Annotated in this window: 46 protein-coding genes, 1 tRNA gene and 2 rRNA genes (2 of these 49 only partly in view); 29 read left to right on the forward strand and 20 right to left on the reverse strand. The window is 72.9% G+C overall.

Translation table 11 applies throughout. From position 1 onward, the window contains the following. The 3 genes from OG309_RS27720 to OG309_RS27730 form a co-directional block, all read left to right on the forward strand. A 23S ribosomal RNA gene (locus OG309_RS27720) occupies positions 1-211 on the forward strand; it begins 2,907 nt to the left of the window's first position. An 82-nt stretch (positions 212-293) separates the two neighbouring features. Beyond that, a 5S ribosomal RNA gene (gene rrf, locus OG309_RS27725) occupies positions 294-410 on the forward strand. A 5-nt stretch (positions 411-415) separates the two neighbouring features. Further along, a tRNA-Thr gene (locus OG309_RS27730) sits at positions 416-488 on the forward strand. A 111-nt stretch (positions 489-599) separates the two neighbouring features. On the opposite strand, the gene OG309_RS27735 is transcribed toward OG309_RS27730, so the two are convergent. Then, the gene (locus OG309_RS27735; protein ID WP_329424779.1) at positions 600-3,251 is read right to left on the reverse strand and encodes a SpoIIE family protein phosphatase; all 2,652 of its coding nucleotides are present in this window, start codon (positions 3,249-3,251) and stop codon (positions 600-602) included. A gap of 239 nt (positions 3,252-3,490) precedes the next feature. On the opposite strand from OG309_RS27735, the gene OG309_RS27740 reads away from it, so the two are divergent. The 9 genes from OG309_RS27740 (at position 3,491) to OG309_RS27780 (ending at position 17,805) form a co-directional block, all read left to right on the forward strand. Next, positions 3,491-8,953, forward strand: a complete 5,463-nt coding sequence (locus OG309_RS27740) for a HAMP domain-containing protein (protein WP_329424780.1) — start codon at positions 3,491-3,493, stop codon at positions 8,951-8,953. A gap of 280 nt (positions 8,954-9,233) precedes the next feature. Next, complete coding sequence (locus OG309_RS27745) at positions 9,234-9,908, forward strand: response regulator (protein ID WP_329424782.1); 675 nt, start codon at positions 9,234-9,236, stop codon at positions 9,906-9,908. Between the two features lie 115 nt (positions 9,909-10,023). Beyond that, entirely contained in the window at positions 10,024-12,834 is a 2,811-nt protein-coding gene (locus tag OG309_RS27750; protein WP_329424783.1) for a DNA translocase FtsK, read from the forward strand. A gap of 222 nt (positions 12,835-13,056) precedes the next feature. Next, entirely contained in the window at positions 13,057-13,890 is an 834-nt protein-coding gene (locus OG309_RS27755; protein WP_329424785.1) for a helix-turn-helix domain-containing protein, read from the forward strand. Positions 13,891-13,963: 73 nt separating this feature from the next. After that, the gene (rimO, locus tag OG309_RS27760) at positions 13,964-15,514 is read left to right on the forward strand and encodes a 30S ribosomal protein S12 methylthiotransferase RimO (protein ID WP_329424787.1); all 1,551 of its coding nucleotides are present in this window, start codon (positions 13,964-13,966) and stop codon (positions 15,512-15,514) included. Then, positions 15,511-16,185: a CDP-diacylglycerol--glycerol-3-phosphate 3-phosphatidyltransferase gene (pgsA, locus tag OG309_RS27765; protein WP_329424789.1), complete on the forward strand. Its 675-nt coding sequence runs from the start codon at positions 15,511-15,513 to the stop codon at positions 16,183-16,185. Before rimO ends, pgsA begins: the two co-directional genes overlap by 4 nt. Next, complete coding sequence (locus OG309_RS27770) at positions 16,182-16,715, forward strand: CinA family protein (protein ID WP_329424791.1); 534 nt, start codon at positions 16,182-16,184, stop codon at positions 16,713-16,715. Before pgsA ends, OG309_RS27770 begins: the two co-directional genes overlap by 4 nt. A gap of 109 nt (positions 16,716-16,824) precedes the next feature. Further along, positions 16,825-17,199, forward strand: coding sequence for a helix-turn-helix domain-containing protein (locus OG309_RS27775; protein WP_329424792.1), 375 nt, complete (start codon positions 16,825-16,827; stop codon positions 17,197-17,199). A 297-nt stretch (positions 17,200-17,496) separates the two neighbouring features. Beyond that, complete coding sequence (locus OG309_RS27780) at positions 17,497-17,805, forward strand: hypothetical protein (protein WP_329424794.1); 309 nt, start codon at positions 17,497-17,499, stop codon at positions 17,803-17,805. On the opposite strand, the gene OG309_RS27785 is transcribed toward OG309_RS27780, so the two are convergent. The 3 genes from OG309_RS27785 to OG309_RS27795 form a co-directional block, all read right to left on the reverse strand. After that, the gene (locus OG309_RS27785; RefSeq protein WP_329424795.1) at positions 17,753-18,517 is read right to left on the reverse strand and encodes an SDR family NAD(P)-dependent oxidoreductase; all 765 of its coding nucleotides are present in this window, start codon (positions 18,515-18,517) and stop codon (positions 17,753-17,755) included. The genes OG309_RS27780 and OG309_RS27785 overlap by 53 nt on opposite strands. Before the next feature lie 84 nt (positions 18,518-18,601). Next, a complete protein-coding gene (locus OG309_RS27790) occupies positions 18,602-19,396 on the reverse strand; it encodes an Fpg/Nei family DNA glycosylase (protein ID WP_329424797.1) in 795 nt (264 codons plus the stop codon). 288 nt (positions 19,397-19,684) lie between these two features. Further along, on the reverse strand, positions 19,685-24,349 hold the full coding sequence (locus OG309_RS27795; RefSeq protein ID WP_329424798.1) for an Lhr family ATP-dependent helicase: 4,665 nt from the start codon (positions 24,347-24,349) through the stop codon (positions 19,685-19,687). Between the two features lie 90 nt (positions 24,350-24,439). Between OG309_RS27795 and OG309_RS27800 the strand changes: the two genes are divergently transcribed. The 3 genes from OG309_RS27800 (at position 24,440) to OG309_RS27810 (ending at position 26,475) form a co-directional block, all read left to right on the forward strand. After that, entirely contained in the window at positions 24,440-25,342 is a 903-nt protein-coding gene (locus tag OG309_RS27800) for an AraC family ligand binding domain-containing protein (protein ID WP_443067595.1), read from the forward strand. A gap of 96 nt (positions 25,343-25,438) precedes the next feature. Beyond that, positions 25,439-26,170 (forward strand): AzlC family ABC transporter permease, encoded by a 732-nt coding sequence (locus tag OG309_RS27805; RefSeq protein ID WP_329424800.1) that lies wholly within the window; start codon positions 25,439-25,441, stop codon positions 26,168-26,170. Beyond that, on the forward strand, positions 26,167-26,475 hold the full coding sequence (locus OG309_RS27810; RefSeq protein ID WP_329424802.1) for an AzlD domain-containing protein: 309 nt from the start codon (positions 26,167-26,169) through the stop codon (positions 26,473-26,475). The genes OG309_RS27805 and OG309_RS27810 overlap by 4 nt, the downstream gene beginning before the upstream one ends. Before the next feature lie 100 nt (positions 26,476-26,575). Here the strand turns inward: OG309_RS27810 and OG309_RS27815 are convergent, their stop codons facing one another. After that, positions 26,576-27,871 (reverse strand): MFS transporter, encoded by a 1,296-nt coding sequence (locus tag OG309_RS27815; RefSeq protein WP_329428573.1) that lies wholly within the window; start codon positions 27,869-27,871, stop codon positions 26,576-26,578. After that, positions 27,871-29,241, reverse strand: a complete 1,371-nt coding sequence (locus OG309_RS27820) for an alkyl sulfatase dimerization domain-containing protein (RefSeq protein WP_329424804.1) — start codon at positions 29,239-29,241, stop codon at positions 27,871-27,873. The genes OG309_RS27815 and OG309_RS27820 overlap by 1 nt, the downstream gene beginning before the upstream one ends. A gap of 150 nt (positions 29,242-29,391) precedes the next feature. Between OG309_RS27820 and OG309_RS27825 the strand changes: the two genes are divergently transcribed. Next, positions 29,392-30,639: a PucR family transcriptional regulator gene (locus OG309_RS27825; RefSeq protein WP_329424806.1), complete on the forward strand. Its 1,248-nt coding sequence runs from the start codon at positions 29,392-29,394 to the stop codon at positions 30,637-30,639. 25 nt (positions 30,640-30,664) lie between these two features. Here OG309_RS27825 and OG309_RS27830 read toward each other — a convergent pair whose 3' ends face one another. Further along, positions 30,665-31,585, reverse strand: coding sequence for a hypothetical protein (locus OG309_RS27830; protein ID WP_329424807.1), 921 nt, complete (start codon positions 31,583-31,585; stop codon positions 30,665-30,667). 79 nt (positions 31,586-31,664) lie between these two features. Here OG309_RS27830 and OG309_RS27835 point away from each other — a divergent pair, with 79 nt between their 5' ends. From OG309_RS27835 to recX, 4 genes are all read left to right on the forward strand, one after another. Further along, a complete protein-coding gene (locus OG309_RS27835; RefSeq protein WP_046911781.1) occupies positions 31,665-31,859 on the forward strand; it encodes a DUF3046 domain-containing protein in 195 nt (64 codons plus the stop codon). 244 nt (positions 31,860-32,103) lie between these two features. Continuing rightward, entirely contained in the window at positions 32,104-33,237 is a 1,134-nt protein-coding gene (locus OG309_RS27840) for an AI-2E family transporter (protein WP_402545586.1), read from the forward strand. Between the two features lie 228 nt (positions 33,238-33,465). Beyond that, a complete protein-coding gene (recA, locus tag OG309_RS27845; protein ID WP_329424812.1) occupies positions 33,466-34,605 on the forward strand; it encodes a recombinase RecA in 1,140 nt (379 codons plus the stop codon). Between the two features lie 4 nt (positions 34,606-34,609). Continuing rightward, on the forward strand, positions 34,610-35,176 hold the full coding sequence (gene recX, locus OG309_RS27850; protein WP_329424814.1) for a recombination regulator RecX: 567 nt from the start codon (positions 34,610-34,612) through the stop codon (positions 35,174-35,176). Between the two features lie 91 nt (positions 35,177-35,267). Here recX and OG309_RS27855 read toward each other — a convergent pair whose 3' ends face one another. The 8 genes from OG309_RS27855 to OG309_RS27885 form a co-directional block, all read right to left on the reverse strand. Beyond that, positions 35,268-35,723 (reverse strand): rhodanese-like domain-containing protein, encoded by a 456-nt coding sequence (locus OG309_RS27855; protein ID WP_329428575.1) that lies wholly within the window; start codon positions 35,721-35,723, stop codon positions 35,268-35,270. Positions 35,724-35,803: 80 nt separating this feature from the next. Next, entirely contained in the window at positions 35,804-36,334 is a 531-nt protein-coding gene (locus OG309_RS27860) for a cysteine dioxygenase (protein WP_329424816.1), read from the reverse strand. 76 nt (positions 36,335-36,410) lie between these two features. Further along, complete coding sequence (locus tag OG309_RS38170) at positions 36,411-36,497, reverse strand: putative leader peptide (RefSeq protein WP_358477332.1); 87 nt, start codon at positions 36,495-36,497, stop codon at positions 36,411-36,413. Between the two features lie 32 nt (positions 36,498-36,529). Then, positions 36,530-38,179 (reverse strand): FAD-dependent monooxygenase, encoded by a 1,650-nt coding sequence (locus tag OG309_RS27865; protein WP_329424818.1) that lies wholly within the window; start codon positions 38,177-38,179, stop codon positions 36,530-36,532. A gap of 161 nt (positions 38,180-38,340) precedes the next feature. Next, the gene (locus OG309_RS27870) at positions 38,341-39,258 is read right to left on the reverse strand and encodes an amino acid ABC transporter permease (protein ID WP_329424820.1); all 918 of its coding nucleotides are present in this window, start codon (positions 39,256-39,258) and stop codon (positions 38,341-38,343) included. Next, complete coding sequence (locus OG309_RS27875) at positions 39,255-39,902, reverse strand: amino acid ABC transporter permease (protein ID WP_329424822.1); 648 nt, start codon at positions 39,900-39,902, stop codon at positions 39,255-39,257. Before OG309_RS27875 ends, OG309_RS27870 begins: the two co-directional genes overlap by 4 nt. Before the next feature lie 115 nt (positions 39,903-40,017). After that, positions 40,018-40,935 carry a glutamate ABC transporter substrate-binding protein gene (locus OG309_RS27880; RefSeq protein ID WP_329424824.1) on the reverse strand — a complete coding sequence of 306 codons (918 nt, stop codon included), beginning with the start codon at positions 40,933-40,935 and terminating at the stop codon, positions 40,018-40,020. 86 nt (positions 40,936-41,021) lie between these two features. Continuing rightward, positions 41,022-41,807 carry an amino acid ABC transporter ATP-binding protein gene (locus OG309_RS27885; RefSeq protein WP_329424826.1) on the reverse strand — a complete coding sequence of 262 codons (786 nt, stop codon included), beginning with the start codon at positions 41,805-41,807 and terminating at the stop codon, positions 41,022-41,024. 319 nt (positions 41,808-42,126) lie between these two features. On the opposite strand from OG309_RS27885, the gene OG309_RS27890 reads away from it, so the two are divergent. Beyond that, entirely contained in the window at positions 42,127-42,831 is a 705-nt protein-coding gene (locus tag OG309_RS27890; RefSeq protein ID WP_329424828.1) for a response regulator transcription factor, read from the forward strand. Between the two features lie 18 nt (positions 42,832-42,849). Then, positions 42,850-44,358 (forward strand): sensor histidine kinase, encoded by a 1,509-nt coding sequence (locus tag OG309_RS27895; protein ID WP_329424830.1) that lies wholly within the window; start codon positions 42,850-42,852, stop codon positions 44,356-44,358. On the opposite strand, the gene OG309_RS27900 is transcribed toward OG309_RS27895, so the two are convergent. The 4 genes from OG309_RS27900 to OG309_RS27915 all read right to left on the reverse strand — a co-directional run bounded on the left by OG309_RS27900 (position 44,337) and on the right by OG309_RS27915 (position 49,064). Beyond that, positions 44,337-45,335 (reverse strand): TAXI family TRAP transporter solute-binding subunit, encoded by a 999-nt coding sequence (locus OG309_RS27900; RefSeq protein ID WP_329424835.1) that lies wholly within the window; start codon positions 45,333-45,335, stop codon positions 44,337-44,339. The two genes, OG309_RS27895 and OG309_RS27900, sit on opposite strands and share 22 nt — an antisense overlap. A gap of 101 nt (positions 45,336-45,436) precedes the next feature. Further along, the gene (locus OG309_RS27905; protein WP_329424837.1) at positions 45,437-46,624 is read right to left on the reverse strand and encodes an RCC1 domain-containing protein; all 1,188 of its coding nucleotides are present in this window, start codon (positions 46,622-46,624) and stop codon (positions 45,437-45,439) included. Between the two features lie 39 nt (positions 46,625-46,663). Beyond that, positions 46,664-47,824: an RCC1 domain-containing protein gene (locus OG309_RS27910; RefSeq protein ID WP_329424838.1), complete on the reverse strand. Its 1,161-nt coding sequence runs from the start codon at positions 47,822-47,824 to the stop codon at positions 46,664-46,666. 16 nt (positions 47,825-47,840) lie between these two features. Further along, positions 47,841-49,064, reverse strand: coding sequence for an RCC1-like domain-containing protein (locus OG309_RS27915; RefSeq protein ID WP_329424840.1), 1,224 nt, complete (start codon positions 49,062-49,064; stop codon positions 47,841-47,843). A gap of 588 nt (positions 49,065-49,652) precedes the next feature. Here OG309_RS27915 and OG309_RS27920 point away from each other — a divergent pair. The 3 genes from OG309_RS27920 (at position 49,653) to OG309_RS27930 (ending at position 52,648) form a co-directional block, all read left to right on the forward strand. Further along, entirely contained in the window at positions 49,653-50,150 is a 498-nt protein-coding gene (locus OG309_RS27920; RefSeq protein WP_329424841.1) for a hypothetical protein, read from the forward strand. Between the two features lie 62 nt (positions 50,151-50,212). Further along, positions 50,213-51,160 carry a hypothetical protein gene (locus OG309_RS27925; RefSeq protein WP_329424843.1) on the forward strand — a complete coding sequence of 316 codons (948 nt, stop codon included), beginning with the start codon at positions 50,213-50,215 and terminating at the stop codon, positions 51,158-51,160. A 72-nt stretch (positions 51,161-51,232) separates the two neighbouring features. Continuing rightward, complete coding sequence (locus OG309_RS27930; RefSeq protein ID WP_329424845.1) at positions 51,233-52,648, forward strand: hypothetical protein; 1,416 nt, start codon at positions 51,233-51,235, stop codon at positions 52,646-52,648. A gap of 4 nt (positions 52,649-52,652) precedes the next feature. Here OG309_RS27930 and OG309_RS27935 read toward each other — a convergent pair whose 3' ends face one another. Beyond that, positions 52,653-53,558, reverse strand: a complete 906-nt coding sequence (locus OG309_RS27935; protein ID WP_329424847.1) for a LysR substrate-binding domain-containing protein — start codon at positions 53,556-53,558, stop codon at positions 52,653-52,655. Positions 53,559-53,668: 110 nt separating this feature from the next. On the opposite strand from OG309_RS27935, the gene OG309_RS27940 reads away from it, so the two are divergent. The 4 genes in view from OG309_RS27940 to miaB are tightly spaced (at most 34 nt apart) and all read left to right on the forward strand, a layout consistent with a single transcriptional unit that may run on beyond the window. Further along, positions 53,669-54,928: a four-carbon acid sugar kinase family protein gene (locus OG309_RS27940; protein WP_329424850.1), complete on the forward strand. Its 1,260-nt coding sequence runs from the start codon at positions 53,669-53,671 to the stop codon at positions 54,926-54,928. Continuing rightward, on the forward strand, positions 54,925-55,926 hold the full coding sequence (gene pdxA / locus OG309_RS27945) for a 4-hydroxythreonine-4-phosphate dehydrogenase PdxA (RefSeq protein ID WP_329424852.1): 1,002 nt from the start codon (positions 54,925-54,927) through the stop codon (positions 55,924-55,926). Before OG309_RS27940 ends, pdxA begins: the two co-directional genes overlap by 4 nt. Before the next feature lie 8 nt (positions 55,927-55,934). Continuing rightward, entirely contained in the window at positions 55,935-56,609 is a 675-nt protein-coding gene (locus OG309_RS27950) for a HisA/HisF-related TIM barrel protein (RefSeq protein WP_329424854.1), read from the forward strand. A 34-nt stretch (positions 56,610-56,643) separates the two neighbouring features. Continuing rightward, positions 56,644-57,063: the start of a tRNA (N6-isopentenyl adenosine(37)-C2)-methylthiotransferase MiaB gene (gene miaB / locus OG309_RS27955; RefSeq protein WP_329424855.1), read on the forward strand. The gene runs 1,113 nt beyond the window's last position; the window shows 420 of its 1,533 coding nt (coding positions 1-420); its start codon is at positions 56,644-56,646; its stop codon lies off the right edge, out of view.

Raw genomic sequence — 57,063 nt, forward strand, 5'->3', positions numbered from 1 at the left:
GCCAGTTGTCCTGCCAAGGGCATGGCTGGTTGGCTACGTTCGGGAGGGATAACCGCTGAAAGCATCTAAGCGGGAAGCCTGCTTCGAGATGAGTATTCCCACCTCCTTGAGAGGGTAAGGCTCCCAGTAGACGACTGGGTTGATAGGCCGGATGTGGAAGCCCAGTAATGGGTGGAGCTGACCGGTACTAATAGGCCGAGGGCTTGTCCTCAGTTGCTCGCGTCCACTGTGTTAGTTCTGAAGTAACGAACTCGCCCCCTGAGGGGTGCGGCTTGAGTTCAACTTCATAGTGTTTCGGTGGTCATAGCGTTAGGGAAACGCCCGGTTACATTCCGAACCCGGAAGCTAAGCCTTTCAGCGCCGATGGTACTGCAGGGGGGACCCTGTGGGAGAGTAGGACGCCGCCGAACAACCCGCCCTTTTAGCTCAGTCGGTAGAGCGTCTCCATGGTAAGGAGAAGGTCAACGGTTCGATTCCGTTAAAGGGCTCAGAGAAAAGGCCCCCGCCATCAGGCGGGGGCCTTTTTGCGTTTCCGGGCCGGGGAGCGGCAAGACGACGGGAGGCCGGCCCCGCGTGACGGGGCCGGCCTCCCGTTCGGGTCAGCGGTTGTGGGGCTCCGGGATGCGGAGGGCCAGGATGGCCATGTCGTCGGAGGCCGGCTCCTGGGCGAAGCGCTCGACCGCCCGCAGCACGCGCGAGGTGATCGCGCCGGCCGTCAGGCCCGTACAGGACTTGAGGACCTCGGTGAGGCCGTCGTCGCCCAGCATGCGGGTGCCCTCGCGGCGTTCGGTGACGCCGTCCGTGACGCACAGGAGGACATCGCCCGGGTCCAGGGTGACCGTCTGCTCGTAGAGCTCCAGATCGTCCATGACGCCGAGGAGGGGCTGCGGGTCAGCCGCCGGGCGGACCGTGCCGTCCTGGCTGAGGCGGAGCGGCAGCGGGTGTCCCGCGCAGACCACCTTCAGGACGGCCGAGCCGTCCTCCTGGGGGCGCATCTCGCCGTAGAGGAGCGTCAGGAAGCGGCTGCGGGCGCCCTCGTCGAGGATCGCCGCGTTGAGGCGTTCCAGGACGGCGGGGCCGCCGAAGCCCTCGCGGGCCAGCAGACGCAGGGCGTGCCGGGCCAGGCCGGTGACGGCGGCGGCCTCCGGGCCCGTACCGCACACGTCGCCGATGGCGAAGCCGTACGCGCCGTCGCGGATCGGGAACAGGTCGTAGAAGTCACCGCCGACCTCGTTGCCCTCGCCTGCCGCGCGGTAGATGACGTCGACCTCGACTCCCGGGACGTCCGGCAGGCCGGGCGGGAGGAGGCTGCGCTGGAGGGAACGACTGATGGCCGTGCGCTCGGAGTAGAGACGGGCGTTGTCCAGGGCCAGGGCGGCCCGGCGGGAGAGGTCCTCGGCCAGTTCCAGGATCTCCTGGCGGAAGTGGTCGTCCGAGGGCTTGCCGAGCGTCAGCATGCCGATGACCCGGTTGCGGGCGACCAACGGCAGGACGACGGTCTCGCCGCCGACGGCCGTGGCCGTGGCGAGGGCCGTGTGGATGCCGGAGGACACCGGGCTGCCCGGGCCGTCGAGTTCGCGCATCGAGGCGCTGAGCGCCGCACGGTGCGCGGCGTCGCCGGGAGCACTCCACACCCGGGCGCCGGGCGTCGTCACCGGATCGGGCGGGGAGATGGAGGAGAGCAGGTCCTTCAGACCGTCGATCAGGTCCTCGTCCTCGTGCAGGACATAGGACAGATACGGGTCCGAGGCCTGGTCCGCGATCGTGTAGACGGCGCACCAGGTGGCCAGGGTCGGGACCGTCATCTGGGCCATCAGGGCCAGGGTCTGGTCGCGGTCGAGGGTGCCGGCCAGGAGGTCGGAGGCCTCGACGAGGAAGCTGAGGGAGCCGCGGCGGAGGCGTTCGAGCTCGCCGAGGCGGGCCGACTCGACGGCGAGCGCGATCCGGTCGGCGGCGAACTGGAGGCGCAGGGCCTCCTCGTTGGAGTAGCGGTTGGCGCCTTCGGCGGCGACGCCCAGGGAGCCGGTGAGGCGGCCCTCGACCTTGAGCGGGACCGTCACGACCGAGCGCATGCCGGTGCCTTCGAGGAGGGGCACGGCGCCGGGAACGGCGGCCAGGTCCTCGTGGACGGCGGGCATGCGGGCGGAGCCGTAGCGGCTGGCGCCGGTCTCGACGGGGACGCGGGCGAAGCGCTGGCGGGCCGAGGGCAGGCCCGTGGTGGCGCGTACCTCCAGCTCGGTCTCGTCGTCGGTGGCGAGGAGGAGGAAGGCGGAGTCCCCGTCGAGCATGTCGCGGGCGCGTTCGACCGTGCGCTGGAGCAGGCCGTCGAGGTCGTCGGGGGCCGGGGAGCCGATGAAGACCTCGAAGGGGTCGGCCGAGGAGCGGCTCTCGGGACCGTTCTCGGAGGCGGCGGGGCGCTGCGGGGTCTGGAGGACGGCGCGCTCGTACTCGCGGACGAGGAGGCAGACCGTGGAGGGCTCGCCCTGGGCGTCGCGGACGCGCAGGTGGGAGGCGTAGACGGGGATGACGCGGCCGTCGGCGCAGCGGATGCCGTAGCTGCCCTCCCAACGGGACAGGCGCAGTGCCTCGGCGAGGCCGGTGCCGATGCCGGGGGTGTGCGGCCAGGCGGCGAGATCGCCGAGGGGCTTGCCGGTGACCTGCTCGGCGCCGTAGCCGAAGAGCTCCTCGGCGTCCTCGTTCCAGGCGGAGATGGCGCCGCCGCGGTCGATCTGGACGACGGCGACGCGGACCCGGCTCTCGGTGACGGGGAGCAGCGGGTCGGGCAGGACGGGGCCGGCGGAGCGGGTGCCGACCGGCCGCTCGGGGAGGTCCAGGTGGAACCAGACGTGTTTGCGAGTGGGGCTGTACTCGACGCCCCAGCGGGTGGCGAGGGCCGCGCACAGCAGCAGGCCCCTGCCGTTCTCCCGGTCGGGGCCGGCCATGGAGCGGCCCTGCTGGAGCGGGATCTCGCGTTCGGGGTAGCGGTCGGCGACCTCGATGCGGACGCCGTCGTCGGCGCGCAGGCACAGGACGTCGGCGGCGGTGCCGGCGTGGATGACGGCGTTGGTGACGAGTTCGCTGGTGAGGACGACGGCGTCGTCGACGATCTCGGCGTATCCCCAGCCCTGGAGGGTGTCCCGTACGAAGGCGCGGGCGGTCGCCACGGACCGCCCGACGGGATCGAAGCTGGCAGCCGCCCGCGCGGTGATCACTGAACTCCTCGTACGCGTCTCGACGCCCGGCTCTGCCATGGTCGGTCCTGCCCCTCCCGGTGCCCGGTGGTGGTGCTGTGTGAGTGCTGTGAACGCCCCTGCCGGGCGGACCGGGGCGGTTGGACAGCCGGATGCCAGGTTACTTACCTTCGCTGTCCGAGCGGATGCCGGTCGTCGCTGTTTCCGTCGAACTGTTATGGCCGGGTTCGACCATGGTGAAACACTGGGCAGCCTTGGGGTACCCCGGGAAGTTCGTCGACCCCTTCGGGAGGGACACGGTGGAGTCTGGCACGGCAGCGCGACGCGGCAGTGGCGGAACGCGCGCGAGGGGCGGACGGTCCAGGAGTCGTGGGTCGGTCCAGGTCGACGCGGCGGCCCTGGAGCGGCTGCTCGCGTCGCTGGTGGCGATGCGGGACGGGAACTTCCGCAAGCGGTTGACGGTCTCGGGCGACGGGGTGATGGCGGAGATCTCCGCCGTCTTCAACGAGCTCGCGGACCGGCAGACGCATCTGACGGGTGAGCTGTCGCGGGTGCGCCGGGTGGTGGGCCGCGAGGGCAAGCTGTCGGAGCGGCTGGAGACCGGGGCCGGCGAGGGGGCGTGGGCGGCGGCCGTCGAGGCCGCGAACGCGCTGGTGGACGAGCTGGCGCGGCCGGTCTCCGAGGTGGGACGGGTGCTCTCGGCGGTGGCCGAGGGTGATCTGGGGCAGCGGATGGAGCTGCGCTCGGAGGGCCTGGACGGGACGACGAGGCCCCTGCGCGGGGAGTTCCTGAAGGTCGCCCGTACGGTGAACAACCTGGTCGACCAGCTGTCGGTGTTCGCGGACGAGGTGACCCGGGTCGCCCTCGAGGTGGGCACCGAGGGCAAGCTGGGCGGTCAGGCCCAGGTGCGGGGCATGTCCGGTTCGTGGAAGGACCTCACGGACTCGGTCAACACGATGGCGAACCGGCTGACGGCCCAGGTGCGGGACATCGCGCTGGTCACGACGGCGGTCGCGAACGGTGATCTGTCGCAGAAGGTCACGGCGAACGTGGCCGGCGAGATGCTGGAGCTGAAGAACACCGTCAACCGGATGGTGGACCAGCTCTCCTCGTTCTCGTCCGAGGTGACCCGGGTGGCCCGCGAGGTGGGCACCGAGGGGGAGCTGGGCGGTCAGGCCGAGGTGGCCGGGGTCGCCGGTGTGTGGAAGGACCTCACGGATTCCGTCAACACGATGGCGGGAAATCTCACCAATCAGGTGAGGGGTATCGCCGAGGTCACCACCGCGGTGGCCAACGGCGACCTGTCGCAGAAGGTGCGGGTGTCGGCACGCGGCGAGATCGCGCAGCTCGCGGACACCATCAACCAGATGACGGAGACGCTGCGGACCTTCGCCGACGAGGTGACCCGTGTCTCCGGCGAGGTGGGCGCGCAGGGCCTGCTCGGCGGTCAGGCGCAGGTGCCGGGCGCGGCGGGCACGTGGAAGGACCTGACGGACTCGGTCAACACGGTCTTCCGGAACATCACCACGCAGGTGCGGGACATCGCGCAGGTGACGACGGCGGTCGCGAACGGTGACCTGTCCCAGAAGGTCACGGTGGACGTGGCCGGGGAGATGCTGGAGCTGAAGAACACCGTCAACACGATGGTGGACCAGCTCTCCGCGTTCGGTTCCGAGGTGACCCGGGTGGCGCGGGAGGTCGGTGTCGAGGGTCTGCTCGGCGGCCAGGCCGAGGTGCCGGGCGCGGCCGGCACGTGGAAGGACCTCACCGACTCGGTGAACACGGCGTTCCGCAACCTGACGGGTCAGGTGCGGGACATCGCGCAGGTCACGACGGCGGTGGCCAACGGTGATCTGTCGCAGAAGGTCACGGTGGACGTGGCCGGGGAGATGCTGGAGCTGAAGAACACCGTCAACACGATGGTGTCGCAGCTGTCGTCCTTCGCCGACCAGGTGACGCGGATGGCCAGGGACGTGGGCACGGAGGGCCGGCTCGGCGGTCAGGCCCGGGTGGACGGCGTGTCCGGGCGCTGGCGGGAGCTCACCGACTCGGTGAACTTCATGGCCGGCAACCTCACGTCGCAGGTGCGGCAGATCGCCCAGGTCACCACGGCGGTGGCGCGGGGCGACCTGTCGCAGAAGATCGACGTGGACGCGCGGGGCGAGATCCTGGAGCTGAAGAACACCATCAACACGATGGTCGACCAGCTCTCGGCCTTCGCGGACCAGGTCACCCGGGTGGCCCGCGAGGTGGGTACGGACGGGCGTCTCGGCGGTCAGGCGCAGGTGCCGGGCGTCGCCGGTGTGTGGCGGGACCTGACCGACTCGGTGAACGGCATGGCCGGGAACCTGACGGCGCAGGTGCGCAACATCGCGCAGGTCGCGACGGCGGTGGCCCGCGGTGACCTGTCGCAGAAGATCGACGTGGACGCGCGGGGCGAGATCCTCGAGCTGAAGAACACCCTCAACACGATGGTGGACCAGCTGTCCAGTTTCGCGGACCAGGTGACGAGGGTGGCCCGGGAGGTGGGCACGGAGGGCATCCTGGGCGGTCAGGCCGAGGTGCAGGGGGTCTCCGGCACCTGGAAGGACCTGACCCAGTCGGTGAACTTCATGGCGAACAACCTGACCTTCCAGGTCCGCAACATCGCCGAGGTCACCACCGCGGTCGCGCGCGGCGACCTGTCGAAGAAGATCACCGTCGACGCCAAGGGCGAGATCCTGGAGCTGGTGACGACCGTCAACACGATGGTCGACCAGCTGTCGAACTTCGCCGACGAGGTGACCCGGGTGGCCCGTGAGGTGGGCACCGAGGGCATCCTCGGCGGCCAGGCCCGGGTGCGTGGCGTGACGGGCATCTGGAAGGACCTGAGCGACAACGTCAACCTGATGGCCAACAACCTGACCAGTCAGGTGCGGAACATCTCCCGGGTCTCCGCGGCCGTCGCCAACGGCGACCTGACCAAGAAGGTCACCGTGGACGCGCGCGGCGAGGTCGCGGAGCTCGCCGACACCGTCAACACGATGGTGACGACGCTGTCGTCGTTCGCCGACGAGGTGACCCGGGTCGCCCGTGAGGTGGGCACCGAGGGCGAACTGGGCGGCCAGGCGCGGGTGCCCGGGGTGTCGGGCACCTGGAAGGACCTGACCGAGTCGGTGAACTCGATGGCCGACAACCTGACCGGTCAGGTGCGCCAGATCGCCGCCGTCACCACGGCCATCGCCAAGGGCGACCTCACGAAGAAGATCGACATCGACGCGCGGGGCGAGATCCAGCAGCTGAAGAGCACCATCAACACGATGGTCGACCAGCTGTCGAACTTCGCCGAGGAGGTCACCCGGGTGGCCCGTGAGGTGGGTACGGACGGCCAGCTCGGCGGTCAGGCGCGGGTGCGGGACGTGGAGGGCACCTGGTGGGACCTCACGCAGTCGGTGAACGAGATGGCCGGGAACCTGACCCGTCAGGTGCGTGCCATCGCGGCCGTCGCCACCGCGGTGACCCGCGGCGACCTCAACGTCAAGATCGACGGTGTGGACGCGGCCGGTGAGATCCAGGCGCTGCAGGACAACATCAACACGATGATCTCCAACCTGCGCGACACGACCCTCGCCAACGACGAGCAGGACTGGCTCAAGGGCAACCTGGCCCGCATCTCCGGTCTGATGCAGGGCCGCCGGGACCTGGAGGACGTGGCCTCGCTCATCATGAGCGAGCTGACCCCGGTGGTCTCGGCGCAGCACGGCGCCTTCTTCGTGGCGATGCCGACGGGTTCGGCCCCCAACGACGCCGAACCGGTGGGTGAGGGGGAGGGCTCGTACGAGCTGAGGATGCGCGGCAGTTACGGCTACTCGGCCGGATCGATGCCGACCTCGTTCCGGCCCGGTGAGACGCTGATCGGGACGGCGGCCGAGGAGAAGCGGACCATCCAGGTCAACGTGCCCCCGGGCTATCTGAAGATCTCCTCGGGGCTCGGCGAGGCCGCGCCCGCCCATGTGATCGTGCTGCCCGTGCTGTTCGAGGGGCGGGTGCTCGGGGTGATCGAGCTGGCCTCCTTCCAGCCGTTCACCCAGATCCAGCGGGACTTCCTCAACCAGATCGCGGAGCTGATCGCGACCACGGTCAACACCATCAGCGTCAACACCCGCACCGAGGTGCTGCTCCAGCAGTCGCAGGAGCTCACCGAGCAGCTGCGGGAGCGGTCCGCGGAGCTGGAGCACCGGCAGAAGGAGCTGCAGAACTCCAACGCGGAGCTGGAGGACAAGGCCGAGCTGCTGGCCCGTCAGAACCGGGACATCGAGGTGAAGAACACCGAGATCGAGGAGGCCCGGCAGGTCCTGGAGGAGCGCGCCGAACAGCTCGCGGTCTCCATGCGCTACAAGTCCGAGTTCCTGGCCAACATGTCGCACGAGCTGCGCACCCCGCTCAACTCGCTGCTGATCCTGGCGAAGCTGCTCGCCGACAACGCGGACACCAACCTGACGCCGAAGCAGGTCGAGTTCGCCGAGACCATCCACGGCGCCGGTTCCGACCTGCTCCAGCTGATCAACGACATCCTGGACCTGTCGAAGGTCGAGGCGGGCAAGATGGACGTCTCGCCCACCCGGATCGCGCTGGTGCAGCTCGTCGACTACGTGGAGGCCACCTTCCGGCCGCTGACCGCGGAGAAGGGGCTGGACTTCTCGGTGCGGGTCTCGCCCGAGCTGCCCGCCACGCTGCACACCGACGAGCAGCGGCTGCTCCAGGTGCTGCGCAACCTGCTGTCCAACGCGGTGAAGTTCACCGACACGGGCGCCGTGGAGCTGGTGATCCGCCCGGCGGGCACGGACGTGCCGCAGTCGATCCGGGAGCAGCTCCTGGAGGCGGGGACGCTGCGCGACCCGGACGCCGAGCTGATCGCCTTCTCGGTGACGGACACCGGCATCGGCATCGCGGCCGGGAAGATGCGGGTCATCTTCGAGGCGTTCAAGCAGGCCGACGGCACGACCAGCCGCAAGTACGGCGGTACGGGCCTGGGGCTCTCGATCAGCCGGGAGATCGCCCGGCTGCTCGGCGGCGAGATCCACGCGGCGAGCGAGCCGGGCCGCGGCTCGACGTTCACGCTCTACCTGCCGCTGAGCCCCATCGAGCCGGCGCAGCAGGGTTACGGGCAGGAGCAGCCGGACCCGGCCGAACTCCAGGCCCTGGCCGGGGAGTCCGGCGACGGCCTCATGCACTTCGCGCCGGCGCCGCCGGCCGGGGTCCGCTCGGGCGCGCTGTTCCGGCACCGTCGCAAGGCGGTGGAGCAGCAGCGGGCGGCGGCCCCCGGGCAGGCCCCGCAGCACGGTACGGAGGAGGCGGAGGAGCGGCCGGAGCCGGCTCCGCGCCGGACGTACGGCTTCGCCGGGGAGCGGGTGCTGATCGTCGACGACGACATCCGCAACGTCTTCGCCCTGACCTCCGTCCTGGAGCAGCACGGTCTGGCGGTGCTGTACGCGGAGAACGGGCGCGAGGGCATCGAGGTCCTGGAGCAGCACGAGGACGTGTCGGTGGTGCTGATGGACATCATGATGCCGGAGATGGACGGCTACGCGACGACGACGGCGATCCGGCGCATGCCGCAGTTCGCCGGGCTGCCGATCATCGCGCTGACGGCGAAGGCGATGAAGGGCGACAAGGAGAAGGCCCTCGACTCGGGCGCCTCGGCCTACGTCACCAAGCCGGTCGACCCCGACGTCCTGCTGACGCTGATGGAGCAGTGGATGCGGGGGGAGGCCGGCCGCTGAGACCCGGGTCCGTCGGCGGTTCGCCGGCGGACCCGGCCGCACGGGTGTGAGAGGCCCGAGGACGGGGAACCTTCTGGTCTCCCACCGCGTTCGACGTACGGGCACGGGCTGCGTGCTCCGTGACAATGCGGTGACAGGGTGTGGCGACGGGCGGGGTGCGGCTACGATGACCGGCACAAGGACGGGCGGCGCATGGGAGTCGTCTTCTGGGGCGGCGCCCGGTGCTTCCCCCGGCTCGCAGAGCCGGAACGAGGCAGCGTCGGGGCGAGGAGGACGGGGCATGGTGCAGAAGGCCAAGATCCTCCTGGTCGATGACCGGCCGGAGAATCTGCTGGCGCTGGAGGCCATTCTCTCGGCGCTCGATCAGACGCTGGTACGGGCATCGTCCGGGGAGGAAGCGCTCAAGGCGCTGTTGACCGACGACTTCGCGGTCATCCTGCTGGACGTTCAGATGCCCGGAATGGACGGGTTCGAGACGGCGGCGCACATCAAGCGGCGCGAGCGGACCCGGGACATCCCGATCATCTTCCTCACCGCCATCAACCACGGCCCCCACCACACCTTCCGGGGATACGCGGCGGGCGCGGTCGACTACATCTCGAAGCCGTTCGACCCGTGGGTGCTGCGGGCCAAGGTCTCCGTCTTCGTCGAGCTGTACATGAAGAACTGTCAGCTCCGCGAGCAGGCGGCGCTGCTGCGGCTCCAGCTGGAGGGCGGCGGCCACAACGGGCACGCCAAGGAGTCCGCGGGGCTCCTCGCCGAGCTCTCCGCCCGCCTCGCCGCGGTCGAGGAGCAGGCCGAGGCGCTGTCCAAGCAGCTCGACGACGACTCGGCCGACGCGGCCGCCGTCGCCACCGCCGCCCATCTGGAGCGCAAGCTGACCGGACTCCGCCGGGCCCTCGACGCGCTGGAGCCCGGTACGGGCGGCGCGCCCACCCTGCCCTCGCAGAGCTGACCCGACGTCACCCGCCGGCGCCCGCCGTGAGCGGGCGTCAGTTTCGCGCCCTCGCAAGGGCGACACGAACGGGTGAGCTGTTTCCCCGGCGGCGTACACCGGTAACCTCAGCATCATGGCCTCACGTACGTCCGGCAAGGGTTCCCAGGGCACGGCGGGCACCGCAAAGCCGCGAGCCGGCCGTACGACCGGCACCGCGAAGAAGGCGGTGCCCGCCAAGTCGCCCGCCAAGCCTCCCGCGAAGAAGGCGCCGGCCAAGAAGGCCGCGCCCGCCAAGCGCGCGCCCGCGCGCAAGACCGCCGCGAAGAGGCCCGCGCCGCGCTCGGCGCCGTCCCCGACCGGCGGCCTCTACCGGCTGGTGCGCGGGCTCTGGCTCGGCCTGGCGCACGCCGTGGGCGCGATGTTCCGGGGGATAGGGCGCGGAGCCAAGGGCCTCGACCCGGCGCACCGCAAGGACGGGGCGGCGCTGCTGCTGCTCGGGATCGCCCTGATCGTCGCCGCCGGGACCTGGTCCAATCTGCGCGGACCGGTGGGCGACCTGGTCGAGATGCTGGTCACCGGTGCCTTCGGGCGGCTCGACCTGCTGGTCCCGCTGCTCGTCGGCGCGATCGGCGTCCGACTGATCCTGCACCCGGAGAAGCCGGAGGCCAACGGGCGGATCGCGATCGGTCTGTCCGCCCTCGTCATCGGCGTGCTCGGACAGGTGCACATCGCGTGCGGCTCGCCCGGCCGCGGAGACGGCACCAAGGCCATGCAGGACGCCGGCGGGCTGATCGGCTGGGCCGCCTCGAAGCCGCTCGTCTTCATGATGGGCGAGGTCCTCGCGGTCCCGATGCTGGTGCTGCTCACGATCTTCGGGCTGCTCGTCGTCACCGCCACCCCCGTCAACGCCATCCCGCAGCGGCTGCGCGCCCTCGGCGCCCGGCTCGGCATCGTCGAACCGGAGTACGAGCCCGAGGCGGACGGCGCCGACGACGCCTACGGCGACGACTGGCGCGAGGCGGGCCCGCAGCCCGCGCGCCCGGGCCGCCGCCGCGCCCCCGGCGCCGGGCCGGGCCACGACCCCGACGGGACCGACCGGGCCGAAGCCGCGGCCCTGGAGCGGCGCGGCCGGCGCCGTACCCCGCCCGCGTCCGCCTTCGACACCGGCGGGCTCGACCCCGTCGACGTCGCCGCCGCGGCGGCCGCCGCCCTGGACGGCGCCGTCCTCAACGGCATGCCGCCGTCCCCGCTGGTCGCCGGCCTGACCCGGGACCTCACCTCCGAGCGGGCCGCCGCCGTCGCGGCCGCCGCGGCCGACGCCGCCGAGGCACCGGCCGCCCCCGTGCCGACCGCGCGGGGGGCGAAGGGCGGCAGGGACGCTTCCGGCGGGGGAGTGCCGGACCTCACCAAGCCGGCGCCCGAGCCGACCGACCTGCCCCCGCGGGCCGAGCAGCTCCAGCTGTCCGGCGACATCACGTACTCCCTGCCGTCCATGGACCTCCTGGAGCGCGGCGGCCCCGGCAAGACCCGCAGCGCCGCCAACGACCTGATCGTCGAGTCGCTCACCAACGTCTTCGCCGAGTTCAAGGTCGACGCCGCCGTCACGGGCTTCACCCGGGGCCCGACGGTCACCCGGTACGAGGTGGAGCTCGGCCCGGCGGTCAAGGTCGAGAAGATCACCGCGCTCACCAAGAACATCGCCTACGCCGTGGCCAGCCCCGACGTGCGGATCATCTCGCCGATCCCCGGCAAGTCCGCCGTCGGCATCGAGATCCCGAACACCGACCGCGAGATGGTCAACCTCGGCGACGTGCTCCGGCTCGCCGAGGCGGCCGAGGACGACCACCCGATGCTGGTGGCGCTCGGCAAGGACGTCGAGGGCGGCTACGTGATGGCCAACCTGGCGAAGATGCCGCACATCCTGGTCGCCGGCGCCACCGGCTCCGGCAAGTCCTCCTGCATCAACTGCCTGATCACCTCGGTGATGATAAGAGCGACCCCGGAGGACGTCCGGATGGTGCTCGTCGACCCCAAGCGGGTCGAGCTCACCGCGTACGAGGGCATCCCGCACCTGATCACGCCGATCATCACCAACCCGAAGCGGGCCGCCGAGGCCCTCCAGTGGGTCGTGCGCGAGATGGACCTGCGCTACGACGACCTGGCCGCGTTCGGCTTCCGGCACATCGACGACTTCAACCAGGCGATCCGCGACGGCAAGGTCCAGCTGCCGCCGGGCAGCGAGCGCGAGCTCAAGACCTACCCGTACCTCCTGGTGATCGTCGACGAGCTCGCCGACCTGATGATGGTCGCCCCCCGGGACGTCGAGGACGCGATCGTCCGCATCACCCAGCTGGCGCGCGCCGCCGGCATCCACCTGGTGCTCGCCACCCAGCGGCCCTCCGTGGACGTCGTCACCGGTCTGATCAAGGCGAACGTGCCCTCCCGGCTCGCCTTCGCCACCTCCTCGCTCGCCGACAGCCGGGTCATCCTCGACCAGCCGGGCGCCGAGAAGCTGATCGGCAAGGGCGACGGCCTCTTCCTGCCGATGGGCGCGAACAAGCCGACCCGCATGCAGGGCGCCTTCGTCACCGAGGCCGAGGTCGCCACCGTCGTCCAGCACTGCAAGGACCAGATGGCGCCCGTCTTCCGGGAGGACGTCACCGTCGGCACCAAGCAGAAGAAGGAGATCGACGAGGAGATCGGCGACGACCTCGACCTGCTGTGCCAGGCCGCCGAGCTGGTCGTCTCGACCCAGTTCGGCTCCACCTCGATGCTCCAGCGCAAGCTGCGGGTGGGCTTCGCGAAGGCCGGCCGGCTGATGGACCTGATGGAGTCGCGCAACATCGTCGGACCGAGCGAGGGGTCGAAGGCGCGGGACGTGCTCGTCAAGCCCGACGAGCTCGACGGGGTGCTGGCCGTGATCCGCGGGGAGTCCGACGGCTGAGGGCGCCGAGCCGGGGGCTGCCGTACCGAGACCGGGCCGAGACTCACTCGTAAGGGAACGAGGGCAACCGTTTCCCTTGGTCATACGTCAAGTTGGAGGGAGGGACAGGATGATGTCCCAGCCTCATGGCGTACAAACGACGCCCGCCCGGTTGCCCCACCCTTTCGTACCACCCATAGACTGAACGTCCAGCAGGTGGCTACACGCTCGAAAGGCGCTCTCGTGTCCATCGGCAACTCCCCCGAATCCCCCGAGGACGACCGGAACTTCCCGGCAGATGACCGGGATTCGATCGGTCGTGCCCTCCAGCAGGCCCGTGTCGCCGCCGGTCTCACCGTCGAAGAGGTCAGCGCCTCCACCCGCGTGCGTGTCCCGATCGTGCACGCGATCGAGGAGGACGACTTCTCGCGCTGCGGCGGCGACGTCTACGCCCGCGGGCACGTCCGTACGCTCGCGCGCGCCGTGGGGCTCGATCCGGCCCTTCTGATCGAGCAGTACGACGCCGAGCACGGCGGCCGCCCCGCACCGACCCCGGCGGCACCGCTCTTCGAGGCGGAACGCATCCGCCCCGAGCCGCGCCGCCCCAACTGGACCGCCGCCATGGTCGCCGCGATCGTCGCCGTCGTCGGCTTCGTCGGCTTCACGATGTTCAACGGGAACGACGTGCGCGGCAACGGCACGGTCGCGGACGGCCCGGCCCCGGCGCCCAAGGCCAGCACCAGCGCCAAGCCCAAGCCGGTCAAGCCCGCCCCCAAGCCCGCGCCCTCCGAGAGCGCCATCGCGGCGGTCCCGCAGGACAAGGTCACCGTGAAGCTCACCGCGGTCGACGACAAGAGCTGGATCTCGGCCAAGGCGCACGACGGCAAGCTGCTCTTCGACGGACTGCTCCTCGCGGGCGAGTCCAAGACCTTCCAGGACGACGAGCGCGTCGATCTCATCCTCGGCAACGCCGGGCCGATCGAGCTCTACGTCAACGGCAAGAAGGTCCAGGACACCTTCGAGTCCGGCCAGGTCGAGCGCCTGTCGTACACCAAGGGAGACCCCGAGGCCGGCTGATCCCGGTGACCGGTGTGACGTGGGTGAACCCTGCGCGACGGAGGTACGGCCGGGACGAAGTAGTCTTGAGTCCATGCCCGAACGCCGTACCGTCGCCCTTGTCACTCTCGGCTGCGCCCGTAACGAGGTGGACTCGGAGGAGCTCGCAGGCCGCTTGGCAGCGGACGGCTGGGAGCTCGTCGAGTCCGCCGAGGACGCAGACGTCGCCGTCGTCAACACCTGTGGTTTCGTCGAGGCCGCCAAGAAGGACTCCGTCGACGCCCTCCTCGAAGCCAATGATCTGAAGGACCACGGCCGCACCCAGGCCGTCGTCGCCGTCGGCTGTATGGCCGAGCGCTACGGCAAGGAACTCGCCGACGCGCTCCCCGAGGCCGACGGCGTGCTCGGCTTCGACGACTACGCCGACATCTCCAACCGCCTCCAGACCATCCTCAGCGGTGGCAGTGTCGAGGCGCACACCCCGCGTGACCGGCGCAGCCTGCTGCCGCTGTCCCCGGTGGAGCGCCAGCAGGCCGCCTCCTCCGTGGCCCTGCCCGGCCACGGGGCCGTGGAGGCCCCTGAGGCGCCCGAGGCGCCCGTCGCCCCGGAGAACGTGCCGACCGACCTCCCCGACGGCCTGGCGCCCGCCTCCGGGCCGCGCGCCCCGCTCCGGCGCCGCCTGGACACCAGCCCGGTCGCCTCCGTGAAGCTGGCGTCCGGCTGCGACCGGCGCTGCTCCTTCTGCGCCATCCCGTCCTTCCGCGGTTCCTTCGTCTCGCGCCGTCCCTCGGACGTGCTGAACGAGACGCGCTGGCTCGCCGAGCAGGGTGTGAAGGAGGTCATGCTGGTCTCCGAGAACAACACCTCGTACGGCAAGGACCTCGGCGACATCCGGCTCCTGGAGAGCCTGCTGCCCGAGCTGGCCGCCGTCGACGGCATCGAGCGGGTCCGGGTCAGCTACCTGCAGCCCGCCGAGATGCGCCCCGGCCTGATCGACGTGCTCACCTCGACCGAGAAGGTCGTCCCGTACTTCGACCTGTCCTTCCAGCACAGCGCGCCCGACGTGCTGCGGGCGATGCGCCGCTTCGGCGACACCGACCGCTTCCTGGAGCTCCTGGAGACCATCCGCTCCAAGGCCCCGACCGCCGGCGCCCGCTCCAACTTCATCGTCGGCTTCCCCGGCGAGACCGAGGCGGACTTCGCCGAGCTGGAACGCTTCGTCACGCACGCCCGCCTCGACGCCATCGGCGTCTTCGGCTACTCCGACGAGGACGGCACCGAGGCCGCCACGTACGAGCACAAGCTGGACCAGGACGTGGTCGACGCGCGCCTCGCGCACCTGTCCCGGCTCGCCGAGGAGCTCACCGCCCAGCGCGCGGAGGAGCGGATCGGCGAGACCCTGGAAGTACTGGTGGAGTCCTTCGACGAGGAGGCGGACGGCTGGATCGGCCGCGCCGCGCACCAGGCGCCCGAGACCGACGGCCAGGTGCTCCTCCCGGCGGACTCCGCCGAGGGCCTCGGCCTGGCCCCGGGCCGTATGGTCAGGGCCAAGGTCGTCGACACCGAGGGCGTCGACCTGGTGGCCGAGTGCTGCGACCTTCTGGGCGACCCCCAGACCCCCGGAGCCGAGGAGGCGGGCAGATGACCGGAGTCCCGGCATCCGCGACGGGCGGGACCGGTAGGCCGGCGCCGCGCGGCAAGCTGGGCTCTGCGGCCGTCAACCAGGCCAGCCTGTGGAACATCGCGAACATCCTCACCATGGTCCGGCTCGTGCTCGTGCCCGGCTTCGTGGTGCTGCTCTTCCAGGACGGCGGGCACGACCCCGCATGGCGCGCCTGGGCGTGGGCGGCGTTCGCCGTCGCCATGATCACCGACGTCTTCGACGGGCATCTGGCGCGGACGTACAACCTGGTCACCGACTTCGGGAAGATCGCCGACCCGATCGCCGACAAGGCGATCATGGCGGCCGGACTGATCTCCCTGTCGTACCTCGGCGACCTGCCGTGGTGGGTGACGGGCGTGATCCTCGCCCGTGAGCTGGGGATCACCCTGATGCGGTTCTGGGTGATCCGGCACGGGGTCATCCCGGCCAGCCGCGGCGGGAAGATGAAGACCCTCGCGCAGGGCACGGCGGTCGGCATGTACGTGCTGATGCTCACCGGTCCACTCGCCACCTTGCGCTTCTGGGTGATGGCGGTGGCCGTCGTGCTGACGGTCGTCACCGGCCTGGACTACGTACGGCAGGCGGTCGTCCTGCGCCGCAGGGGGCTCGCGGCGGAGCGCGCCGAGGCCGCCGCGGAGGCGGACGGACGATGAACGAAGCCGCCCGGGTGCTGGAGCTGCTCGCGGAACGAGGCCACACGCTGGCCGCCGCGGAGTCCCTCACGGGCGGTCTGGTGGCCGCGGAGCTGACCGGGGTCCCCGGGGCCTCGAAGTCCTTCCGCGGCTCCGTCACGGCCTACGCGACGCCGCTCAAGGAGCAGCTGCTCGGGGTCGACCGGACCCTCCTGGCGGAGCGCGGCGCGGTCGATCCGGAGGTCGCGCTGCAGATGGCGGCGGGTGTGCGGGCCCGTCTGGGCGCCGACTGGGGCATCGCGACCACCGGCGTCGCGGGACCCGATCCGCAGGACGGCCAGCCCGTGGGGACGGTCTACGTGGCCGTCGCCGGGCCCGCCGGGGAGCGCTGCGGGGCGGGGAAGGTGGCCTCGTTGCGGTTGAACGGCGACCGCGCGGAAATCCGTAGAGAGAGCGTGCGGAGCGTGCTCGAACTGCTCCGAGAGCTGCTCGACGGAGAACACCCGGAAAATGCGCGGGCACAGGATACGGAACAGAACGGGGGAGATTGATGTTTGCAGCCATGAGTGAACACGACATCGCTCCCCGCACGGCCGCGGCGCGAGGCGGTACGGTGGGGCGTGAAGGATGCGGCTACGCGGTCCGAGGAGGGAGCCACCGATGATTCTGCTCCGTCGCCTGTTGGGTGACGTGCTGCGTCGGCAGCGCCAGCGCCAGGGCCGTACTCTGCGCGAAGTCTCCTCGTCCGCCCGAGTCTCACTCGGCTATCTCTCCGAGGTGGAGCGGGGGCAGAAGGAGGCTTCCTCCGAACTGCTCTCCGCGATCTGCGACGCGCTGGACGTACGGATGTCCGAGCTCATGCGCGAAGTGAGCGACGAGCTGTCGTTGGCCGAACTGGCCGAGTCGGCAGCGGCGAGCGAACCGGTGCCGGCACCGGTCCGCCCGATGCTCAATTCGGTGTCGGTGGCCGGTGTGTCCACCGAGCGGGTGACCATCAAGGCGCCCACAGAAGCGGTGAACGTCGTCGCCGCCTGAACCGAAGCTGCTTCGGCGAAGTGCGATGGAGCCCCGCTCGGCCCCCTGGAAGGGGTGCCGGGCGGGGCTCTTCACATGCGCCCCCGGGCCGGCTCCCGCGGGCGCTGGAGATGCCGGGTCCCGTGAGGGCGTGCCATGGTGGGGGCACGGCGGGGGGACGAACGACAGGTAGGAGCCCCCATGGCCTTCGCCCCCGCGATACGGCGCCCTCCACGCGTTCCGTGCGCCCGGTCTGCCTCCGGTGCGCCCTCCCGCCGGGTGATCCTGCCGCACTAGCGTCGACCGGAGGAGGCGGCCATGGTACGGCGACGGGTTCCGCTGGTGACGCTCATGCTGGTCGCGGTCGGACTGGTGGCCGGCGGGCTCTGGTGGTGGGCGGTGTTGCGCCTGCTGCTGGTGCCGGGGGAGGCGGGCCCGGTCGAGGGGGCGGTGGCCGCGGGCGGCTGGGGGCTGAGCCTGCTGCCGGTGCACGTGGCCGCCTCTTCACGGCGACGTGCGGCGTCTTCGGGGACGGGTGGTGGCGGGGCTGGGTCACGGGGTTCCGCGCGGGCCGTCACCAGGGCATCGCGACGCCGCCGTTGGGGCGCAGGATCTGGCCCGTCGTGAACGACGAGGCGTCACTGGCGAGGTGCAGGACCGCGTGTGCGATGTCCTCGGGCTCGCCGACCCGGCCCAGCGGGGAGACGCGGACCATCATCGCCTCGGCCTGCTCCTGCGCGGCGGGCTCGTGGCGGTCCGTCATGGGGGTGCGGATCCAGCCCGGCGCGACCGCGTTGACCCGGATGCCGTGCCGGCCGACCTCGGCGGCCAGCGTCTTGGTCAGCTGCACCACGGCCGCCTTGGCGACGCTGTAGCAGAGCAGCCCCGGGCTCGCGGCGTCCATCGCGCCGGAGGCCATGGTCACGATGGAGCCGGGGACGCCGTGCTCGATCATCGCGCCGGCCGCCTCCTGGCAGGCGTGCAGCACCCCCTTGAAGTTCACCGCGAGCACCCGGTCGAGGTCCTCCTCGCGGGTCTCCAGGACCGTGCTCGTGTGCATGATCCCGGCGACCGCCGCCATGACGTGCAGCGGGCCGGCCGCCCGGACCGCGGCGCCGAGGGCGGCGCGGTCGGTGACGTCCAGGGCGTGGGTGTGCGCGGTGCCGCCCCGCCGCCCGATCCGGTCCGCCGTCTCCTTCAGGCCGTGCTCGTCGCGGTCCGCGCAGTGGACGGCCGCCCCCGCCTCGGCGAGGAGCTCCGCGGTCGCGCGGCCGATGCCGCTCGCCGCTCCGGTGACGAAGGCCGTGCGGCCGGTGAGGTCGTACGCGGTGAGGGCCATGTCCGGACGGTACGACCGGATCTGACGGCCCGTCAATTAGTGGGTGGGGTTCTGTTGCGGGGGCCGTGCCGGCGGACCCCCGGGTCACGGCTCCCGCCGCGGGCCCTTCTGGCAGCCGGGGCACCAGTACGTCACGCGGTCACCGAGCTCCGCCTTGCGCACCGCGCCGCCGCAGCGCAGGCAGGTGCGGCCCTCGCGCCCGTAGACGTACAGCCGCTCCGTGGGGCGGCGGGTGGTCGTCGTCCGGCGGTCGGGGCGCTCCTTGTTCTCCTCCAGGAGCCGGTGCGCGGTGGCCACCAGGCGTTCCGGGACGCCGGGCGCCAGGTCGCCGAACGGCAGCCAGGGCGTGACACCGGCGAGGAAGGCGAGCTCCGACTTGTAGACATTGCCGATCCCGGCGAGGTTCCGCTGGTCCAGCAGGGCCTCGCCGAGCGGACGCGTCGGGTCCGCGCCGAGGCGCCGCACGGCCTCTCCCGGATCCCAGTCGGGACCGAGCAGGTCCGGGCCGAGATGGCCCACGGCCCGGACCTCGTCGGCCGTACGGAGCAGCTCCAGGACGGGGAGCCGGTAGCCGTACGCCGTGAACTCGGCGTTCCCCAGGATCGCGCGGATCTGGTGCTCCGGGCCCCCGTGCGGGCGCTCCCCGGTGGCGTACACCCGCCACGCCCCGTCCATCCGCAGATGGGAGTGGAGCGTGAGCCCGCCCTCGATCCGGGTCAGCAGGTGCTTGCCGCGCGGGGTGACGTCGAGGACCCGCCGACCCGTGAGATCGGCGGTCGCGAACCGGGGCACGCGCAGGTCCGACCGCGTGAGCACCCGCCCGGCGAGCGCCGTGTCCAGCCGGTGGGCGACGAACCAGACGGTGTCTCCTTCGGGCATGGGGCCATGATGCCCCGGGTGAGTCCGTGGAGGCGCCGGATGTGCGCGTCGAGGCGCCGGGATGTGGCTGCGGGCGCGCCCCGGACGGGGAGGGCGGGCGGCGGTCGGGTGCGCAGCCGGGCCTGCCCCGGGGCGGGGCCGGGTGCGTCCCGTGGGGCCTGGACACTCGGGCCGGAGAGGGCGCGTCCCCGGGGCCGGAGAGGGCGCGTCCCCGGGCCCCGGTCAGGTGCGCAGCCAGCCCTGCCCCGGCGCCCGTCAGGTGCGCAGCCGGGGCGCGTTCCGGTGTCGTCAGGCGCGCAGGCGGAGTCCTCTGGGGGTGGCGTGGAAGCCCGCGGTCTCCAGGGCGCGGGACAGCGGGGAGGTCAGCGCGGTGGCGCCGTTGATCCGCTCGACCGTCACCGTGCCGAGCGAGCCCGCCGTGGCCGCTGCCGCCAGCGCCTCCGCCGCGGCCCGCAGCGCCGGGGAGTCCGGGTCCGCCGGCCAGGACAGCAGGGTCTTGCCGCCCCGCTCCATGTAGAGCGTCAGCTCGCCGTCGACCAGGACGACCATCGCCCCCGCCTTGCGGCCCGGCTTGTGACCGGCACCCGTCGGCGGCTCGGGCCAGGACAGGGCCGCGCCGTACGCGTTCGCCGGGTCGGCCGCCGCCAGGACCACCGCGCGGGGCCCGGCGCCCTCCTCGGCGCCCCGGTCCCGGGCGTTGGCCGCCGCGCGCAGCCGGTCGACGGCGCCGTCCATGGCGAACTGGGCCGCGCCCAGCCCCTCCACCACGTAGCCGCGGCGGGCCTGCCCGCTGTCCTCGAACGCGGACAGGATCCGGTACGTCGCCGAGAAGCCGCCTTCGACGCCCTCGGCCGCCACCGCGCCCCGGGTGACCACCCCGTGCCGGTCCAGGAGGGTGCGGGCCAGGGCGTGCGCCCGGTGGGTCGGCTCCGGCTCCGGCGGCGGCAGCAGCGACCAGCGGCCGCTCACCGTCGGCGGCCCCGTGCGCGAGGCGGGCCGGGCGGCGGCCGTGAGCGTCCCGTACCGGCCGCGCGGGACCGTGCGCCGGGCGCGGTGCGCCGTCGACCCGGCCGTGCGGCCCGAGCCGAGGAGGGCGCGCAGCGGCGCCAGGGTGTCGTTGGTGAGCCGCCCCGACCAGGCCAGGTCCCACACGGCGTCCGCCAGCTGCGGATCCGTCGCGTCCGGGTGGGTGGTCGCCCGCACCTGGTCGGCGATCTGGCGGAAGAACAGCCCGTACCCGCCGGAGAGCACCGTCAGGACGGACTCGTGGAGCGCGGTCGGCTCCAGCGGGTGCGGCGGCGGCAGGAGCAGCGGCGCCGCGTCCGCCAGATACAGCGAGATCCAGCCGTCCTTGCCGGGCAGCGCCCCCGCGCCCGCCCAGACGACCTCGCCGGTCGTCGTGAGCTCGTCGAGCAGCGCCGGGGAGTAGTCCCGCACCCGGGACGGCAGGATCAGCTTCTCCAGCGCCGAGGCCGGCACCGGAGCGCCCTGGAGCTGCTCGATCGCGCGGGCCAGACCGTCGATCCCGCGCAGGCTGTTGCTCCCCAGGTGCTGCCACTGGGGCAGGAACGTGGCGAGGGCGGCCGGGGCGACCGGCTCCAGCTCGTGACGCAGGGCCGCGAGCGAGCGGCGCCGCAGCCGCCGGAGCACGGCGGCGTCGCACCACTCCTGGCCGATGCCGGAGGGGTGGAACTCGCCCTGCACGACCCGCCCGGCCGCCGCGAGCCGCTGGAGGGCGCCGTCGGTGACGGCCGTGCCCAGGCCGAAGCGCCCGGCGGCCTGCGAGGAGGTGAACGGGCCGTGGGTCCGGGCGTGGCGGGCGAGCAGGTCGCCCAGCGGGTCCTTCACCGGCTCCGTGAACGCCTCGGGCACGCCGACCGGCAGCGCCGTGCCGAGCGCGTCCCGCAGCCTGCCCGCGTCCTCGATCGCCGCCCAGTGCTCGGACCCCGCGATCCGGACCCGGATCGCGCGGCGGGCCCGGCCGAGCTCCGCCGCCCACTCGGCCCGGGCGCCCCGCTCGGCCAGCTCCGCCTCGGTGAGCGGCCCCAGGACCCGCAGCAGGTCGGCGACGCCCTCCACGTCCTTGATCCGCCGGTCCTCGGTCAGCCACTGCAGCTCGCGCTCCAGCTCGGTGAGCACGTCGGCGTCGAGCAGCTCCCGCAGCTCCGCCTGCCCGAGGAGCTCGGCCAGCAGCCGCGAGTCCAGCGACAGGGCGGCCGCCCGCCGCTCGGCGAGCGGCGAGTCGCCCTCGTACAGGAACTGGGCGACGTAGCCGAAGAGCAGCGAGCGGGCGAACGGGGACGGCTCGGGTGTGGTCACCTCGACCAGGCGCACCCGCCGGGCCTCGATGTCCCCCATCAGCTCGGTCAGGCCCGGCACGTCGAAGACGTCCTGGAGGCACTCGCGGACCGCCTCCAGGACGATCGGGAAGGAGCCGAACTCGCTCGCCACCTGGAGGAGCTGCGCCGCCCGCTGGCGCTGCTGCCACAGCGGGGTGCGCTTGCCCGGATTGCGCTTGGGCAGCAGCAGGGCGCGCGCCGCGCACTCGCGGAAGCGCGAGGCGAACAGGGCGGAGCCGCCCACCTGGTCGGTGACGATCTGCCCGATCTCGCCCTTGTCGAAGACGGCGTCCGCCGCGCCGACGGGTGCCTGGTCGCCGTCGAAGGCGGTGTCGCCGAACCGGCTCGGGTCCACGGGCCCGCCCGCGCCGCCCGGGTCGCCGTCGAGGAGGTCCAGGCCCATCAGGTCGGCGTCCGGCAGGCGCAGCACGATGCCGTCGTCGGCGTGCATCACCTGGGCGTCCATCCCGTACCGCTCGGCGAGCCGGGCGCCGAGGGCCAGCGCCCACGGGGCGTGCACCTGCGCCCCGAAGGGGGAGTGGACGACGACCCGCCAGTCGCCGAGCTCGTCCCGGAAACGCTCCACCAGGATCGTCCGGTCGTCCGGCACATGGCCGCAGGCCTCGCGCTGCTCGGCGAGGTACGCGAGCACGTTGTCCGCCGCCCACGCGTCGAGACCGGCCGCGACCAGGCGCAGCCGCGCGTCGTCCGGCGGCAGGGAGCCCACCTCGCGCAGGAAGGCGCCCACCGCGCGGCCCAGCTCCAGCGGCCGGCCCAGCTGGTCGCCCTTCCAGAACGGCAGCCGGCCCGGCACGCCCGGCGCGGGCGACACCAGGACCCGGTCGCGGGTGATGTCCTCGATCCGCCAGGACGTCGTGCCCAGCGTGAACACGTCGCCGACCCGCGACTCGTACACCATCTCCTCGTCGAGCTCCCCGACCCGGCCGCCGCCCTTCTTGGGGTCGGCGCCCGCCAGGAACACCCCGAACAGGCCCCGGTCGGGGATCGTGCCGCCGGAGGTGACGGCCAGCCGCTGGGCGCCGGGGCGGCCCGTGACCGTGCCCGCGACCCGGTCCCACACGACGCGCGGGCGCAGCTCCGCGAACGCGTCCGAGGGATAGCGGCCGGCCAGCATGTCCAGGACCGCCGTGAACGCCGACTCCGGCAACGAGGCGAACGGCGCCGCCCGGCGGACCAGCGCCAGGAGGTCGTCCGCCTGCCAGCTGTCCAGTGCGACCGTCGCCACCAGCTGCTGGGCGAGGACGTCCAGGGGATTGGCCGGGACCCGCAGCGACTCGATGGAGCCGCTGCGCATCCGCTCGGTCACCACGGCCGACTGCACCAGGTCGCCCCGGTACTTCGGGAAGACCACTCCCGTGGACACCGCCCCCACCTGGTGCCCCGCGCGGCCCACGCGCTGGAGCCCGGAGGCCACCGAGGGCGGCGACTCCACCTGGACCACCAGGTCCACCGCGCCCATGTCGATGCCCAGCTCCAGGCTGGACGTGGCCACCACGGCGGGCAGCCGGCCCGCCTTCAGGTCCTCCTCGACCAGGGCCCGCTGCTCCTTGGAGACGGAACCGTGGTGCGCGCGGGCCAGCAGCGGCGGGGCGCCCTGCGCCGCCCCCGACTGCGCCATGATCTCGGCGGGCGGCTTCCCGTCGGGCAGGGCCTCGCCGGTGGCCCGCTCGTACGCGATCTCGTTCAGCCGGTTGCACAGGCGCTCCGCCAGGCGGCGGGAGTTGGCGAAGACGATCGTCGAGCGGTGCGCCTGCACCAGGTCGGCGATCCGCTCCTCCACGTGCGGCCAGATCGAGGGCCGGTCGCCCCCGTCAGCCCCGCCGGAGGCGTCGGAGGCGGGCGAGCCGCCCAGCTCGCCCATGTCCTCGACGGGCACGACCACGGACAGGTCGAACTCCTTGCCGGAGGGCGGCTGGACGATCTCGACCCTCCGCTGCGGCGAGAGGTAGCGCGCCACCTCCTCCACCGGCCGGACCGTCGCCGACAGGCCGATCCGGCGGGCCGGCCGGGGCAGCAGCTCGTCCAGCCGCTCCAGGGAGAGCGCCAGATGCGCCCCCCGCTTGGTCCCGGCCACCGCGTGCACCTCGTCCAGGATGACCGTCTCGATGCCCGCGAGCGCGTCGCGGGTGGCCGAGGTCAGCATCAGGAACAGCGACTCGGGGGTGGTGATCAGGATGTCCGGCGGCCGGGTCGCCAGCGCCCGCCGCTCGGCCGGCGGGGTGTCGCCGGAGCGGATGCCCACCTTCACGTCCGGCTCCGGCAGGCCGAGCCGCACCGACTCCTGGCGGATGCCGGTCAGCGGCGAGCGCAGATTGCGCTCGACGTCGACGGCGAGCGCCTTCAACGGGGACACGTACAGCACCCGGCAGCGCTTCTTGGCGTCGGCCGGCGGGGGCGTGGCGGCCAGCCGGTCGAGCGAGGCGAGGAAGGCGGCGAGCGTCTTGCCGGAACCGGTCGGGGCGACGACGAGCACGTCCGAGCCCGCGCCGATGGCCTCCCAGGCGCCTTCCTGCGCCGCCGTGGGCGCGGTGAAGGCCCCGGTGAACCAGCTGCGGGTCGCGGGGGAGAACGAGTCGAGCGCGGACCTGACCATGCCACCCATCGTGCACCCCGCCACTGACAACTGCCCGGACCTGGGGAAACCCGTTCGTGGCGGGGCGGCGCGGTGGCGCAGAATGGGGGCATGGCGAGCGGTGACACGCGGCTCGGGCGCGCGGCCCGGGAGCACGGGGCCCCCGGCGAGCGGGTCGCACGCGGCGAGCGCGCCCGGTACTGGCGCCCGGCCGGGCTCACCGGGGTGGACCTGCTGCACGCCCACTACGTCCGCAAGGAGTTCTCCCGGCACACCCACGAGAGCTTCGTCTTCGCCGCGATCACCGAGGGCGTCGAGGCCTTCCACTACGGCAGCGACCTCGTCCGGGCGGGGCCCGGGCAGATCGCCCTGGTCAACCCCGACACCCCGCACACCGGGCACGCGGGCGTGCCCGAGGGCTGGACGTACCGCACGATCTACCCGGACGCCGAGCTGGTCCGCGCCATCGCGGCCGACACCCTCGCGGTCCGGTCCTCCACGATCGGCTTCGTGGAGCCCGTCATCGACGATCCGCACGCGGCACAGCTGGTCGTCGGGGTGCACCGGGCCGCCGAGGAGGGCAACGCGCTCGCCGCAGACAGCCTGCTGCGGCTGGTCACGGCACGGATGCTGCGCAGCCACGGCGGCCGCGTCCAGCCCCTGGCCCCCCGAGCCGCCGGCGCCCGCGACGCGGCCCTCGCACGGGCCGTCCTGGAGGAGCGGATGGCCGACCCGCCGACGCTGGAACAGCTCGCCGCAGAGCTCGGCACCAGCCCCTTCGCCCTGCTCAGGGCCTTCCGCGGGGCCTACGGCATGCCGCCGCACACCTGGCTGACCGACGCCAGGGTCCGGCGCGCCCGGCGCCTCCTGGACGCGGGGACGCCCCCGGCCCAGGCCGCCGTCGCCGTCGGCTTCACGGACCAGCCCCACCTCAACCGCCACTTCACCCGCAGCGTGGGCGTGCCTCCGGGCGCGTACCAGCGCGCGCGGGGGACGGGGGAGCGGCAGCGGTAGGGCGCTGCCCGGGAGCAGGCCCCGGCCCTCCCGCCCGCGCGCGGCGCGCAAGAACGTACAAGACGCGTCCCCGTCGCCGCCCGTACCGTCTCTGACGTGGCAGAACAGACAGCACCCCCCGACATACGCGACGAGCCGGCACCCCCCAAGAGCGACGCGGCCGTCGTCCGCGACGCGCTCGGAGTGGGGATCGCCGTCGGCCTGTCCGGCTTCGCCTTCGGCGTGACCTCGGCCGGATCGGGCCTGAGCCTGCTCCAGACCTGCGCGCTCAGCCTGCTGGTCTTCACCGGCGCCTCGCAGTTCGCCCTGGTGGGCGCGCTCGCGGCGGGCGGGAACCCGTTCACGGCCGCGGCCGGCGCGTTCTTCCTCGGCACCCGCAACGCCTTCTACGGCCTCCGGCTCAGCCAGCTGCTCGCGCTGCGGCGGGCTGTCCGGCCGTTCGCCGCGCAGTGGGTGATCGACGAGACCACGGCCGTCTCCCTCGCCCAGCCGGACCGGCGGGCCGCGCGGATCGGCTTCACCGTCACCGGACTGACCCTGTACGTGCTGTGGAACCTCACCACGCTGCTCGGCGCGCTCGGGGCGGAGGCCATCGGCGACACGGCCGCGTGGGGCCTGGACGCGGCCGGGCCCGCGGTCTTCCTCGCGCTGCTCGCCCCCATGCTGAAGTCGGCCACCGAGCGCGCCACCGCGGGCCTCGCCGTCCTGCTCGGCCTCGGCCTGCTGCCGGTCCTGCCGGCCGGCGTCCCGGTCCTGGCCGCCGCGCTCGCCGCACCCGCCGTGCTCTGGTTCCAGGGCCGCCGCGACCGCAAGGAGGAGCTCCGATGACCGTCTGGATCGCCATCGCCCTGACCGCGGCCGGGTGCTACCTGGTCAAACTGCTCGGCCTGCTCGTGCCGGCCGACACCCTGGAACGCCCCCTCGTCCAGCGCCTCTCGGCCCTCGTGCCGGTCGCCCTGCTCGCGGCGCTCACCGCCCAGCAGACCTTCAGCAGCCAGGGCTCCCTCACGGTCGACGCCCGGGCCGCGGGCCTCGCGGCGGCGGCGCTCGCCCTGGTCCTGCGCGCCCCCTTCCTGGTGGTCGTCGGCGCCGCGGTGCTCGTCACGGCCGGAGTGCGTGCGCTGGGCGGCTGAACGCGAGGGCGACGCCGGGTCCCCGCGGGACCGACGCAGACCGATGCGGGGTCCGGGACGGAATCGGCGGCACGCGCGCGTGCCGCCGATTCGGAGCCCCTCAGTGCACCACCGGCACCCCCGCGACCGACGGCGTCTCCGGTACGCCCAGTCGGGCCGCGTCCCGTTCGGGGCGCAGGAACAGCGTGGTCAGGGCGCCCGCGCAGGCCAGCAGGGCGGCGGTGAGCAGCCAGCCGTCGCGGTAGCCGGCGGCCGGTGTCGGAGCGGCGTCCACGACGGCACCCAGGACCAGCGGCGCGAGGATGCCACCGAGGGCGAAGACGCAGACCACGGCACCGAGCACGGCACCCCGCTGCGACGGGGGCGTGATCTGGGCGCACGCCGTCTGGCCGACCGTCATCATCACCAGCGCCAGTGCCATCGGCCCGAACATCATGGGCACCCGCAGCCAGTCCGCGTCCGCCGTCGCGAAGACCGCCACCGCGGCCGCCGAGAGCAGGAGCAGCAGCCCCGCGCCCGCCCCGGCGGGCAGCAGGCCCGGTCGCGTCCGGCGCGCCGCGCGCTGGGCGACCAGGCCGTGGACGAGGAGCACCATGCCGTTGGCGACCGCCGCCGCGCCGACCGTCAGGCCGACCCGGTGCGCGTCCCAGCCGAGGACCGTCTCCAGGTAGTCCGGCAGCCAGGTCAGCTTGGAGCTCATCAGCCAGTACGCGGCGAACGAGCCCGCGCACGCGGTCAGGAACGTGCCGCTCAGCAGGATGCGGCGCAGCGGCACCTCGGGCGCGTCCGGTGCCGCCGGGCCCCTCACCGGCTCCGGCGCGAGCGGCCCCTCGGTGCCGTGCGACCGCCACACCAGAGCCCAGACCAGACCGGCCAGGCCGACCGCCCCGAAGGCCCAGCGCCAGCCCCAGGCGGCGACGACCGCCGACAGGACGGGCGCCGCCACCGCCACCCCGGCCGCCGCGCCGACCATCAGCACCGCCGTCGGCAGCGTGCGCTCGCGCTGCCCGAACCAGCCGTGCAGGTGGTGCACGGCGACCGGCGACGCGGGACCCTCGGCCGCGCCCAGCAGGACCCGGGTGACGACGAGGGTGCCGAAGCCGGCGGCGGTCCACAGCATCGGCAGCTGGGCCGCCGACCAGAGCAGGGCCATCCCCAGGAGCAGCACGGAGGTGCGTACCCGGCGGGTCAGCGCCGAGACCGCGAGCGCCGACACCGAGAAGAGCGCGAAGAACGCCGCCTGCGCCGTCCCGAACTCCTGCCGGGAGATGCCGAACTCGCGCATGACGTCCGGGCCGGCGAGCCCCAGCACCGCCTTGTCCGCGAAGTTCACCAGCATGAAGGTGAGCAGCAGCCAGGTCGTCCCCCAGGGGCTGCCCTTCGCCGTCCGCTCCATCAGCAGCACGCGTCCTCGTCGGCGCCGCCGCCCACCACGCCGACGCTGATCGCCCCTTCGGCTCGGGCGCGGCCCGAGGCCGAGCGGGTCAGCTCCGTCGCCACGTCCGTGCCCTCGACGACCGCCGCGGACTCGGCCGCCGCCCAGTGGAACACCCCGCGCGCCATCGTCGAGGTCTCCCGCTCCGCCCTGGTCGCGTACACCCTGGCCCGGACGCCTGCCACCTCGGTGTCCTCGGGCGCCGCCAGGGCCGCCGTCTCCGCCAGGTGCGAGGCGAGCCGCAGCTCGCCCGCCGCCAGGAGACGGGCCGCCCGCTCGGCCAGGGCGCGCGCCCCGCCGGCCGCGTCGGCGAGCTCGGCGGCGACCCGCGCCTCCGGCGCGGGCTTGAGGTTCGCCGGGTTCTGGTCGTACCAGCCGCCCCACAGGCGCCACAGGTTGCGCACGACGAACTCCGGCTCGTCGTAGGCCGGGTGGAGGTACGGCTTCGCGAGCAGCTCCTCGGGGACCTGCACCCCGTGGAGGACGGCGTCCAGGCGCAGCCCCGCGTTCATCAGGTCCCTGGTCTGCGCGCACAGGGACTCCAGCAGGCGGGCCGTGTCGTCCAAGGCCTGCGCCACCCGCTCCGCGCCCACGATGGGGATGCCGTGGCCGGGCAGCAGCACCTCGGCGCCCAGCTCGCCCATGGCCCGCAGCGCCCGCGCCCACTCCTCCGGGTAGCGCTGCACCTTCTGCGGGTTGCCGGCGTTGGGCGAGTTCCAGATGAACAGATCACCCGTGCAGAGGGTTTTCAGCTCCGGCACCCACACATAGGTGTGGTCGTCCGTCTCCCCGCGCGCGTGGAACAGCTCGAACGTCAACGCACCATGACGGACGGTCAGCCGGTCGCGATAGGTCGTGTCCGGGTACCGGTACGCGCTCGGCCACTCCAGGCCCGGGACGCCGAACTGGCGCCGGTTGATCCACGCGTTGTAGCCGCCGGTCTCCACGTAGCGGTCGAAGCGGGCGGCGACCGCCTCGTGCGCGATCACCTCCGGGCGCACGGGCTCGGCGTCGAAGGGCGCGACCCCGAAGACGTGGTCGACGTGTCCGTGCGTGTAGACCACGGCGCGGACCGGATCGGGGCTGAACGCCCGCACCGCGGTGTGCAGCAGCTCCGCCGTGCGCACGTCCCCGGAGTCGACCAGGACGAGCCCCGCGCCCGTGTCGAAGGCGGCGACGTTCGCGAAGGCGGGGAAGAAGGCCGTGCGGTCGCCGATCGCGATCAGCTCGTCCGAGGTGAACGCGCCGGTCAGATGCGGCAGCAGCGTCTCCTCGCCGCGCCAGACGCGGTCGGCGTACTCCAGGTAGTCCTGCGGCTTGTGCTCGGTCATACCAGTGGCTCCTTCGGTGCTCTGCGGCGCGACGTCCGGGCACCGAGTTTCGGCCGCTCACGCGCGCCGCGACACCCTGCCGCGTCACAGCTGTCGACCGTGAGTACTGTGACCCGTCACAACCCCCGGAGGCGTCAGGGAGGAGCGGCCGTGCACGAGGTCTCGGAGGCGGCCCGCGCGCTCGCCCTGCGCTGCGAGCCCAAGGTCAACAAGCTGGCCCGCCGGATGGCCCGCGACTCCTTCGAGCAGCTGCCCGGGTACGCGGCGCTGCCCGCCGAGATGAAGGACCTGGAGATCGCGGCGACCGTCCGCCACGGCGTCCGGCTCTTCCTGCGCAGCGTCCTGCGCCCGGACGGCGCGGCGGACCGCGCGGGCATCCGGCTCTTCCGCGAGCGCGCCGCCCAGCGCGCCGAGGAGGGCATGCCGCTCCACCTGCTGCTGCGCAGCCACGCGCTCGGGATGTACGTGCTGTGGCAGGCGCTCCGGGAGACCGCCGGGCCCGGGGACGAGGCCGCCCTCGTCGAACTGGCCGACCTGCTGCTCGACTCCCACCACGGCATCGTGGGCGCCGTCGCCGAGACCTATCTCGACGAGCGCTCCGCGATCGACGCCGAGCGGCGCGCCCACCGTCGCTCCCTGGTGCGAGGCCTCCTGGACGGCACGCTGCCCCCCGGCCACGTCCTGCTCGAACGGCTCGGCCTCGACGGCCCCTGCCTGGTCCTCGCCGTCGGCGCGATCAGCAGGCCGACGGCGGCCCGCGGCGAGGGACGGGCGGAGGGACGGGTGGAGGGACGGGCGGAGGAACGGGCCGAGGGCGTCGCCTTCCGGCGCCGCCTGCGCCGGGTGCAGACGGTGCTGGACCACGTCTTCGGGGTGGAGGTGCCCGCCCTCCTCGACGCCGGTCCGGACAGCGGCCGGGTGATCGTGCCGGGCGCCGTGGAGCCGCCGGACGACCTTGTCCCACGCCTGTCCAGGGCCGCGGGCGACCCGTTGCGCGTCGCCGCCGTGCCGGCCGCCACCCCGGCCGACGTGCCCGGCGCGGCCCGCACGGCGGGGGAGATCCTGCGGGTGGCGCGGGCCTGCGGGCTGCCCCCGGGGCTGCACCGGCTCGACGACGTGCTCCTGGAGTACCACCTGTCCCGGCCGGGCGAGAGCGGCCGGCGGATCGCCGCCCTGCTCGACCCGGTCGCCGACCGGCCCGAACTCCTGGAGACCCTCCGCACGCACCTGGCGCACGGCCAGGACCGGCGGGCGACGGCCGTCGCGCTCGGGCTGCACCCCAACACGGTCGACAACCGTCTCGCCAGGACCACCGAGCGCACCGGCATCGACCTGAGCACGCCGAAGGGCACCGCCACCGCGATCGCCGCGCTGCTGCTGCGGGAGACCGGCGCCTGACCCCGCGGGCCCGCCGGCCCGGCGGTCAGATCGTGCGGCCGTGCGCCCGCAGCGTCCGCAGTGCCTCCACGGTCACGATCGGGCGCGACTCCAGAGCGGTGCCCGGCGCCCACTGCCGCCAGTCGACCGGCCAGCCACCGTCCTCCTCCTGGCTCGCCGCGAGCCGGTCCAGGGAGCGGGACATCTCCTCGTCCGTGAACCAGCGGCGGGCCAGCGAGTCCGGCACCCGCGCGTAGTCGTGCGGGTAGTGGTGCTCACCCGGCGCGTACCCGTCCGCCACCGGGAAGTCCTCCGGCCGGTCCGGGTCGAGCACCGCGAGCCGCTGGTCGCGCACCAGGCGCCCCAGCCGGTCGCTCGCCGCCTGGGCCCGGGAGCGGTCCGGGACCCCGTCGAGGAAGGCGACCGCCGCCTGGACCTCGTACGGATGCGACTTCTCCAGGGACTCGACGGCGGCCCAGCAGAACTCGGTGGCCCTGAACAGCCAGGCGTGCCAGACCTGGTTGCGGTGGAGCAGCCCGACCACGGGCCCGGTGGAGAGCAGGGCGCCGGGCGGCGCGTCGACGACGGGCACGAACGGGGCCGCCGGGTAGCCGCGTTGCGAGGGGTGGATCGCGGGCAGCGCGCCCTCGTGCGTCGACACCTCGGTCAGATAGCGGCAGATCCGCTCGACGCGCAGCCCGCCGCAACGGCCGATCGAGTCGAGCACCCGGAGGGCGTGCGCGGTGTGCAGCGGCTGGCTGACCGGACCGCGCAGATCGGGTTCGAGGGCGTGGCCGTAGCCGCCGTCCTCGTTGAGGTAGGCGGCGAGCGCGGCCTCGACCGGGTCGGCGCCGCCGCGCAGGAAGTGGTAGGCGAACCGGCGCTGTTCGAGCACGCGGGCGGTCAGCCAGACGAAGTGCTCGGCCCGAGCGAGGGGAGAGGAGTTCTCTGGGGGTTTTCCGGCCATGTTCCGACGGTAGGGGGGAAACCGCGTCTGACAAGGCCTTCGGCCCGGGCTGCACCCTTGAGAGCGCGATACTGGGCTCATGCGGTTGACGATTTTCTGGGAACGGATGGCCGACCACTTCGGTGCGGGCTATGCCGAGAGCTTCGCCAAGGACCATGTGATGGCCGAGCTCGGCGGCCGGACGGTGCACGAGGCGCTGGACGCGGGCTGGGAGGCCAAGGACGTGTGGCGGGCGGTCTGCTCGGCGGTCGGCGTACCGGCCGAGAAACGATGATGTGACGGCCCCTGGCCGGAATGTCCGGACGGTGCGCGAGACTGGCGGGGTGGCCACCGACGACGCGAACGACGAGACCCGTGACGACCCCGCCGGCACCTCCGGCACTCACGACACCCCTGCCGAGGCCGGCGGCCCCCGTGGGACGGCTGCCGCCGGGCAGCCGTCCCCGGCCCCGGGCACTGCGGCCGCCGCCCCCGGCGCCGCAGGGGCCCCCGCGGCGGCCCCGGCTCCCGTCGCGAGGATGCCGCGCTGGCTTCCCCGCGCCCTGGTGCTCGCCCTCGCCCTCTACGCCTGCTTCCAGCTCGGGAACTGGGCCTTCCACCAGCTCATCGGGCTGCTCGTCAACATCCTGCTCGCCTTCTTCCTGGCGCTCGCCATCGAGCCGGCGGTGGGGCGCATGGCGGCGCGCGGCATGCGCAGGGGACTCGCCACCTTCATCGTCTTCTTCGGCGTCCTCGTCGTCGGGGTCGGCTTCGTGGTGCTGCTCGGCTCGATGCTCGCGGGTCAGATCGTCGACATGGTCGAGAACTTCCCCAAGTACCTCGACTCCCTGATCAACTGGACCAACCAGCACTTCCACACAGATTTGTCCCGGGTCGAAGTCCAGGACAGCGTGCTGCGCTCCGACTGGCTGCAGAAGTACGTCCAGAACAGCGCCTCCGGAGTCCTGGACGTCTCCACCACCCTGCTCGGCGGCCTGTTCAAGCTGCTGACGATCTTCCTGTTCTCCTTCTACTTCGCCGCCGACGGGCCCCGGCTGCGCCGCGCGCTGTGCTCGGTCCTGCCCCCGGCCCGCCAGACCGAGGTGCTGCGGGCCTGGGAGATCGCCGTCGACAAGACGGGCGGCTACCTCTACTCGCGCGGCCTGATGGCGCTGATCTCCGGTGTGGCGCACTTCGTGCTCTTCGAGATCCTGGGCGTGCCGTACGCCCCGGCGCTCGGCGTCTGGGTCGGCCTGGTCTCGCAGTTCATCCCGACCATCGGCACCTACCTGGCGGGCGCGCTGCCGATGCTGATCGCGTTCACCGTCGACCCCTGGTACGCGCTGTGGGTGCTGATCTTCGTCGTGGTCTACCAGCAGTTCGAGAACTACATGCTGCAGCCGAAGCTGACCTCCAAGACGGTGGACATCCACCCGGCGGTGGCCTTCGGCTCGGTCATCGCGGGCACCGCGCTCCTCGGCGCGGTCGGCGCCCTGATCGCCATCCCCGCCGTCGCCACCCTCCAGGCCTTCCTCGGCGCGTACGTGAAGCGGTACGACGTGACCGACGACCCCCGGGTCCACGGCCACCGGCGCTACGGCGAGGCGGTCGTCGCCCGCCTGCAGAAGGCCCTCCACCACAAGAAGGAGCAGGCGGAGCCGGAGCGGCGGTAGCGGCGGGGCCGACGGCCGGAGGACGGGCTTCCGGAGCGCGCGGCGCACCGGCGTGGTGCGCTTGACACGAAAATCGAACATCCATTCTCATGAGAGTCAGGGCCTTGGAATCACGGGGTTTTCGCCGGGTTATCCACAGGCTGGAAGGGACGCCGGGGCCCATTGTCAGTGGCAGGGGTTAGCGTCTTTCACATGAAGCGATCGACTCAAGCAAACCGGGTGGAACCCATGGCAGGAACCGACCGCGAGAAGGCGCTCGACGCCGCACTCGCACAGATCGAACGGCAATTCGGCAAGGGTGCCGTGATGCGCATGGGCGAGCGCTCGAAGGAGCCGATCGAGGTCATCCCGACCGGATCGACCGCCCTGGACGTCGCGCTCGGCGTCGGCGGCCTGCCGCGCGGCCGTGTCGTCGAGGTCTACGGACCGGAGTCCTCCGGCAAGACGACCCTGACCCTGCACGCCGTCGCCAACGCGCAGAAGGCCGGCGGTCAGGTCGCGTTCGTGGACGCCGAGCACGCCCTCGACCCCGAGTACGCCCGCAAGCTGGGCGTCGACATCGACAACCTCATCCTGTCCCAGCCGGACAACGGCGAGCAGGCCCTCGAGATCGTCGACATGCTGGTGCGCTCCGGCGCCCTCGACCTGATCGTCATCGACTCCGTCGCCGCGCTCGTCCCGCGCGCGGAGATCGAGGGCGAGATGGGCGACTCGCACGTCGGTCTGCAGGCCCGACTGATGAGCCAGGCCCTGCGGAAGATCACCAGCGCGCTCAACCAGTCCAAGACCACCGCGATCTTCATCAACCAGCTCCGCGAGAAGATCGGCGTGATGTTCGGCTCGCCGGAGACCACGACCGGTGGCCGCGCCCTGAAGTTCTACGCCTCCGTGCGGCTCGACATCCGCCGCATCGAGACCCTCAAGGACGGCACGGACGCGGTGGGCAACCGCACCCGCGTCAAGGTCGTCAAGAACAAGGTCGCACCCCCCTTCAAGCAGGCCGAGTTCGACATCCTCTACGGCCAGGGCATCAGCCGCGAGGGCGGCCTGATCGACATGGGCGTGGAGCACGGCTTCGTCCGCAAGGCCGGCGCCTGGTACACGTACGAGGGCGACCAGCTGGGCCAGGGCAAGGAGAACGCCCGCAACTTCCTGAAGGACAACCCCGACCTCGCCAACGAGATCGAGAAGAAGATCAAGGAGAAGCTGGGCGTCGGCGTGCGGCCCGAGGAGCCCTCGGCCGAGCCGGGTGCGGACGCCGCGAGCGGTTCGGCGGAGGCGGGCGCGGCGGACGCCGACGCGGCCAAGGCCGTCCCGGCGCCGGCCAAGGCCACCAAGGTGACCAAGGCCACCACGGCCAAGAGCTGAACCGGTGACCGGCCGCACCGAATGGCCGGACGACAGCCCCTCCTCGTCGAGGGCCGAGAAGGAGCTGTCGTCCCAGGATCCGGCTGAGCGGGCGCGGGCGATCTGCCTGCGCCTGCTCACCGGGACCCCCCGCACCCGCAAGCAGCTCGCCGACGCCCTGCGCAAGCGGGAGATCCCCGACGAGGTCGCCGAGGAGGTCCTCTCCCGCTTCGAGGACGTGGGGCTCATCGACGACGCCGCGTTCGCCGGAGCCTGGGTCGACTCCCGGCACCACGGCCGGGGCCTCGCCCGCCGGGCCCTCGCCCGCGAGCTGCGGACCAAGGGCGTCGACGCCTCGCTCATCCAGGAGGCCGTCGACCGGCTCGACTCCGACCAGGAGGAGACCCGGGCCCGCGAGCTCGTCGACCGCAAGCTGCGCGCCACCCGTGGCCTGGAGCGGGACCGGCGGCTGCGCCGCCTCGCCGGGATGCTCGCCCGCAAGGGCTACCCGGAGGGCATGGCCCTGCGCGTGGTCCGGCAGGCCCTGGAGGAGGAGGGCGAGGACACCGACGGTCTGGAAGAACCCTTCTAGGACCACGGGCCCCGCCCCTTGCCGCCCTGCCCTGCCCCCGCCCGGTCTTCGCCACCGGCGCCGCCCGGCCGGGATGCGTACGCGGCCGCCCTCAGCGGCTGCGGGTCGCTCCCGTCGCCGGCAGCAACACCGGGAGGCCGGCCGCCTTCCAGGCCTGGAAACCGCCGATGACGTCCGTCGCGCGGTGCAGGCCCAGCTGCCGCAGGGACGCGGCGGCCAGCGACGAGGCGTAGCCCTCGTTGCAGAGGACCACGACGCGCAGGTCGTGGCTGTACGCCTGGGGAGCGCGGTGGCTGCCCAGGGGGTCGAGCCGCCACTCCAGCTCGTTGCGCTCCACGATCAGCGCGCCCGGGATCAGGCCGTCCCGCTCGCGCAGCGCCGCGTAGCGGGTGTCGACCAGCAGCGCGTCACCCGCCTCGTACGCCTCGTACGCGGTGCGCGCGTCGACGCGGTCGAGCCCCGCCCGTACGCGCTCGAGCAACTCGTCGATCCCGACGCGCCCGCCGACCTCCCCGCCGGGTGTCACTCCGGTCTCCCCGCCGTGCACCCCGCCGGGTGTCACTCCGGTCTCCCCGCCGGATGTCGCCCCGGTCTCCCCGCCGGTCACCCCGTCGTCCGTCGTCTCGCTCACTGCCAGTCCTCCGGGCGCTCGACCTGCTCGAGACGGAGCACCGCGCCCGACCGGCTGAAGCGCCGGATCAGCGGGAGCGGCGGATAGTAGGCGTGCACCGAGACCGCGTGCGCGGTGCCGGACTCGTTGAGGACCTCGTGCACATGGTGGCGTCCGAAGGCGCGGCCCTCGCCCGCCGGGAGCTCGCGGCGGCGGTCCAGCCCGTCGGCCAGCTCCAGGTTCTTCCAGCCGCCGGCCGGCAGCCGCACCGCGAGCGCGTTCTCCTTCAGGGTGCCCCGCGCGGTGGCGAAGGCGCCCAGCGACTCGGCGTGGTCGTGCCAGCCGGTCCCCGTGCCGGGCGGCCAGCCGATGAGCCAGGCCTCGCTCCCGCCGGGCCCGTCGAGCCGGATCCAGGTGCGGCCCTCCGGGTCGAGGGGCAGCGAGGCGATCAGTTCGTCGTCGGCGGCCGTGCGCCGGACGAAGTCCAGCAGATCGGCCGCGGTCGGGGAGTCGGAAACGGGCGTGGGGGCGTGCTGTGTCTGGGACACGGAGGACCGTCCTGAGGGTTCGCGAAAGCGCGCACGACCGAGCGGGCGCGCGAAGAAGCGGAAGAGGGACGCGAATTCAGCAGGACGGGCGACACATGCAGCCCGCGTAGCGGACCAGGTCCATATGGACCCTCCGCCACAGGCGCACATCGGTGTCGGTCACGTTCCGGAGTACACCATGTGCGCCTGCGAGGGTCAATTGACGTCCGCTGTGCGGTCGCTGTCCGTGGACGCGTCCTCGACAGCCGGGCTTCCGCCCCGTACCGCGTCCGCCGCGGCGTGCAGCTCCTCGGGGCGCACCCCGGCGAAGGCGGCGGCCAGGTGCCCGTCCGGGCGGACCAGCAGGACGGCGTGGGCCGGGGCGCCCGGGTAGCCCTCCGTCACCAGGAGCTCGGCGGGGGCCGGCAGCGCGTCCACCGCCTCGGCGAGCCGTGGCATCACGCCGGCGCTCATCCAGTGCCGCCGGTCCCACACCCCGGTCCCCGGGGCGACGAGGACGACGAGCAGCCGCCCCTGCCCCAGCCGGTCCCGCAGTCGCACGGTCGTGCCGTCGGGCGCCGTCACCCGGACGTCCGCCGCCGGAGCTCCGTCGGGCGTGCCCACCGGGATGCGCCCCTCGGACGCCGGCGCGGCCAGCGGGGAGTGCGGATAGGCGGGCGGCGCGCCCAGCGGCCCGCGCCCCAGGTGTCCGTCGGTCAGCAAAGTGTCGTGGGCGCGTCCGCCGCCCGGCAGGTAGGTGCGCAGCCCTCCGCCGCCGCGCAGCGCCGGCAGCGACTGGTCGGCCGCCCTCAGCCGTGCCGCGACGGCCGCGCGGCGCTCGCTCTGGTAGCTGTCCAGCAGCGTGGGCGAGGAGTCCCGGTGGTGCCGGCTGTGGGCCAGCTTCCAGGCCAGGTTGTCGACGTCCCGCAGCCCCTCGTCGAACCCTTGGGTGCCGACCGCGCCGAGCAGGTGCGCCGCGTCCCCGGCGAGGAACACCCGGTCGATCCGCCAGCGCCGGGCGAGCCGGTGGTGCACGGTGTGGACGCCGGTGTCGATCAGGTCGTACGGCGGGGTGGTGCCCTCGCACCAGCCGGCCAGGGTGTCGCGGATGCGGGTCACGAGCGCGTCCGGGGTGACCAGGTCGCCGCGCGGCGGCAGCAGCCAGTCGATCCGCCACACCCCGTCGGGCAGCGGGCGGGCCGTGATCTCCTCGCCGGCCCCGCGCCACGGCGGCTGACGGTGCAGCAGGGCCTCGCCGGCCCAGGGGAGTTCGGTGCGCAGCGCGGCGACCGCGTGCCGTTCCACCGCCGTGCGCCCGGCGAAGCGCACCCCGAGCAGTTTGCGCACGGTCGAGCGGGCGCCGTCGCAGCCGACCAGATGGCTGCCCCGCCACCAGGTGCCCTCCGGTCCCCGGGTGTGCGCGCCGACCCCGTGCGCGTCCTGCTCGACCGCGTCGACGCGGGCGTCGGTGACGAGCGTGACGAGCTTCTGGCGGGCGATCGCGTCACGCAGGCCGCGGGCGAGGGCGTGCTGGGGGATGTGCAGCGGCGCGGGCGGGCCCTCGGTCCCGTCCGCGGCGCCGGCGTCCCCGGAAAGGCCCAGGTCGAGGGCGACGTGCCGGGTCTGCTGCTTGCGGCGCAGGGAGCGCCAGCCGACCCAGCGGACCCCCTCGTCGCGGAGCGTGGTGCAGCCGAGCCGTTCCACCAGGGCGGCCATGTCGGCGCGCAGCACGACGGTGCGGGCGGGGCGTGGCTCCTCCTTGCCCGCGGTCTCGTCGAGGACGACGCTGGGGACGTCCTGGGCGGCCAGGGCGAGGGAGAGCGCGAGGCCGACGGGCCCCGCGCCCACGATGATCACCGGGTCCACGGCGTCGCTCCTGAGGGCCGTACGGTCGTGCGGGTAGCACAGCGGAGTGTGGCGCGGGCCCGGAGCTTGATCACGGAACGTATGCAACCCACTGCGGGTGCGCGCGTCAAGTGACAGGGGCAGCGGCGGTCGCCACTGCCCCCGGATGATGTCACATACCGTCAGTTCTTCGTGCCGCCAGGGCCGTCGGCGGGCCCGGTGGTGTCACCGGCGGTCATCTCCGCCTCCAGGTCGGCCTCGCCGCCCGGGGCCTCGGCGGGGGCGACGGTGATGCCGGTCCTGGCCCGGCGGCCGCGCTTCTCGATCCAGGTGGCGAGCGCGGAGAGCGCCAGACACAGCGCGATGTAGATGACGCCGAAGACCACGATCACGGAGACGTACGGGTACTGGCCGTTGACCAGCGTGTTGGAGGCGATCAGCTGGGCCGAGTAGAGCAGCTCGGGGTAGAGGATCATGTAGCCGAGCGAGGTGTCCTTGAGGGTCACCACCAGCTGGCTGATGATCGTCGGCAGCATGGCCCGGACCGCCTGCGGAAGCAGGACGCTGGTCATCACCTGGGTCTTGCTCATGCCGAGCGCGTACGCGGCCTCGCGCTGTCCGCGCGGCACCGCGTTGACGCCGGCCCGCAGCACCTCGGCCTGGACGCAGCCGTTGTAGATGGACAGGCCGAGCGCCAGCGCCCACATCGAGTAGTCGGTGAGGAAGGCGACCCACACCGCGTAGATGGTGATCAGCAGCGGGAGCGAGCGGAAGACCTCGATGAAGCCGGTGGCCACCCAGCGGACCGGCTTGTGGTCGGAGAGCCGGGCGACGGCGAGCAGCACGCCGAGGACGAGCGAGCCGACGGCCGCGAGACCGAAGGCCTTCAACGTGGCGAGCAGCGCGTCGGCGATGTTCTGCCGGATGCCCGAGTAGTTGAAGATGTCCCACATCTCGGGGGCGAGGTGCCCCTTGTCGTTCAGCCGGATCACGCTGACGGCGAGCAGCGCGAGGATCACGAGCGTGCCGACGACGGCGTAGATCCGGTTGCGGACGCGGGCCTTGGGGCCGGGGGCGTCGAAGAGAACGCTGGCGCTCATCGGGCGACCTCCATGGTGCGCTCAAGGAGACGGAAGAGACCGCTGATGGCGAAGGTGATGACGAGGTAGGCGACGGCGACCCAGAAGAAGACCGGGGCGATCGCGTAGCCCTGCTCGCTCATCAGCGTCTGCCAGCCGAAGAGCTCCGTGACGCTGAAGGCGCCGGCGATGGCCGAGTTCTTGGTCAGGGCGATGAAGATCGAGCTCATCGGGGGCAGCACCGTCCGGGTGGCCTGCGGGAGCACGATCAGGCGCAGCGTCTGCGAGAAGCCCATGCCCAGCGAGCGGGCGGCCTCCGCCTGGCCCAGCGGCACCGTGGAGATGCCGGAGCGGACGGCCTCGCAGACGAACGAGGAGGTGTAGAGGCCCAGCGCGAGCGAGGCGAGCACGAAGGGGCTCATGCCCGGGAAGAGGATCTCCGGGACCACGAAGAAGAAGACCAGGAAGAGCAGGGTCAGCGGGGTGTTGCGCAGCAGCGTCACCCAGGCGGTGCCGAAGAAGCGCAGCGGGGGGACGGGGGAGACCCGGAAGCCCGCGATGACGACGCCGAGGACCAGGGCGATGACCGAGCTGACGGCGGTGATCGACACGGTTCCTATGAATCCGTCGCGGAACTCCGGGAAATGGTCGAGCAGTACGTTCATGAGGACTCCGCGTCGGCAGTCAGCGGCAGGAGGGCAGCGGGCTTACGGGCAGGGGGCGGGGGCGCCCCGACGCGCACCGGGTGCGGCGCGGACGGGGCGCTCACGCGCGGGCGGATCAGTAGCGCACGACCGCCGGCGGCTCGGTGTAGGCGGAGCCGGAGAGGCCGAGGGTGGCCTCGTAGATCTTCTTGTAGGTGCCGTCCTTCTCGAACTTCTCCAGGACGTCGTTCACCTTGTCGCGGAGGACCTTGTCCTCCTTGCTGATGCCGATGCCGTAGGGCTCCTCGGTGAACGGCTTGCCGACGACCTTGAGCTTGCCCTTGTTGGCGGCGGCGTAGCCCTTGAGGATCGAGTCGTCGGTGGTGACGGCGTCGACCTGCTTGGTGAGCAGCTGCTGGACGCAGTCGGAGTACTTGCCGAGCTCGACGGTCTCCGCGCCGTACTGCGGCTTCTTGATCTCCTGGAGCGGGGTCGAGCCCGTGATCGAGCAGACCTTCTTGCCCTTCACGCTCTCCGGGCCGGTGATCGCGGTCTCGTCCTTGCGGACCAGGAGGTCGGCGCCGGCCTTGTAGTACGGGCCCGCGAAGCCGACCTGCGCCTTGCGCTTGTCGTTGATCGTGTAGGTGCCGACGTAGTAGTCGACCTGGCCCGTGGAGATCGCGGTCTCGCGCAGCTTGGAGTTGACGGTCTTCCACTCGATCTTGTCGGGGGAGAAGCCGAGCTCGGCCGCGATCATCTTCGCGATCTCGATGTCGAAGCCGGAGCGCACCTTGGTGGCCTGGTCCTCGAAGCCGAGGTACGGCTGGTCGGCCTTGGAGCCGATGATCAGCTTGCCGCGCTCCTTGGCCTTCTTGAAGGTCGGGGAGTTCAGGTCCACGCCGCTCGCGACGGCGTACGTGGGCAGCTTGGGGGCGGCGGCGTCGCCGGGCTTGGTGGCGGGCTTGTCGCCGGCCGAGCCCTCCTTGCCGCCACAGGCGGTCGCGGTCAGCGCGAGTACGGCAACGGCCACGGCCGCGGTCTTGCGGAGCTTCATCGTGAACATCCCTCAGGTCGTGGGTAGTTGATCGTCAGTGTGCAGCACATCGCCCGGGGCGACTAAGGAGTTGCGGCCGTGCGCCGTCAGTGGTGAAGGATCTTCGAGAGGAAGTCCTTGGCCCGGTCGCTGCGCGGGTTGCTGAAGAACGCCTCGGGGGTGGCCTGTTCGACGATCTTCCCGTCGGCCATGAAGACCACGCGGTTGGCGGCAGAGCGCGCGAAGCCCATCTCGTGGGTGACGACCACCATCGTCATGCCCTCCTGGGCCAGCTGCTGCATGACCTCCAGGACCTCGTTGATCATCTCCGGGTCGAGCGCCGAGGTCGGCTCGTCGAACAGGATGACCTTCGGGTCCATCGCCAGGGCGCGGGCGATCGCCACGCGCTGCTGCTGGCCGCCCGAGAGCTGCGCCGGGTACTTGTCGGCCTGGGCGCCCACGCCGACGCGGTCGAGGAGGGCGCGCGCCTTGGTCTCCGCGGCCTTCTTGTCCGTCTTGCGGACCTTGATCTGCCCCAGCATCACGTTCTCGAGCACCGTCTTGTGCGCGAAGAGGTTGAACGACTGGAAGACCATGCCGACGTCGGCCCGCAGCCGCGCCAGCTCCCTGCCCTCCTGGGGCAGCGGCTTCCCGTCGATGGTGATGCTGCCGGAGTCGATCGTCTCCAGGCGGTTGATGGTGCGGCACAGCGTGGACTTGCCGGACCCGGAAGGCCCGATGACCACCACGACCTCGCCGCGGGCGATGGTCAGGTCGATGTCCTGCAGCACGTGCAGCGCGCCGAAGTGCTTGTTGACGTCGGACAGCACGACCAGGTCGTCCGCGGCCGGTACGGCGTCCTGGGAACCCTTGGTCACTGACACTCCGCTCATCGGCTTCTCGCTCCGTCCTGCTCGGTTGGGGAGGACACTAGAGACCGGGTGTGAGGACCGTCATCACATCTGAGCGAAGTTTGAGGATAACGATCCGGTCGCAAGCGGACACTCTGCGTGAAGGGGGCGTCCGGTGCCGTACCGGGTGCATAACGGAAACGCCCCCTTAACGGGGGGAAACTTGACTGCGGCCGTGGCCATCGGCGTTCATGCCCTGGTACACAGATAGTCATCACGCGGCGCCGGGGGACCCGGAACGAGCTCACGAGGAGCATCGCGCAGCGACCGGAACCGATCGAAGAGATCACGGAGGAGGGCCATGAGACTGCTGCTCGTCGAGGACGACGACCACGTCGCCGCCGCGCTCTCCGCGATCCTCGCCCGGCACGGCTTCCAGGTCACCCACGCCCGCAACGGCGAGGAGGCGCTGCAGGCCGTCCTGCCCGCCGCCCACGGCGAGCGCCCCTCGTACGGGGTGATCCTGCTCGACCTCGGCCTGCCCGACCAGGACGGCTACCAGGTCTGCGGACGGATCCGGAAGCTCACCGCCACCCCCGTGATCATGGTGACCGCGCGCGCCGACGTGCGGTCCCGGATACACGGCCTCAACCTCGGCGCCGACGACTACGTGGTCAAGCCCTACGACACCGGTGAGCTGCTCGCCCGCATCCACGCGGTCAGCCGGCGCACCACCGGTGGCGAGGACGGCGCCGGAGCGGCCGAGGACAGCACCCTGCGCCTCGGACAGGTCACCATCGAGCTGCCCACCCGCCGGGTCAGCGTCGACGGCGACGCCGTCGCCCTCACCCGCAAGGAGTTCGACCTGCTGGCCCTGCTCGCCCAGCGGCCCGGCGTGGTCTTCCGCCGCGAGCAGATCATCAGCGAGGTCTGGCGCACCAGCTGGGAGGGGACCGGCCGCACCCTGGAGGTGCACGTCGCCTCCCTGCGCTCCAAGCTGCGCATGCCCGCCCTGATCGAGACCGTGCGGGGCGTGGGCTACCGCCTGGTCGCGCCCGCCGCGTAACCCCGGACCCGCCGGCCCGTGCGCACCCGACTCCTCCCGCTCCTCATCGTCCTGATGGCCGGCGTCCTGCTGGCCCTCGGCTTCCCGCTGGCCGCGAGCCTCGCCGCCTCCGAACAGCAGCGGGTCGTGGTCGACCGGCTGGACGACGGCGCCCGGTTCGCCGCGCTCGCGCAGTTCGTCGGCGAGACGGTCATCGGCCCCGACGAACGTCGCACCACCCTCAGCGGCGAACTCGCCAGCTACCACGACGTCTACGGCATCCGTGCCGGCATCTTCTACCGCAACAACCGTGCGATGGCCGCCGCCCCCGAGGACTGGGTCGTACCGTACGAGGGGGAGGGCAGGCGCGCCTTCAACGAGGCTCTCCTCGGCCGCCGCAGCCACGACCCGCCGCAGGTCTGGCCCTGGCAGGGCGACGCCCGGCTGACGGTCGCCTCCCCGGTCGTCCGGGACGGCGACGTCGTCGCCGTCGTCGTCACCGACTCGCCCACCGGACAGCTGCGCACCCGCATCCTGCACGGCTGGCTGCTGATCTTCGCCGGCGAGTCGGCGGCCATGCTGCTCGCCGTCGGCGCGGCCTTCCGGCTCACCGGCTGGGTGCTCCGGCCGGTCCGGGTCCTCGACGCCGTCACCCACGACATCGCCACCGGACGCATGAACTCCCGCGTCGCCGCCACCGGCGGCCCGCCCGAACTACGCCGCCTGGCCCGCTCGTTCAACGAGATGGCCGACAACGTCGAGGACGTCCTCGAACAGCAGCGGGCCTTCGTCGCCGACGCCTCCCACCAGCTGCGCAACCCGCTCGCCGCGCTGCTGCTGCGCATCGAGCTGCTCGCCCTCGAACTGCCCGAGGGCAACGAGGAGATCGCCTCCGTGCGCACCGAGGGCAAGCGGCTCGCCCAGGTCCTCGACGACCTGCTCGACCTCGCGCTCGCCGAACACGCCGACGCCGATCTGCGGCTCACCGACATCGGGGCGCTCACCGCCGAGCGGGTCGCCTCCTGGCGCCCGGTCGCCGACGAGAAGGGCGTGACGATCGTCGCCGACACCGGCCCGGTCACCGCCTGGTCGGACCCGGTGGCACTGTCCAGCGCCCTCGACGCCGTGATCGACAACGCGCTCAAGTTCACCCCGGCCGGCGAGGACGTCACCGTGGGCGTCGCGCTGAGCCCGGGCGGGCGGACCGTCGCCGTGGAGATCGCCGACCACGGACCCGGCCTCACCGACGAGGAGCTGGAGCGCGTCGGCGACCGCTTCTGGCGCTCGAACCTGCACCAGAACGTCAAGGGCTCCGGCCTCGGCCTGTCCATCGCCCGGGTCCTGCTCGCGGCCGGCGACGGCGCCATCGCCTTCACCCGCAACGAGCCCCACGGCCTCAAGGTGACCGTCACCGTCCCCCGGAACGAGCCGCGCCGGCAGGCGACGCGGAGCCAGCTGGCCCGGAGCCAGGCCCCGGACGGGCCCGGCGGCCGGAACGCCTTCGGTGTCCCGGGAGGACCCGACGGTCAGGGCTTCACGGAGCGGTAGTACCGCCGGGCGCCCTCGTGCAGGGTGAGCGGCTCGGTGTAGATCGCGGTCCGCAGGTCCACCAGCTGCGCCGGGTGCACCCGGCCGCCGATCCGGTCCCGGCTCCCGATCACCGTCCGGGTGACGCCCTCCACCAGGTCCGGGTCGGCGGCGTCCGTGGTGACCAGGATGTTCGCCACCGCCAGGGTGTCCACCGGGTTGCCGTCCTGGGCCAGGCCGTACGCGTCGGCCGGGATCACCGCCGAGCGGTAGTAGCGGGTGGACTCGCCCACGTCGTGCAGACTCTCCACCAGCGTCGCGTCGAGCGGCACCAGCCGGACCGGGGAGCGCTCCGACAGCTCCTGCACGGCCTGGGTGGGCAGTCCGCCCGACCAGAAGAACGCGTCCAGCTGCCTGCGCTCCAGGCGGCCGGGCATGGTGTCGATGCCGGCCGAGACCGGACGGATGTCGACGTCCGGGGTGAGCCCGGCCGCCGCCAGCACCCGGTCGGCTATCAGCCGCACGCCCGAGCCCGGCTGCCCGACCCCGACCCGCAGCCCCCGCAGATCGGCCACCGACTGCACCGCCGAGCCCTTCGGCACGACCAGCTGGACGTAGTCGTCGTAGAGCCGGGCACAGCCGCGCAGCCGCTCGAAGCCGGGCTTGCGGTCCCGCTGGTACTGGGCCACGGCGTCCGCCGTCGCGATGGTGAAGTCGGCCTCGCCGGACGCGAGCCGGGCCAGGTTCTGCTGGGAGCCCTCGCTGTTCTTGAGCGTTATCGAGACGTCCGGCAGATCGCGGGCGAGGGCCTGCTGGAGCAGCGTTCCGTACTTCTGGTAGACGCCCGTGGGCACGCCCGTGCTGAAGGTGACCTGCCCGCTCGGCGCCTTCGCGCCGAACGGAACCAGCCACCACACCAGGGCGCCCACCAGCACCAGGAGCGCCGCCGAGACCTGGAGGACGCGGCGGCGGGCGGTACGGGTGAGCGCGGGGAGCATGGCGCGATCCTGCCAGCTCGCTCCCCGTCCTGGCCAGGGCGGACCCGGCCGGGACGGGGAGCGGGCGTGCGGTGTCGCTCAGTGTTCGCGCCGCTGTTCGCTCAGTAGGCGAAGCCGGACTTCCCGGTCATCGTCGTCGTGACGTGCGTGATCTGGCTGCCGGGCGGCAGCGCGGTGGTCGTCGCCGTCCCGGTCGTCCCGGTGGTGCTGCCGTCACCGAGCTGGCCGACGTCGTTGGCGCCCCAGCCGACCACCGAGCCGTCGTCGAGCGCGGCGAGGGTGTAGTTGAGGCCGCCCGCGATGTCCTGGACGCCCTTGAGCTGGTCCAGGACGACCGGGGTGGTGCGGTTGGCGTTGGTGCCGTCGCCGAGCTGCCGGTCGGTGTTCTTGCCCCAGGCGGCCACACTGCCGTCGTCGAGGATCGCGAAGGCGGTCGCGTTGGTGGCGAAGACCGAGGCCACGGCGTCGAGGTAGGCCACGTCCACCGCCTTGTTGCTGTCGGCGGTGCCGTCGTTGCCGAGCTGGCCCTCGCCGCCCTTGCCCCAGGCCTTGACCGTGTTGTCGGCGGTGAGCGCGAGGACGTACTCGCAGCCCACGGAGATGGCCTCGACGTTCTCGACGTCCGGCACCTTCTGCGGGGTCTCACGGGTGGTGTTGTTCCCGGTGCCGAGACGTCCGTTGTCGCCCTTGCCCCAGGTCCAGACGGTGCCGTCCTGGCGCAGCGCGACGCTGAAGTCGCAGCCCGCCCCGACGTCCTTCACCTTGTCCAGGCTCTGCACGGGGATCGGTGCCTTGTACGGGTTGGTCGTGTCCTGCCCGGTGCCCAGCTGTTTGGAGGCGTTGCTGCCCCAGGCGAGCACCCGGCCGCCCTTGACGGCGAGGACGTGGTTGAGCCCGGCCGAGAGCGCGCTGACGCCGGTGAGCCCGGTGACGGTGCCGGGGAAGCCCTGGTTCGTCGTGGTGCCGTTGCCGAGCTGCCCGGTGGTGTTGGCGCCCCAGGACTTCACGGTGCCGTCCTTGAGGAGGGCGACGGCGAAGGGGTTGGCCGCGGCGGCGGCGCCGCCACCGCCGCCCGAGACCTTGCGGACGTCGTCACGGGCGATGCCGGTCACGGCGGCGGGGGTCTGCTGGCCGACGACGGACCCGTTGCCGAGCTGGCCCTGGGCGTTCTCGCCCCAGCCGCGGACCCAGGGGTCGGTGCCGGCGGCCGCGTGTGCGGGGAGGGTGGGGAGGGTGAGCGCCGCCAGGGACAGGGCGGCGAGGAGGGGAAGACGCAGGGGTGGGGTCATCTGCGTGCCTTTCGGTTTCGTGGGGGACCGACCGTGGGGTCAGTAGGCGTAGCTCGTCCTCCAGGGGAGGGAGGCCGGTACGCGGGTGGTGCCGCTGCCCGGGGGCAGGGCGGTGACGGGGGTCAGGGACGAGGTGGTGGTGCCGTCGCCGAGCTGGCCGGAGGTGTTGTCACCCCAGGTGACGACGGACTGGTCGTCGAGGAGAGCCACGCTGTACTGGTAGCCCGGGGTCAGGGCCTGGACGCCGGTGAGGCCCGGGACGGGTACGGGCGTGGTGCGCTGGGCGGTGGTGCCGTCGCCGAGCTGGCCGCCCCCGTTCCAGCCCCAGGCCCGGACGCTGCCGTCGGCCAGCACGGCGAAGCTGTGGTACCAGCCGGCGTAGACGGCCTTGACCTCGTCCAGGAACTTCACGTCCACGGGGGACGAGCTGGGTTCGACGCTGTCGTTGCCCAGCTGCCCGTTGAGGTTGTAGCCCCATGCCCTGACCGTGCCGTCGGCCTTGAGGGCCACGGAGTGGTGGCAGCCGGTGGACACGGCGACGACGTCCGTGAGGTCCGGTACCCGCTTCGGGGTGTTCTGATGGGCGACGCTTCCGATGCCGAGCTGGCCGTAGGTGTTCTCACCCCAGGACCAGACCGTGCCGTCGTCGCGCAGGGCCAGGGTGAAACCACAGCCCAGTGCGATGTCCGTCACCCTGCGCAGGCTCTGCGTGAGGACGGGGCGCGCGGCGTCCGACGTCACGCCGTTGCCGAGCTGACCGAGGTTGTTCTGGCCCCAGGCCCATACCCGCCCGCCGCGTACGGCCGCGGCGAAGCCGTTCCCGGCCGCGATCTCCGAGACACCCGAGAGCCCGGCGACGGTCACGGGCGCGGGCCGGTCGGTGGTGGTGCCGTCGCCGAGCTGGCCGTTTCCGTTGCCGCCCCAGGACTCGACGGTGCCGTCCTCAAGGAGGGCGACGGCGAACGCCCGGCTCGCGGCGCTGCCGCCGTTGGCCGCCAGCTCGCGCACGTCGTCGCGTCGGAGGCCCCGGACGGGCGACGGCGTCTGCTGGTCGAGCGTGGTGCCGTTGCCGAGCTGACCGGCGTTGCTCAGACCCCAGGCCCGTACCCAGGGATCGCCGGGATCGGCGTGCGCCGGGGCGCCCAGGGTGAGGACGGCAGCCAGGGCGACGGCAGCGCGTACGAGGGAGCGGTACGTCATCACGTACGCACCCCGCTCAGTACGCGTACGTCGTGTTGCCGCCCAAGGACACCGCGACGTCCTTCACCTTCGAGCCCTCGTCGAGGATCCTCACCGACTCGAAGCGGGACACGGTCGTGCCGTTGCCGAGCTGGCCCTCGCTGTTGTGGCCCCAGGCGAAGACCTCGTCCGCGGTGACCGCCACGCCGTGCCGCGCGCCCGCCGCGAGGTGCTGGACGCCTTCGAGGCGCGGGATCTCGACGGGCGCGGAGCGGTTGGTGCGGGAGACGTTGTCGTCGAAGGCCTCGTCGGCCTCCAGGAGCTGGCCGTACTGGTTGTTGCCCCAGCCCCAGACGTGGCTGTCGCTGGTCTTCACGTAGTTGTGGAAGGCGCCCGCCTCGATCTCCGAGACGCCCTCCAGCCAGTCGACGTCGACCGGGACGGTGGAGGACTTGGTGGAGGAGTTGCCCAGCTGGCCGTAGAGGTTGTAGCCCCAGGACTTCACGGTGTCGTCGGCGGTCAGCGCGAGCGCGTGGTAGCAGCCCGCGTCGATGGAGACGATGTTCTCCAGGCCCTGGACCTGCCGGGGTACGGAGCTGGTGGCCCGGCTACCGGTTCCGAGCTGGCCGTGGATGCCGCGGCCCCACGCGTACACCTTGCCGTTCTCCAGCAGGGCGAGGCTGAAGTCGCAGCCGGCCGAGATCTGCTTGACCTTCGGCATGCCCTGGACCCGGTCGGGGACGGTTCGGCTGTCACCGGTGCGGTTGTTGCCGAGCTGGCCGTAGGCGTTGTCGCCCCAGGAGTAGACCTGACCGTTGGTGTCGAGAGCCAGGGCGTGTTTCCCACCGGCCGCGATGTCCTTGACGCTGGTCAGGCGCGGGACGGTGGTCGGCACCGTCTGGTTGTCGTTGCCGCCGTTGCCCAGCTGGCCCGAGGAGTTGTGGCCCCAGGACTTCACCGTCTTGTCGGTACGGGCGAGAGTGAACGAGTCCGCCGAGGACGTGCCGCCCGCCGACATCTGGTCGACGTCGCCGCGGAACAGGCTGGTGACCGAAGCGGGTGACAGGCTGTCGTTGAGCGTGCCGTTGCCGAGCTGTCCGGTGCGCCCGGCACCCCAGCTCAGCACCGTCGGATTGCCCTCGTTGGCGGCGGCCGCCGGGGCGAGGGCCGGCAGCGCGGTGAGTGCGGCGGCCCCGGTGAGCGCGGCGGCGAGGCTCCACCTGACCGGGCGGCGCAGCGGAAGGCGTCGTGATCGTGACATGGGTCTGCTCTCCTTCGTGGGGGACGTACGGGGGAGCTGACGGCCGCGGGCATGGCGTGCCCAGGCCGGTCGGACGGCCGGGACGGGCCGTCGGACACAGCAGCAGCCTCGCCGAAGGTGATCATGGGCGCGACCCGGGAGCACTGAAACACCCGTATGTCGGACGCCCGTTCGGGGCCGCCCTCCGGGCGTCGATTTCACCGGATCGGGGAGCCGTGCGCCGGTGCCGCGTGCCTCCACGGGGACCACCGCCGATCGGCGGCGGCCGGGAGGGTGAGAGGCCCCCCGCGGGGCGGTCGGGCCCTCTCTCGCGCCGCCCCGGGATTCCATCCGGACGAGTGCGGGCGACGGACCGGCGAAGGGCTCCGGAGTCGCTGCCGTACGGCCCGTCCGGCGGTCTTCGTGTGCGCTCCGCCGAAGCGGTGAGCGGGACGCGGGGCCGGCGCCGCGCCGTGTGTCCTGCGGGTGCGCCGAGGCGGGTCCGGTTAGCTTCGAAAGGCGCTTGGCGATCTTGACGGCAGTCCCTGCCGCGACCCGGGCGATGTTCTCGCGACCTTCAATTCACCCCCGTTCCCAGGGAGTTCCGCCATGTCCTCGGCCCTTCTCCTGCGGCGTGCCCTCGGCGCCGCCGTCCTCGCCTCGGCCCTCGCGCTGACCGCCGCCCCAGCCGCCTTCGCTGCGCCGCCCGCCCCCCGAGCCGACGAGTGCGCACCTGACGACCAGGCGTGCAAGGACCAGCAGGCCAACGAGGAGGAGGCCAAGGAGATCGAGGAGGAGCAGAAGAAGACCAAGGAATCGGCGGCCAAGGCCGACAAGGACATCGCGAAGGTCGGCAAGGACCTGGAGAAGTGCAAGCCCGGCTCCGAGGCCTGCATGGGCGAACTGGCCAAGGGCAACGGCGAGAAGAAGGGCCTGGAGGACATGACCGCCACGGTCGACGGCTTCAAGCCCGACCCGAAGGACAACGCCCAGTCCGCCGTCACCACCACCTGCGCCGACTTCCCGGCCTCGCTCCCGGCGGGCTCCACCGACCCGGGTCAGTCCCCGTTCCCGGTGTCCCAGCTGTGCTCGCTGCTCGGCTCCTGACCTCCTCCAGGCCGCCGCTGACCCGCCCCCTGCCCGTCACACCCGTCCCGAAGGGATGTCCCATGCCCTCGCGCCGTCCCGCGCTGTTCCTCCTCCCCGCCCTGGCTCTCGGCCTCGCCGTGCCCCTCGCGCCGCCCGCGCTCGCGGACGAGGGGCCCGGCGAGCCGCCCATCGCGCGCGCCGTCACCGCCGACGGGCGCCCGGCGGAGATCGCCGACGTCCTCAAGTACTGCGACACCAAGGCGGACGCCTGTCGCTTCGTCATCGACCCGAAGCAGGGCCGCGAGTTCGCGACCGCCGTCCGGTCCCTCGGCAACTCGGTCGTCAACTGCACCGAGAGCGACATGAGCGTCGACCGCACGGTCACCCTGCGCACGTCCAGCACCGACAACATCGGCGGCGAGATCTCCGGAAAGATCACCGCCGAGGGCACCGTCACCGCGTCCGGCGAGGTCACGACCAACCTCACCAACGACATCACCAGCGAGAACAAGACGCCCAACCTCAAGGACGGGCCGACCTCCACCAACGGCACCAAGACCAGCGTCGCCGCCGGCGGCAAGGTCGCCGGATCCCTCAGCGCCAAACTCGCCTTCGAGGCCGCCTTCAAGGCCACGTACTCCAAGTCGTGGACGGTCGAGAACACCGAGGCGACGACCTACCGGACCACCGTGAAGCCCTACGACATGCTGGTGTTCGGGGCGAGCGCGGCCATGCGGCGGGTCGTCGGCACCCTCGTGGCCAACTCGGGGTCCCAGGTCTCCGGGATCGCCGTGGACAGCCCCTCCATGGTCAACTCCAGCAGCTTCGTCGCCCAGACCTACGCCGCCCCCGCCAACCTGTGCGGCCGCACCCGCCCCACCGGCCAGACGGCCGGCGGCAACAACCCGCAGCCGGGCCCGCCGCCGTCCCCGCGCGCACTGCCCGTCCGCGACGCGAGCGACGCCCTGCCCGCCGGCGCGGTGCCGAAGCGGGTCGACGTCCTGCGCCCCGTCCGCAGCGGTTCCTGAGCGGCGCGGCCGCCGCCCTCTCCCTCCCGTCCCGCCCCTGGCACGCACCACCCCCACGAGGAGTCCGTCCCCATGTCTCCCTCTCCCGCCTCCCCTTCCGCCGCCGCCGCCGCCGCTGCCGTCCGCGCGCTCGCGACGGCCGGTCTCCTGCTCCCGGCCGCCCTCGCCGGCCCGTACGCGGCGGCTGCCGAGGCCCCGGCCCCCCAGACCGTCACCGTCCTCAACGGCGACTTCGCCGACCCCGTCATGAAGGGCGACGGCCCCACCACCGTCGCCCTCGACTCCTGGGACGGCCGGAACCAGCGGTACTCCCCCTCCGCCTCCGGCCGCACCGACAACGCCCACGGCGTCGCCCTGGAGAAGCAGGGCAACTCCCTCGCGCAGCGCCTGCGCGGGGTCCGGGCCGGAGCGGAGGTGACGGTCAGCTACGAGGACAGCCCGGCGGTCTCGAAGGAGTGCAACGGCTCGGACGTCGTCGACGGCCAGCCCTACACCGTCGACGGCTCCGGCGGCGCCGTCCAGGCGGTGACCACCGCAGGCGACCCCGACCGGGTCAAGGGCACACCAGGGCCCGGCCGTTGGTCCAAGCGCACCTACACCTTCACCGCCGGCGAGAACGAGCCCCTGCTCACCTTCGCCTCCAAGGTCACCGACTCGAAGACCCATGTCACCTGCACCCCGATGATCGCCCGCATCCGCGCCGTCGAGGTGCCGGTCCCGCTGGACAAGACCGTCGACAAGACCGCTCTCGGCACGGCGGAGGCGTACAAGGGCAACGAGCGCCAGACGACGCTGCACAACGCGGCCGCCGCCTGCAACGGCGACAACGCCTGCGTCTTCCGGCCCGACATGCGGATGTCCTTCCGCTACTACGACCGCGCCCGGGTAGTGGGCGAGACCTTCGTCAACTGCACCCGCAACACCCTCGAACACACCCGGGTCGTCTCCTTCTCGGAGCGCGCCTACGACAGCATCGCCCAGACCTACGCCGCCGCCGGTCTCGCCCTCAACGACGTGGCGAAGCTGCCCACGTCGGGCGACCGTGTGGAGGACGAGAAGCGGATCAAGGAGCGGCCGATGGCGGGCCAGTTCTCGCTCGCGTACGAGAAGGGCTGGCAGCGTGCCTGGCAGTGGTTCGGCGGCGAGCAGCGCAACGTCGTCGAGCGCATCCAGCCGGGGGAGGTCAGCTGGATCGAGCTCCAGCCCAGCCGCGAACGGGTCGAGGGATGGTTCCTCAGCAAGAAGGACGACTACCGGCTGCACGCCGTCATCGACGGGCCCTCGCGCGGGGTGCCCGACCGCCTGCTCCAGCGCACCGGACCGATGGCCGAGGCCGAGAAGCAGCGGTGCGCCGCGGCCCGGCCCATGACCACCACCCCGGTCGACGCCGGGGCGGCCGCGTACTCCTCCGACAAGGGGCTGCTGAAGGTCCCCGCGTCCGCCGCGACCCGCTCGGTACGGGCGACCCGCACCGTCCCGCTCGGCTGACCGCTCAGGCCGCCCGATCCCCGGGCGGCGGGACCAGGGCCGTCGCCTGCTCGCGCAGCCAGCCGAGCAGGGCGGCGGTCCGCGGGTCCCGCTCCGGCGGGCGGGGGCCGAGCAGTCCGTAGCCGGTGCCGTCCGCGACGAACCCGTACGGGGCCGCCAACTGCCCCCGCACGAGGTCGTCGTGGACGAGCGCGTACGGGCCGACGGCCACGCCGACGCCCGCGACGGCGGCCTGGAGCGCCAGGTAGAAGTGCTCGAAGGTCTGCTCGGCGGGATGCGCGACGGGTCCGTGGCCCGACAGCCGACGCCAGTCCTCCCAGGCGGCCGGCCGGGTGCTGGTGTGCAGCAGGGCGACGGGCTCGCCGGTCCGCAGGCGCTCGGCGAGCTCCGGCCGGCAGACCGGGCCGATCCACTCGTCGAAGAGCGGCACCCGGGTGACCCCGTCCGGCACCGGGAAGTCGTCCCGGCGCAGTGCCACGTCCACCGTGTCCCGCGCGAACGCCACGGGGCCGCCGCCCGCCGACAGGTGCACGGTCAGCTCCGGGTGCCGGGCGGCGAGGTCGGGCAGGCGCGGGATGAGCCACCGCATCAGCAGCGTCGGCTCACAGGACAGGGCGAGCGGCCCGGCGTCCCGGTCCCGCCCCGACACCTCCCGCGCGGCCGACTCGATCAGGTCCAGCGCGTCCCGGACCGCCGCGGCGAGGCGGCGGGCCTGCGGGGTGGGGCGCAGGGAGCGCGGACCGCGCTCGAAGAGGGGCGTGCCGAGGGCCTTCTCCAGGTTCTGCACCTGGCGGCTGACCGCCCCGTGCGTGACGTGGAGCTCCCGCGCGGCCCGGGTCATGCTCGCGTGGCGCACGGTCGCCTCGAAGGGGAGCAGGGTGTTCAGCGGGGGGAGGTCCGGGCGGCTCATGTGTGAAATCTACTCACAGGTGGGGTGAGAAGGAATCGCTTGTCCTGCGGGTTCATGCGGGTCACTGTTGATCTCGTCACGGAAACCCGACCCGAGGGGTACCCCGCACGATGGAGCCGTCCCGCGTCGTCGTCCTCGCCGACGACCTCACCAGCGCCGCCGACGGCGCCGTCCCCTTCCGCAGGTCGGGGCACCGCGCCCTGGTCCTGTTCGACCCGCCGGAGCCCCCGGGCGCCGGGGCCGCCGCGACCGGCGTCACGGCCCCGCGGATCACCGCCACGGGGGTCACGGACACGCGGATCACGGCCACGGGGGGCTCGGCCGCCGGTGCCGCGGCCACCGGTGTCACGGCCGTCGACCTCGGCACCCGGCTCCTGGACGCGACCGAGGCGGCCGCCCGGATGAAGGGGGCGGCCAGGGCGTACGCGGGCGCGGACCTGCTCCTGAAGACGGTCGACTCGACCCTCCGTGGGCACGTGGCGGCCGAGCTGCGGGCCGCCCTCGCCGGTTCGGGCCGCCGCGCCGCGGTCGTCGCCCCCGCCTTCCCGGCGGAGGGGCGCACGACGGTGCGGGGCGTGCAGTACGTCCGGGGCGTACGGGTCGACGAGAGCGAGTTCGCCCGCGACCCCGCCCACCCCGTCCGCTCGGCCGATCTCACCCGACTGCTGCCGGAATCCACGGTCGTCGCACCCGACCGGCTCGCCGGTCTCGCGGAACTCCTCTCGCGGGGCGGGGTGTTCGTCTGCTCGGCGGCGACGGAGGAGGACCTGGACGCGGTCGTCGCCGCCGTGCCCCGGGTCGAGGAGGTCCTGTGGGTCGGCTCCCCGGGCCTGGCCGCCGCCCTGGCCCGGCGGCACGGACGCGCCCGGGCCGCCGGGTTCCCCGGACTGCCGCCCGTACGGCGCCCGTTGGCCGTCGTGGGCAGCGCCAACCCCGCCAGCAGGCGCCAACTCGACGCGCTGTACGTGCGGTCGGGGGCGGACGGCGCGGTCGCCGACGACCCGGCGGCTGCCGTCGCGGCCCTGAGCGCCTCCCGGGCGCCGGTGCTCGCGCTCCACACCCCCGACGCCCGGGGCGCCGACCCGGCAGCCCTGACCCGCCACCTCGCCGAGACGGCGGCGGAGGCGGTCGGCAAGGGCCTCGCCGACGGACTCGTCCTCACCGGGGGCGAGACCGCGGCGGCCGTCCTCGACGTCCTCGGCGCCACGGGCATCGACCTCCACGACGAACCGGAACCGGGCATCGCCCGCGGCACCCTCCACGGCCCGGCCGCCCCCCGCATCCCCGTCCTCGTCAAGGCGGGCGGCTTCGGCGACGACGGCACCCTCGTCCGCCTCTGCGCGCTGCTGACCGGAGGGGAGGGACGATGAGCCGCCCCGACCCCCGCCCCTTCGCCCTCACCATGGGCGACCCGCACGGCATCGGCCCCGAGATCACCGTCAAGGTCTGCGCCGACCCCCGCCGCCGCGTCCCCGTCCTCGTCATCGGCGACCCCGGCGCCCTCGCCCGCGCCTGCCGCGCCACCGGGATCCCGCTGACCGTCCGGACGGCCGCCACCGCCGCCGAAGCCGCCGCCGGCGACGGGGGGCCCGGGGAGCCCGGCGTCCTCCACGTGCTCCCCGAGGGCCCCGCCCTCCCCGCGGAGCCCGCCCTCGGCACCGTGGACGGGCGGGCGGGCGAGGCCTCCTTCGCGTACGTGCGCCGGGGGATCGAGCTGGCGCTCGCCGGAGAGGTGCGGGCGATCACGACCGCGCCGATCAACAAGGAGGCCCTCCGGCTCGCCGGACTGCCGTACCCCGGCCACACCGAGATCCTGGCCGAGCTCTCCGGCACCGAGCGCTACGCCATGATGATGGCCAACGACGAGCTGCGGACCGTCCTCGTCACCGTCCACCAGTCGCTGCGCACCGCGATCGACGCCCTCACCCCCGAGCGCGAGCTGGACATCATCCGGCTCACCCACCAGGCCCTCGGGCCCGGGGCCCGGATCGCCGTCGCGGGACTCAACCCGCACGCGGGGGAGAACGGCCTCTTCGGCCGGGAGGACCTCGACGTCATCGCCCCCGCCGTGCGCGCCGCCCGCGCCGAGGGCATCGACGCCAGCGGGCCGCACCCCGCGGACACCGTTTTCATGCGGGCCCGCGCGGGGGAGTTCGACGCCGTCGTGGCGCAGTACCACGACCAGGGTCTGATCCCGGTCAAGTACCTGGGCCTGGAACACGGCGTCAACATCACCCTGGGCCTGCCGTTCGTCCGCACCAGCGTCGACCACGGCACCGCCTTCGACCTCGCGGGCACCGGCACCGCCGACCACACCAGCCTGCTCACCGCCCTGCACCACGCCGCCGAGCTCGCCGACCACGCCTGAGGAACCCCATGGACTTCATCTTCATGCTCACCCGCGACGACCGGACCGTCACCGACTGCCTCCACGTCCTGGACTCCGTCCGCGGGCTCGGCATCACCCACATCGGCTTCAAGGACGTCGGCGTCGACCCCGCGACCCTGCGCCGCCTCCACGAGCAGATCAAGGAGCTCGGCGCCACCAGCCACCTGGAGGTGGTCTCCACCGGGCGCGAGCAGGCGCTCGACTCCGTGCGGACGGCGGTCGACCTCGGCGTCGACTGGCTGATGGGCGGCGTCTGGATCGAGGAGACCCTGGACCTGCTCGACGGCGGCCCCGTCCGCTACCTGCCCTTCGCGGGCGAGCCCCAGGGGCATCCGACCCGCCTGGCCGGTTCCCCCGCCCGGATCGCCGAGGACTGCCGCCGGGCCGAGGCCGCCGGGTGCGCAGGCGTCGACCTGCTCGCCCACCGGGCCACCGAGGCGGACCCGCTCGACCTGGTCCGCGCCGCCCGCGCCGCCACCGCGGGACGGCTCGTCGTGGCCGGCTCTCTGACGAGCCCGGCCCAGATCCACGAGCTCGCCGAGGCGGGCGCCGACGCCTTCACCGTCGGCTCGGCGGCCTTCGCGGGCGCCGTCCGGCCGGACGCGGGAACCCTTGCCGCGCAGCTCACGGCGCTGGTCGAGGCGAGCGGCGGCCCGAGGTAGCCGGACAGTCCCGGGGCCCCCTTACCCTTGTCAGGTGACCAGCAGCAAAGACGGGACCGGAGCAGTGGCCGAGGCGGGCGTGACGCGCACCTACGAAGTACGCACCTACGGGTGCCAGATGAACGTCCACGACTCCGAGCGGCTCTCCGGCCTCCTCGAGGAGGCGGGTTACGTCAAGGCGCCCGCGGACGCCGACGGCGACGCCGACGTCGTGGTCTTCAACACCTGCGCCGTCCGGGAGAACGCCGACAACAAGCTGTACGGCAACCTCGGCCGGCTCGCCCCGCGCAAGGCCGGCCGTCCCGGCATGCAGATCGCCGTCGGCGGCTGCCTGGCGCAGAAGGACCGCGACACCATCGTCAAGAAGGCCCCCTGGGTCGACGTGGTCTTCGGCACGCACAACATCGGCAAGCTGCCGGTCCTCCTGGAGCGCGCCCGCGTCCAGGAGGAGGCG

This window comes from Streptomyces sp. NBC_01268, assembly GCF_036240795.1.
GTDB lineage: Bacteria > Actinomycetota > Actinomycetes > Streptomycetales > Streptomycetaceae > Streptomyces.

Bases quoted from the DNA above. Each gene is read 5' to 3' on its own strand.
- OG309_RS27735 (WP_329424779.1), bottom strand. From the start codon at position 3,251: ATGGCAGAGCCGGGCGTCGAGACGCGTACGAGGAGTTCAGTGATCACC.
- OG309_RS27745 (WP_329424782.1), top strand. From the start codon at position 9,234: ATGGTGCAGAAGGCCAAGATCCTCCTGGTCGATGACCGGCCGGAGAAT.
- OG309_RS27750 (WP_329424783.1), top strand. From the start codon at position 10,024: ATGGCCTCACGTACGTCCGGCAAGGGTTCCCAGGGCACGGCGGGCACC.
- rimO (WP_329424787.1), top strand. From the start codon at position 13,964: ATGCCCGAACGCCGTACCGTCGCCCTTGTCACTCTCGGCTGCGCCCGT.
- pgsA (WP_329424789.1), top strand. From the start codon at position 15,511: ATGACCGGAGTCCCGGCATCCGCGACGGGCGGGACCGGTAGGCCGGCG.
- OG309_RS27770 (WP_329424791.1), top strand. From the start codon at position 16,182: ATGAACGAAGCCGCCCGGGTGCTGGAGCTGCTCGCGGAACGAGGCCAC.
- OG309_RS27775 (WP_329424792.1), top strand. From the start codon at position 16,825: ATGATTCTGCTCCGTCGCCTGTTGGGTGACGTGCTGCGTCGGCAGCGC.
- OG309_RS27780 (WP_329424794.1), top strand. From the start codon at position 17,497: ATGGTACGGCGACGGGTTCCGCTGGTGACGCTCATGCTGGTCGCGGTC.
- OG309_RS27785 (WP_329424795.1), bottom strand. From the start codon at position 18,517: ATGGCCCTCACCGCGTACGACCTCACCGGCCGCACGGCCTTCGTCACC.
- OG309_RS27790 (WP_329424797.1), bottom strand. From the start codon at position 19,396: ATGCCCGAAGGAGACACCGTCTGGTTCGTCGCCCACCGGCTGGACACG.
- OG309_RS27795 (WP_329424798.1), bottom strand. From the start codon at position 24,349: ATGGTCAGGTCCGCGCTCGACTCGTTCTCCCCCGCGACCCGCAGCTGG.
- OG309_RS27800 (WP_443067595.1), top strand. From the start codon at position 24,440: ATGGCGAGCGGTGACACGCGGCTCGGGCGCGCGGCCCGGGAGCACGGG.
- OG309_RS27810 (WP_329424802.1), top strand. From the start codon at position 26,167: ATGACCGTCTGGATCGCCATCGCCCTGACCGCGGCCGGGTGCTACCTG.
- OG309_RS27815 (WP_329428573.1), bottom strand. From the start codon at position 27,871: ATGGAGCGGACGGCGAAGGGCAGCCCCTGGGGGACGACCTGGCTGCTG.
- OG309_RS27820 (WP_329424804.1), bottom strand. From the start codon at position 29,241: ATGACCGAGCACAAGCCGCAGGACTACCTGGAGTACGCCGACCGCGTC.
- OG309_RS27830 (WP_329424807.1), bottom strand. From the start codon at position 31,585: ATGGCCGGAAAACCCCCAGAGAACTCCTCTCCCCTCGCTCGGGCCGAG.
- OG309_RS27835 (WP_046911781.1), top strand. From the start codon at position 31,665: ATGCGGTTGACGATTTTCTGGGAACGGATGGCCGACCACTTCGGTGCG.
- OG309_RS27840 (WP_402545586.1), top strand. From the start codon at position 32,104: ATGCCGCGCTGGCTTCCCCGCGCCCTGGTGCTCGCCCTCGCCCTCTAC.
- recA (WP_329424812.1), top strand. From the start codon at position 33,466: ATGGCAGGAACCGACCGCGAGAAGGCGCTCGACGCCGCACTCGCACAG.
- OG309_RS27870 (WP_329424820.1), bottom strand. From the start codon at position 39,258: ATGAGCGCCAGCGTTCTCTTCGACGCCCCCGGCCCCAAGGCCCGCGTC.
- OG309_RS27875 (WP_329424822.1), bottom strand. From the start codon at position 39,902: ATGAACGTACTGCTCGACCATTTCCCGGAGTTCCGCGACGGATTCATA.
- OG309_RS27880 (WP_329424824.1), bottom strand. From the start codon at position 40,935: ATGAAGCTCCGCAAGACCGCGGCCGTGGCCGTTGCCGTACTCGCGCTG.
- OG309_RS27885 (WP_329424826.1), bottom strand. From the start codon at position 41,807: ATGAGCGGAGTGTCAGTGACCAAGGGTTCCCAGGACGCCGTACCGGCC.
- OG309_RS27890 (WP_329424828.1), top strand. From the start codon at position 42,127: ATGAGACTGCTGCTCGTCGAGGACGACGACCACGTCGCCGCCGCGCTC.
- OG309_RS27900 (WP_329424835.1), bottom strand. From the start codon at position 45,335: ATGCTCCCCGCGCTCACCCGTACCGCCCGCCGCCGCGTCCTCCAGGTC.
- OG309_RS27905 (WP_329424837.1), bottom strand. From the start codon at position 46,624: ATGACCCCACCCCTGCGTCTTCCCCTCCTCGCCGCCCTGTCCCTGGCG.
- OG309_RS27910 (WP_329424838.1), bottom strand. From the start codon at position 47,824: ATGACGTACCGCTCCCTCGTACGCGCTGCCGTCGCCCTGGCTGCCGTC.
- OG309_RS27915 (WP_329424840.1), bottom strand. From the start codon at position 49,064: ATGTCACGATCACGACGCCTTCCGCTGCGCCGCCCGGTCAGGTGGAGC.
- OG309_RS27920 (WP_329424841.1), top strand. From the start codon at position 49,653: ATGTCCTCGGCCCTTCTCCTGCGGCGTGCCCTCGGCGCCGCCGTCCTC.
- OG309_RS27925 (WP_329424843.1), top strand. From the start codon at position 50,213: ATGCCCTCGCGCCGTCCCGCGCTGTTCCTCCTCCCCGCCCTGGCTCTC.
- OG309_RS27930 (WP_329424845.1), top strand. From the start codon at position 51,233: ATGTCTCCCTCTCCCGCCTCCCCTTCCGCCGCCGCCGCCGCCGCTGCC.
- OG309_RS27935 (WP_329424847.1), bottom strand. From the start codon at position 53,558: ATGAGCCGCCCGGACCTCCCCCCGCTGAACACCCTGCTCCCCTTCGAG.
- OG309_RS27940 (WP_329424850.1), top strand. From the start codon at position 53,669: ATGGAGCCGTCCCGCGTCGTCGTCCTCGCCGACGACCTCACCAGCGCC.
- pdxA (WP_329424852.1), top strand. From the start codon at position 54,925: ATGAGCCGCCCCGACCCCCGCCCCTTCGCCCTCACCATGGGCGACCCG.
- OG309_RS27950 (WP_329424854.1), top strand. From the start codon at position 55,935: ATGGACTTCATCTTCATGCTCACCCGCGACGACCGGACCGTCACCGAC.